The 56,887-nt window shown below is 71.9% G+C and carries 49 protein-coding genes; 26 read left to right on the forward strand and 23 right to left on the reverse strand.

Going from position 1 to position 56,887, the window contains the following annotated elements; translation table 11 throughout:
- Positions 1 to 113: 113 nt before the first annotated feature.
- The 6 genes from GFD30_RS00320 to GFD30_RS00345 all read right to left on the reverse strand — a co-directional run bounded on the left by GFD30_RS00320 (position 114) and on the right by GFD30_RS00345 (position 8,348).
- The gene (locus GFD30_RS00320; protein WP_153023237.1) at positions 114 to 1,706 is read right to left on the reverse strand and encodes an alpha/beta hydrolase; all 1,593 of its coding nucleotides are present in this window, start codon (positions 1,704 to 1,706) and stop codon (positions 114 to 116) included.
- Positions 1,707 to 1,935: 229 nt separating this feature from the next.
- Positions 1,936 to 3,207 carry a ricin-type beta-trefoil lectin domain protein gene (locus GFD30_RS00325; protein WP_322632777.1) on the reverse strand — a complete coding sequence of 424 codons (1,272 nt, stop codon included), beginning with the start codon at positions 3,205 to 3,207 and terminating at the stop codon, positions 1,936 to 1,938.
- A 176-nt stretch (positions 3,208 to 3,383) separates the two neighbouring features.
- On the reverse strand, positions 3,384 to 4,286 hold the full coding sequence (locus GFD30_RS00330; RefSeq protein ID WP_153023238.1) for a carbohydrate ABC transporter permease: 903 nt from the start codon (positions 4,284 to 4,286) through the stop codon (positions 3,384 to 3,386).
- Complete coding sequence (locus GFD30_RS00335; RefSeq protein ID WP_153023239.1) at positions 4,286 to 5,248, reverse strand: carbohydrate ABC transporter permease; 963 nt, start codon at positions 5,246 to 5,248, stop codon at positions 4,286 to 4,288. Before GFD30_RS00335 ends, GFD30_RS00330 begins: the two co-directional genes overlap by 1 nt.
- 9 nt (positions 5,249 to 5,257) lie before the next feature.
- Positions 5,258 to 6,607 (reverse strand): ABC transporter substrate-binding protein, encoded by a 1,350-nt coding sequence (locus GFD30_RS00340; RefSeq protein ID WP_153023240.1) that lies wholly within the window; start codon positions 6,605 to 6,607, stop codon positions 5,258 to 5,260.
- A 43-nt stretch (positions 6,608 to 6,650) separates the two neighbouring features.
- Complete coding sequence (locus tag GFD30_RS00345; protein ID WP_153023241.1) at positions 6,651 to 8,348, reverse strand: glycoside hydrolase family 13 protein; 1,698 nt, start codon at positions 8,346 to 8,348, stop codon at positions 6,651 to 6,653.
- A gap of 103 nt (positions 8,349 to 8,451) precedes the next feature.
- Here GFD30_RS00345 and GFD30_RS00350 point away from each other — a divergent pair, with 103 nt between their 5' ends.
- On the forward strand, positions 8,452 to 9,477 hold the full coding sequence (locus GFD30_RS00350; protein WP_153023242.1) for a LacI family DNA-binding transcriptional regulator: 1,026 nt from the start codon (positions 8,452 to 8,454) through the stop codon (positions 9,475 to 9,477).
- Positions 9,478 to 9,621: 144 nt separating this feature from the next.
- Entirely contained in the window at positions 9,622 to 10,320 is a 699-nt protein-coding gene (locus tag GFD30_RS00355; protein ID WP_153023243.1) for a hypothetical protein, read from the forward strand.
- 139 nt (positions 10,321 to 10,459) lie between these two features.
- Here the strand turns inward: GFD30_RS00355 and GFD30_RS00360 are convergent, their stop codons facing one another.
- From GFD30_RS00360 to GFD30_RS00375, 4 genes are all read right to left on the reverse strand, one after another.
- Entirely contained in the window at positions 10,460 to 11,815 is a 1,356-nt protein-coding gene (locus GFD30_RS00360; RefSeq protein WP_153023244.1) for a GH1 family beta-glucosidase, read from the reverse strand.
- A gap of 24 nt (positions 11,816 to 11,839) precedes the next feature.
- Entirely contained in the window at positions 11,840 to 12,937 is a 1,098-nt protein-coding gene (locus GFD30_RS27705; protein WP_322632778.1) for a carbohydrate ABC transporter permease, read from the reverse strand.
- On the reverse strand, positions 12,934 to 13,917 hold the full coding sequence (locus GFD30_RS00370) for a carbohydrate ABC transporter permease (protein WP_153023245.1): 984 nt from the start codon (positions 13,915 to 13,917) through the stop codon (positions 12,934 to 12,936). Before GFD30_RS00370 ends, GFD30_RS27705 begins: the two co-directional genes overlap by 4 nt.
- A gap of 67 nt (positions 13,918 to 13,984) precedes the next feature.
- Positions 13,985 to 15,397: an ABC transporter substrate-binding protein gene (locus tag GFD30_RS00375; protein WP_153023246.1), complete on the reverse strand. Its 1,413-nt coding sequence runs from the start codon at positions 15,395 to 15,397 to the stop codon at positions 13,985 to 13,987.
- 292 nt (positions 15,398 to 15,689) lie between these two features.
- Here GFD30_RS00375 and GFD30_RS00380 point away from each other — a divergent pair, with 292 nt between their 5' ends.
- From GFD30_RS00380 to GFD30_RS00395, 4 genes are all read left to right on the forward strand, one after another.
- Entirely contained in the window at positions 15,690 to 16,871 is a 1,182-nt protein-coding gene (locus tag GFD30_RS00380; protein ID WP_153023247.1) for an ROK family transcriptional regulator, read from the forward strand.
- 66 nt (positions 16,872 to 16,937) lie between these two features.
- Positions 16,938 to 19,484 carry a sensor histidine kinase gene (locus tag GFD30_RS00385; RefSeq protein WP_322632779.1) on the forward strand — a complete coding sequence of 849 codons (2,547 nt, stop codon included), beginning with the start codon at positions 16,938 to 16,940 and terminating at the stop codon, positions 19,482 to 19,484.
- The gene (locus GFD30_RS00390) at positions 19,481 to 20,155 is read left to right on the forward strand and encodes a response regulator (protein ID WP_322632780.1); all 675 of its coding nucleotides are present in this window, start codon (positions 19,481 to 19,483) and stop codon (positions 20,153 to 20,155) included. The genes GFD30_RS00385 and GFD30_RS00390 overlap by 4 nt, the downstream gene beginning before the upstream one ends.
- A 267-nt stretch (positions 20,156 to 20,422) precedes the next feature.
- Positions 20,423 to 20,953 (forward strand): hypothetical protein, encoded by a 531-nt coding sequence (locus tag GFD30_RS00395; protein WP_153023248.1) that lies wholly within the window; start codon positions 20,423 to 20,425, stop codon positions 20,951 to 20,953.
- A gap of 13 nt (positions 20,954 to 20,966) precedes the next feature.
- Here the strand turns inward: GFD30_RS00395 and GFD30_RS00400 are convergent, their stop codons facing one another.
- The 3 genes from GFD30_RS00400 to GFD30_RS00405 form a co-directional block, all read right to left on the reverse strand.
- Positions 20,967 to 23,420 (reverse strand): polysaccharide lyase 8 family protein, encoded by a 2,454-nt coding sequence (locus GFD30_RS00400; RefSeq protein ID WP_153023249.1) that lies wholly within the window; start codon positions 23,418 to 23,420, stop codon positions 20,967 to 20,969.
- Positions 23,421 to 23,537: 117 nt separating this feature from the next.
- A complete protein-coding gene (locus GFD30_RS26555; RefSeq protein ID WP_227995751.1) occupies positions 23,538 to 23,894 on the reverse strand; it encodes a hypothetical protein in 357 nt (118 codons plus the stop codon).
- Complete coding sequence (locus tag GFD30_RS00405) at positions 23,858 to 24,835, reverse strand: glutamate-cysteine ligase family protein (protein ID WP_227995689.1); 978 nt, start codon at positions 24,833 to 24,835, stop codon at positions 23,858 to 23,860. Before GFD30_RS00405 ends, GFD30_RS26555 begins: the two co-directional genes overlap by 37 nt.
- Positions 24,836 to 25,207: 372 nt before the next feature.
- Here GFD30_RS00405 and GFD30_RS00410 point away from each other — a divergent pair, with 372 nt between their 5' ends.
- From GFD30_RS00410 to GFD30_RS00465, 12 genes are all read left to right on the forward strand, one after another.
- On the forward strand, positions 25,208 to 25,756 hold the full coding sequence (locus tag GFD30_RS00410; RefSeq protein ID WP_153023250.1) for a winged helix-turn-helix domain-containing protein: 549 nt from the start codon (positions 25,208 to 25,210) through the stop codon (positions 25,754 to 25,756).
- A gap of 302 nt (positions 25,757 to 26,058) precedes the next feature.
- On the forward strand, positions 26,059 to 26,589 hold the full coding sequence (locus tag GFD30_RS00415; protein WP_322632781.1) for an NADPH-dependent FMN reductase: 531 nt from the start codon (positions 26,059 to 26,061) through the stop codon (positions 26,587 to 26,589).
- Positions 26,586 to 27,086: a flavin reductase family protein gene (locus GFD30_RS00420; RefSeq protein WP_153023251.1), complete on the forward strand. Its 501-nt coding sequence runs from the start codon at positions 26,586 to 26,588 to the stop codon at positions 27,084 to 27,086. Before GFD30_RS00415 ends, GFD30_RS00420 begins: the two co-directional genes overlap by 4 nt.
- A 30-nt stretch (positions 27,087 to 27,116) precedes the next feature.
- Positions 27,117 to 28,181, forward strand: a complete 1,065-nt coding sequence (locus GFD30_RS00425) for an ABC transporter substrate-binding protein (RefSeq protein ID WP_153023252.1) — start codon at positions 27,117 to 27,119, stop codon at positions 28,179 to 28,181.
- 5 nt (positions 28,182 to 28,186) lie between these two features.
- Positions 28,187 to 29,050: an ABC transporter permease gene (locus GFD30_RS00430; protein ID WP_153023476.1), complete on the forward strand. Its 864-nt coding sequence runs from the start codon at positions 28,187 to 28,189 to the stop codon at positions 29,048 to 29,050.
- Positions 29,026 to 29,811, forward strand: coding sequence for an ABC transporter ATP-binding protein (locus tag GFD30_RS00435; protein WP_153023253.1), 786 nt, complete (start codon positions 29,026 to 29,028; stop codon positions 29,809 to 29,811). Before GFD30_RS00430 ends, GFD30_RS00435 begins: the two co-directional genes overlap by 25 nt.
- Positions 29,808 to 31,181: an LLM class flavin-dependent oxidoreductase gene (locus tag GFD30_RS00440; RefSeq protein ID WP_153023254.1), complete on the forward strand. Its 1,374-nt coding sequence runs from the start codon at positions 29,808 to 29,810 to the stop codon at positions 31,179 to 31,181. The genes GFD30_RS00435 and GFD30_RS00440 overlap by 4 nt, the downstream gene beginning before the upstream one ends.
- 190 nt (positions 31,182 to 31,371) lie before the next feature.
- Complete coding sequence (locus GFD30_RS00445; protein WP_153023255.1) at positions 31,372 to 32,475, forward strand: ABC transporter substrate-binding protein; 1,104 nt, start codon at positions 31,372 to 31,374, stop codon at positions 32,473 to 32,475.
- Positions 32,472 to 33,257, forward strand: a complete 786-nt coding sequence (locus GFD30_RS00450; protein ID WP_153023256.1) for an ABC transporter ATP-binding protein — start codon at positions 32,472 to 32,474, stop codon at positions 33,255 to 33,257. Before GFD30_RS00445 ends, GFD30_RS00450 begins: the two co-directional genes overlap by 4 nt.
- Positions 33,247 to 34,131: an ABC transporter permease gene (locus GFD30_RS00455; protein ID WP_153023257.1), complete on the forward strand. Its 885-nt coding sequence runs from the start codon at positions 33,247 to 33,249 to the stop codon at positions 34,129 to 34,131. Before GFD30_RS00450 ends, GFD30_RS00455 begins: the two co-directional genes overlap by 11 nt.
- A 257-nt stretch (positions 34,132 to 34,388) precedes the next feature.
- Positions 34,389 to 34,964, forward strand: a complete 576-nt coding sequence (locus GFD30_RS00460; protein WP_153023258.1) for a hypothetical protein — start codon at positions 34,389 to 34,391, stop codon at positions 34,962 to 34,964.
- 127 nt (positions 34,965 to 35,091) lie between these two features.
- Complete coding sequence (locus tag GFD30_RS00465; RefSeq protein WP_322632783.1) at positions 35,092 to 35,820, forward strand: HAD family hydrolase; 729 nt, start codon at positions 35,092 to 35,094, stop codon at positions 35,818 to 35,820.
- On the opposite strand, the gene GFD30_RS00470 is transcribed toward GFD30_RS00465, so the two are convergent.
- Complete coding sequence (locus GFD30_RS00470; RefSeq protein WP_153023259.1) at positions 35,817 to 36,395, reverse strand: helix-turn-helix domain-containing protein; 579 nt, start codon at positions 36,393 to 36,395, stop codon at positions 35,817 to 35,819. The genes GFD30_RS00465 and GFD30_RS00470 overlap by 4 nt on opposite strands.
- Before the next feature lie 81 nt (positions 36,396 to 36,476).
- Here GFD30_RS00470 and GFD30_RS00475 point away from each other — a divergent pair, with 81 nt between their 5' ends.
- Complete coding sequence (locus GFD30_RS00475; RefSeq protein WP_322632784.1) at positions 36,477 to 37,421, forward strand: NAD(P)/FAD-dependent oxidoreductase; 945 nt, start codon at positions 36,477 to 36,479, stop codon at positions 37,419 to 37,421.
- Between the two features lie 310 nt (positions 37,422 to 37,731).
- Complete coding sequence (locus GFD30_RS00480) at positions 37,732 to 38,145, forward strand: hypothetical protein (RefSeq protein ID WP_153023260.1); 414 nt, start codon at positions 37,732 to 37,734, stop codon at positions 38,143 to 38,145.
- 28 nt (positions 38,146 to 38,173) lie between these two features.
- Here GFD30_RS00480 and GFD30_RS00485 read toward each other — a convergent pair whose 3' ends face one another.
- From GFD30_RS00485 to GFD30_RS00500, 4 genes are all read right to left on the reverse strand, one after another.
- Positions 38,174 to 38,326 (reverse strand): hypothetical protein, encoded by a 153-nt coding sequence (locus GFD30_RS00485; protein WP_153023261.1) that lies wholly within the window; start codon positions 38,324 to 38,326, stop codon positions 38,174 to 38,176.
- Positions 38,327 to 38,419: 93 nt separating this feature from the next.
- On the reverse strand, positions 38,420 to 39,115 hold the full coding sequence (locus GFD30_RS00490) for a CE1759 family FMN reductase (protein WP_322632785.1): 696 nt from the start codon (positions 39,113 to 39,115) through the stop codon (positions 38,420 to 38,422).
- The gene (locus tag GFD30_RS00495; RefSeq protein WP_153023262.1) at positions 39,112 to 39,594 is read right to left on the reverse strand and encodes a MarR family winged helix-turn-helix transcriptional regulator; all 483 of its coding nucleotides are present in this window, start codon (positions 39,592 to 39,594) and stop codon (positions 39,112 to 39,114) included. Before GFD30_RS00495 ends, GFD30_RS00490 begins: the two co-directional genes overlap by 4 nt.
- Before the next feature lie 17 nt (positions 39,595 to 39,611).
- A complete protein-coding gene (locus GFD30_RS00500) occupies positions 39,612 to 40,793 on the reverse strand; it encodes an LLM class flavin-dependent oxidoreductase (protein WP_153023479.1) in 1,182 nt (393 codons plus the stop codon).
- A 236-nt stretch (positions 40,794 to 41,029) separates the two neighbouring features.
- Here GFD30_RS00500 and GFD30_RS00505 point away from each other — a divergent pair, with 236 nt between their 5' ends.
- Together GFD30_RS00505 and GFD30_RS00510 are read left to right on the forward strand one after the other, a co-directional pair.
- Complete coding sequence (locus GFD30_RS00505; protein WP_153023263.1) at positions 41,030 to 42,088, forward strand: patatin-like phospholipase family protein; 1,059 nt, start codon at positions 41,030 to 41,032, stop codon at positions 42,086 to 42,088.
- On the forward strand, positions 42,072 to 44,465 hold the full coding sequence (locus tag GFD30_RS00510; protein WP_153023264.1) for a protein kinase domain-containing protein: 2,394 nt from the start codon (positions 42,072 to 42,074) through the stop codon (positions 44,463 to 44,465). The genes GFD30_RS00505 and GFD30_RS00510 overlap by 17 nt, the downstream gene beginning before the upstream one ends.
- On the opposite strand, the gene GFD30_RS00515 is transcribed toward GFD30_RS00510, so the two are convergent.
- From GFD30_RS00515 to pnuC, 3 genes are all read right to left on the reverse strand, one after another.
- Positions 44,388 to 44,891, reverse strand: a complete 504-nt coding sequence (locus tag GFD30_RS00515; RefSeq protein WP_153023265.1) for a GNAT family N-acetyltransferase — start codon at positions 44,889 to 44,891, stop codon at positions 44,388 to 44,390. The genes GFD30_RS00510 and GFD30_RS00515 overlap by 78 nt on opposite strands.
- Before the next feature lie 64 nt (positions 44,892 to 44,955).
- Positions 44,956 to 46,047, reverse strand: coding sequence for an AAA family ATPase (locus GFD30_RS00520; protein ID WP_153023266.1), 1,092 nt, complete (start codon positions 46,045 to 46,047; stop codon positions 44,956 to 44,958).
- Positions 46,044 to 46,679: a nicotinamide riboside transporter PnuC gene (pnuC, locus tag GFD30_RS00525; RefSeq protein ID WP_153023267.1), complete on the reverse strand. Its 636-nt coding sequence runs from the start codon at positions 46,677 to 46,679 to the stop codon at positions 46,044 to 46,046. Before pnuC ends, GFD30_RS00520 begins: the two co-directional genes overlap by 4 nt.
- A 198-nt stretch (positions 46,680 to 46,877) precedes the next feature.
- Between pnuC and GFD30_RS00530 the strand changes: the two genes are divergently transcribed.
- From GFD30_RS00530 to GFD30_RS00540, 3 genes are all read left to right on the forward strand, one after another.
- Positions 46,878 to 48,404, forward strand: a complete 1,527-nt coding sequence (locus GFD30_RS00530; protein ID WP_153023268.1) for an alpha-N-arabinofuranosidase — start codon at positions 46,878 to 46,880, stop codon at positions 48,402 to 48,404.
- A gap of 63 nt (positions 48,405 to 48,467) precedes the next feature.
- Positions 48,468 to 49,463 carry a LacI family DNA-binding transcriptional regulator gene (locus tag GFD30_RS00535; protein WP_153023269.1) on the forward strand — a complete coding sequence of 332 codons (996 nt, stop codon included), beginning with the start codon at positions 48,468 to 48,470 and terminating at the stop codon, positions 49,461 to 49,463.
- A 96-nt stretch (positions 49,464 to 49,559) separates the two neighbouring features.
- Positions 49,560 to 52,001 (forward strand): tetratricopeptide repeat protein, encoded by a 2,442-nt coding sequence (locus GFD30_RS00540; protein WP_153023270.1) that lies wholly within the window; start codon positions 49,560 to 49,562, stop codon positions 51,999 to 52,001.
- Between the two features lie 51 nt (positions 52,002 to 52,052).
- Here GFD30_RS00540 and GFD30_RS00545 read toward each other — a convergent pair whose 3' ends face one another.
- Complete coding sequence (locus GFD30_RS00545; RefSeq protein ID WP_227995692.1) at positions 52,053 to 54,119, reverse strand: cellulase family glycosylhydrolase; 2,067 nt, start codon at positions 54,117 to 54,119, stop codon at positions 52,053 to 52,055.
- Positions 54,120 to 54,243: 124 nt separating this feature from the next.
- Positions 54,244 to 54,858, reverse strand: a complete 615-nt coding sequence (locus GFD30_RS00550; protein WP_322632787.1) for a LysE/ArgO family amino acid transporter — start codon at positions 54,856 to 54,858, stop codon at positions 54,244 to 54,246.
- A gap of 192 nt (positions 54,859 to 55,050) precedes the next feature.
- Here GFD30_RS00550 and GFD30_RS00555 point away from each other — a divergent pair, with 192 nt between their 5' ends.
- A complete protein-coding gene (locus tag GFD30_RS00555) occupies positions 55,051 to 56,661 on the forward strand; it encodes a carbohydrate-binding protein (protein ID WP_153023272.1) in 1,611 nt (536 codons plus the stop codon).
- Positions 56,662 to 56,887 lie beyond the last annotated feature (226 nt).

Genomic DNA, 56,887 nt, shown 5'->3' on the forward strand with positions numbered 1-56,887 from the left:
GACTGGGACATCTTGCCAGACGCGCGAGGGTGACCGGTCGGTGTACGCACGCCAGTGAGACCTGCCGTACCGGCGCGTCCACTGTGCTTCGTCAGGGCCTCTTCAGGGCGTCGTCAGGCGAGTTCCTGGGGGCAGGTGAGTCCCTCGGCGGGGACGGTGAGGTCGACGAGGTAGGCCGTGACCGGGTCGTCGACGCAGGCGTGGCCGAGGGCGTAGGCGGTGTGGCCGGAGCCTTCGTAGGTGACGAGGACGGCGCTGTCGAGTCCGTCGGCGACCGACTGGGCCCACGCGTAGGGCGTGGCGGGGTCGCCGACGTTGCCGATCAGGAGCGTCGTCGGCGCGCCGTCGCCGTCGACCGCGGTCGGGTTCGGTTCGGAGGCCGGCCAGGTCGCGCACGGCAGGTAGCTCCAGGCGATGCCCGCGCCGAACAGGGGCGAGTTCCCGTAGGAGGCCGCGGCGGCGTCGCGGTAGGCGCCGAAGCGGCCGGGGTTGTCGCGGTCGACGCACTGGACGCCGTAGAAGTCGGCGTCGGCGTCGCGCTGCGGCAGCGGGATCGGCGGCAGCCGCCGCGGCTGGGCCGGCGCGGCCCGCGTGCCTCCCGCGTCGCCGGCGAGCGATTCGAGGTCGGCCGCGAACTGCTCGAGGGTGCCGGCGGCGACGGCAGCGAGGAGCCGCTCCAGGGCCGTCCACTTCGCTTCGCTGTAGAGGACCTGGGCGATCATGTCGAGCATGTCGGCGACGCTCGGACTCCCGCCGAGGCGCTCCGACGCCTGCGTGAGGATCGCGGTCAGCTCGGCGTCGGCGGTCGCGGCCGAGGTGAACGGGCAGCCCTCGACGGTGAGGCAGTGCGCGGTGAACGCCTGCCAGGCGGTCTCGAAGCCCGTGGCCTGGCCTTCGGCGAGGTCCAGGACGGTGCCGGAGGTGCGCATGACCCCGTCGAGGACCATGGCGCGCACGTTGTCCGGGTAGAGGTGCAGGTACATCTGGCCGATGTAGGTGCCGTAGGAGTAGCCGAGGTAGGTGAGCTTGTCGTCGCCGAGGGCGCTGCGCATGACCTCGAGGTCGCGGGCGACGTTCAGGGTGCCGATGTTCGCCAGGAACGCCGGGTCCTCCTCTTGGGCGCATTCGCCGGAGAAGGCGGCGGCGCCGTCCTCGAGGGCCCGGGTCTCGGCCTCGGTGATCGCGGCCGGGTCGTCGGTGTAGACCTCGGTGACGGCCGCGTTGAAGGCGTCCGCGGAGCCGCAGGTGAGGTTCGCGCTCGCGCCGACGCCGCGCGGGTCGAAGCCGACGACGTCGAACGCCTCGGTCACCTCCAGCGGCAGGAACGGGAACCGGGCCATGGCGACGCCGGAGCCGCCGGGCCCGCCGGGGTTGATCAGGAGCGAACCGGTCCGGTCCCCCGTCGCGGGGTGGCGGACCATCGCGAGCCGCACTTGGAGGCCGCCGGGGTCCTCGTAGTCGACCGGGACGCGGATCGAGCCGCATTCGAGTGCCTCGGCCCAGGCGGTGGCGGCGGCGTCCAGCTGCTCCCCCTCGTACATCGCCTCGAGGTCGCACGGGCCCCAGTCGACGCCGGTGACGCGGTCCTGGACGTCGGCCACGCCCGCGCGGGCCTTCGAGGAGCCGTTCCCGTCGAAGTCGGTCCCGCACCCGGACAGGGCGGCGGACGCGAGGACGACGGCGGCGAGCGCGGCGGTGCGCCTCATGCGGACTCCCTCGGTGCGCGGCGCATCGGGTTCGCCGCGGCCGACCGGCCTGTCGTATGGCAGGAACTGGGCCGGTCGGCCGCGGCATGGCGCCGATGCACGCACTGTACGGCCCGGCAGTCCTAGATGGGCGACATTCGCCTGATTGCAGTCTTTCGGGAGATTTGCTCCCGGTGCTGGCGGTGCGGGTGAGGGCCGGAGGGGTCGCTTCCGGCCCTCGGGTGCGGCGCTAGCGGTACCACTTCTGCGCGGCGTTGCCGCTGCAGGTCACGATCTGGAGGTCGGTGCCGTCGGCGGAGTTCGCCCACGGGACGTCGAGGCATTTGTTCGCCTGCGGATTCACCAGGTCGTTCGCGCCGGAGAAGACCCACTGCTGGGCTCCGGTGCCGTTGCAGGTCCACAATCGGACCGGGGTGCCGTCGCCGGTGGCGCCGCCCGCGACGTCGAGGCACTTGCCGAGCGCCCGGAGGGTCCCGTCGCCGGGGGCGGTCCACTGCTGGGCGGCGGTGCCGTTGCAGGTGTAGAGCTGCACGGGGGTGCCGTCGGCGGTGCCGGCGCCCTCCACGTCGAGGCACTTGCCGGCGAGGCCGGTGATCGCCCCGCCCGAACTGGTCGTCCCGGAGTAGACGCGCACGTAGTCGATCTTCATCGTCTGCGGGAACTGGGTCGAGCCGTCGGGGTAGCCGGGCCAGTTGCCGCCCACGGCGACGTTGAGGATCATGAAGAACGGGTGGTCGAAGACCCACTCGTTGCCGCCGATGTCGGCGGCGGTCTTGGTCTGGTAGGTGACGCCGTCGACCGACCAGCTGATCGAGGTGGGCGTCCAGTTCACCGCGAAGGTGTGGAAGCCGTTCGCGAAGGGCTGGCCGATCGTGTAGGCCCCGCCGACGCCGGCGCCGCCGGAGTAGCCGGGCCCGTGGAGGGTGCCGTGCACGGTGTTGGGCTCGTAGCCGACGTTCTCCATGATGTCGATCTCGCCGCTCTGGGGCCAGCCGACCGAGCCGAGGTCGTCGCCGAGCATCCAGAACGCCGGCCAGATGCCCTGGCCGCGCGGGATCTGGATGCGCGCCTCGAAGGTGCCGTACGCCTGCTTGAACGTGCCGTTGGTGAGCAGGCGCGCGGAGGTGTACTGGCAGGTGCCGTACCAGCACTGGTAGTTCGCCGGGTTCTCGCGGCGGGCCGTGATGACCATGTTGCCGTTGCCGTCGTGGGCGGCGTTGCTGGTGGAGTTGGTGTAGTACTGGTGCTCGTTGTTGCCCCAGCCTCCGCCGCCGATGTCGTAGCGCCACTTGGACGAGTTCGGCGCGGTGCCGGCGGCGGCGTTGAACTCGTCGCTCCACGTCAGGGCCTGGGCCTGCACTTGGGCTTGGACCGGGGCCTGATCGGGTTCGCCGGCGTCGGCGGCGGTGAGGCCGACGGTGACGGCCGCGGCGGCCGCCACTGCGGCGCAGGCGGTCGCGAGCAGTCTGCGGATGGGTCTGCGGGCTCGGGGTGGTCTCACGGAGGCGTCCTCTCGTTCCGTGGAGGAGAGCGCGTCACGGCCGGAACACTCCGAGAGAGCGCTCTCTCTAAACAGTCCTGTCTTTTTAACATCGGGATAGACCGTTGTCAATAGGACAAGGAGGGCACGCGCTTGCAGCGGGCGGGAGCCGGCCGTGCCGGTCCCCCGCCCGCGGGTCAGCCCTTGACCGCGCCGCCCAGGCCGGCGCTGGACAGGAACAGGCGCTGGAAGACCAGGAACAGCCCGATCGGGATGAGCGAGGAGATCGCCAGCGCGGCGAGGAAGACGTCGAGCTCGACGAACTGCTGGAGGGCCGGCAGGCGCACCGACAGCGGCTGGAGCGCCGGGTCGGGGAGGACGAGCATCGGCCACAGGAAGTCCTTCCAGGACGCGATGACGGCGAAGACCGACACGACCCCGATGACCGGGCGCGACATGGGCAGGACGATGGACCAGAACAGGCGGTAGGGTCCGGCGCCGTCCACTCTGGCCGCTTCGAAGACCTCCCGGGGGAGGTTGGCGAAGAACCGCTGCATGAGCAGGACGTTGAAGGCGTTGGCGCCGGCGGGGAGCCACACGGCCCAGAACGTGTTGAGCATGGAGGTGCCGACCACGGGCGGGTCGAGGATCGTCAGGTAGAGCGGGACGAGCAGGACCACGCTGGGCACGAACAGGGTCGCCAGGACCGCGCCGGAGACGTACCGGCCGATGCGGGGGCGCAGGACCGCGAGCGCGTACCCGCCGGTGGCGGCGACCAGGAGCTGGACGGCCCAGGAGCCGGCGGCGAGGGCGATCGTGTTGAGGAAGTACTTGTCGATCTCGACGCGGGTCCACGCCTCGGTGAGGTTGGCGAGGTCGATGCCGCCCGGCCACAGCGACATGGGGTGGCGCAGGGTGTCCTGGGTGGGCGTGACGGCGGCCTTGGCGAGCCAGAGCATGGGCCCGAGGCCGGCGACGGCGAGGGCCGCCAGGAGCAGGCCGTGCAGGATCCGGATGCTCCAGCGGACGCTGGGGCGCTTGCGGTCGGTGGGGGCCAGGAGCCCCCGGTCCGCGGTGGGCTTCTCGGCGGCGGTCGCCATCAGCTGCTCCAGGATCGGGTGAGTCGGAAGTACAGCATGGAGAAGGCGGCGAGGACGACCGCGAGCATGAGGCTCAGGGCGGCCGCGGCGCCGTAGTCGCCGCCGAGGGAGTTGGTGAACGCGTACCGGTAGATGAGCAGCAGGAGCGTCAGCGTCCGGTTCGCGGGGCCGCCGTCGGTGAACAGGAACGGCTCGAGGAAGACCTGCGCGGTGCCGATGATCTGGAGGATGAAGGTGATCAGCAGGACGCCGCGCAGCTGCGGGAGCGTGATGTGCCAGAGCTTGCGCCAGACGCCGGCGCCGTCGATCTCGGCGGCCTCGTAGAGGCTCGGGTCGACGCCGACGAGGGCGGCGAGGTAGATGATCACGGTGCCGCCGGCGGCGGCCCAGGTGGCCTCGAGGACCAGGGAGGGCATGACGGCGCCGGAGTCCTGGAGCCAGGCGACCGGGCCGAGCCCGAACCAGGCGAGGACGGTGTTGAAGACCCCGTCCTCGCCGGCGTCGTAGAACAGCTTCCACAGCAGGACGGCCACGACCGGCGGGACGACCACCGGCAGGTAGGCGAGGGCGGAGAACAGGCCGCGGAGCCGGCGGACCTCGCTCATGAGGATCGCGGCCACGAGCGGGACCGGGTACCCGAAGACGAGGGCCAGGAGCGCGAAGTACCCGGTGTTCTGGACCGCCGTCCACAGCAGCGGGTCGGCGAAGACCTGCTGGAAGTTGGCGAATCCCACGAAGACGGGGTCCGTGACCAGGTTGGTGCGCTGGAAGCTCATGACGACGGCGCGTCCGATGGGGAGCCAGGAGAAGACGCCGAAGACGATGAGCATGGGCGCCAGGAAGACCAGGGTCGGGAGGCCTCCGCGGGCGCGGGCGAGTGCGGAGCCGGGCCGGCCGGGCCGGGCCGCGGTGCGCGGCCCGGTCCGGCTCCCGGTGTCGGGGCGGGTGTCGGTGGTGGTCATCGGGGTGCCTTAGGCGGCGGCGTCCATGGCGGCCTGGGCTTCGGCCTGGGCCGTCTCCAGGAGCGCGTCGATGTCGGCGTTCTCGTCGGTCAGGATGGTCTGGACGACGGTGTCGAGCACCCCGTAGACCTCCTGGGTGGCGGTGACGGGTTCGGTGAGCAGGGGCTGGTCGAACACCTGGGAGGTGTAGGGGGCCATCTGCTCGACGGGGACGTTGACGTACTCGGCGATCCAGCCCTGCTGCTCGTCGTAGGTGGCCTTGTCGAACACGGGCAGCTCGGGGGCGCCGACGGGCTGACCGGTCTCGGCTTTGACCTCGGCGTCGGCGACGGCGGCGGCCTCGTCGGTGAGCTTCTCCATGTAGTAGAAGTCGATCCAGGCGACCGCGGCCTCCTGCTCGGCGGGTTCGGCGTTCGGGCTGACGGCAGCGAGGGTGCCGCCGCCGAGGACGCCGGCGTCGGGCGAGTCGGCGAGCGGGAGCACGGTCAGGCCGTAGTCGTCGGGGTTGAGGCCGTTCTGGGTGAAGAGGTTGCCGTAGTTGCCGCCGCCGGAGACGTACATGCCGATGCGGCCGGAGGCGAAGTCCTGGTTGATGCCGGCCCAGTCGTACTGGAGGGTGTCGCCCATGGAGTCGTCCTCCCAGCGCATCGCCTGGAGCTGCTCGAGGGCCTGGCGCATCTGCGGGGTGTCGATGGTGGCGGTGCCGCCGTCCTCGGTGCGGCCGCCGAGGGCGTTGACGACGGTGGTGAGGATCCAGCCGCCGGTGTTGTCGTTGGTCATCACCGCGTAGCCGGCCTCGCCGGTGGCCTCGCTGATCTGCTTCGCGGCGGCCTGGACCTCGGCCCAGGTGGTCGGCGGGGCGTCGGGGTCGAGCCCGGCGGCCTCGAACAGGGTCCGGTTGTAGTGGAGGCCCTGGCCGTAGGCGGAGATCGGGATAGCCCACATGTTCCCGTCGGCGTCCTCGCCGGCGGCGGCGATGTTGGGGTTGAAGGCGTCGCGGTACGGGAGGTCGGCGGTGTAGTCGCCGATGTCGGCGATCTGGCCGCGCTCGATGAGGCCGCGCCCGTCGGTGAAGGGGATGACGAACACGTCCGGGAGGGTGCCGCCGGCGAGCTGGGCGGTGAAGGTCCCGGCGGTCCAGGTGTACTCCTGGGTCTCCACGTCGATGTCGGGGTTGGCGTCCTCGAACTGGGCGACGCGGGCGTTGAACGCGTCGATGGCGTCCTGTTCGAGTCCGGCGTCGATGGTGACGGTGATGTGGGTCTTGCCGTCGTCGGGCCCGTCGTCGGTGCAGGCGGCGAGGGCGAGTGCCGCGAGGGCGGCCGCGGCCGTGGCGGCCGCTGTGCGAGAGGTTTGCATCGTTGCTCCTTGTCGGTTCCAGTGGGTCGGAGGGGTTGCGCGGTCAGTCCCGCAGCCACGCGGCGGTGTCGCCGGGCAGGCGGCCGTCCTCGAGCGGGGCGCTGGCGAGCAGCACCTCGGTGTGGGCGGGCAGTGCCGCTGGGGCGTCGCCGAAGTTGACGACGCAGGTCAGGTCCTCGCCTCGCCGGAAGGCGAGGACGCCGGGCGCGGTGTCGGTCCAGGCGAAGCCGCCGGTGCGCAGTGCGGGTTCGCTGCGGCGCAGGCGGATCGCTTCGCGGTAGAGCGACAGGAAGGAGTCCGGGTCGGTCTCCTGGAGGGCGGCGGCGCGGCTGCCCCAGCCGGCGGGCTGGGGCAGCCAGGGGGGAGCGCCGTTCGTGTTGAAGCCGTAGGTGGGGCCGTCGGGGGTCCACGGGAGGGGGACGCGGCAGCCGTCGCGGCCGGGGTCGACGCCGCCGGTGCGGAAGTGCATGGGGTCCTGGCGGGCGCCGTCGGGGAGGTCTTCGACTTCGGGGAGGCCCAGCTCGTCGCCTTGGTAGACGTAGAGGACGCCGGGGAGGGCGGCGGTGAGCAGGGCGGCGGCGCGGGCGCGGCGGGCGCCGAGCGCGAGGTCGGTGGGGGTGCCGAAGCGCTTGGCGGCGAAGGCGAAGGAGGAGTCCTCGCGGCCGTAGCGGGTGACGGGGCGGGTGACGTCGTGGTTGGACAGGACCCAGGTGGGCGGGGCGCCGACGCTCGCGTGGGCGGCGAGGGTGGAGCGGATGGACTCGGCGAGGGCGGCGTCGTCCCAGGGGCGGGTCATGAAGTCGAAGTTGAAGGCCATGTGCATCTCGTCGTCGCGGAGGTAGCGCACGAACCGGTCGGTGTCCTCGAGCCAGACCTCGCCGACGAGGAGGCGGGGTTCGGCGTAGGAGTCGGCGACCTTGCGCCAGCCGCGGTAGACGTCGTGGAGCTCGTCGCGGTCGAGGTGCGGGTGGGTGCCGGGTTCGTGGTGCTCCCCCACCTCGGGCAGGTCGGGGTCCTTGGCGATGAGGGCCGCCGAGTCGATGCGGATGCCGGCGACACCGCGGTCGTACCAGAACCGCAGGACCGCTTCGTGTTCGGCGACGACGTCGGGGTGGTTCCAGTTGAGGTCGGGCTGGGCGGCGTCGAACAGGTGGAGGTACCACTGGCCGGGCCGCCCGTCGGGGTCCTGGACCCGGGTCCAGGTGTCGCCGCCGAAGCTGGAGGTCCAGCGGGTGGGCATCTCGTCGCCGCCGGGGCCCTTGCCGTCGCGGAACCAGAACCGGTCGCGGGCGCCGGGGACGCCGGCGAGCGCGTCCTGGAACCAGGGGTGCTGGGAGGAGACGTGGTTGGGGACGACGTCGACGATGGTGCGGATGCCGAGGGCGAGGGCGTCGGCGATGAGGGCCTCGGCGTCGACGAGGGTGCCGTACGCGGGGTCGATCTGCCGGTAGTCGGCGACGTCGTAGCCGCCGTCGGCCTGGGGCGAGCGGTACCAGGGGGTGAACCAGAGCGCGTCGACGCCGAGCGCGGCGAGGTAGGGCAGGCGCTCGCGCACGCCGGCGAGGTCGCCGGTGCCGTCGCCGTCGGCGTCGGCGAAGCTGCGCGGGTAGACCTGGTAGATCACCGCGTTCCGCCACCATTCGGGGGCGGTCGCGGGCTGCTGTCGCGCGTGCAATGTGGCTCCGTTTCCGTGGGAGGGCGCTGAAACGAGGGGGCAGGGCAGGGTGAATGCCCAGCACATGCTAGGTTTAGCGCTATACCTTGATCGGTAGCGTAGACGACGGATGTCAGACTTGTCAACGGCGGGTGTCCGGTAACCGCTCGCCCGATGGAGAGGAGCCCCCTTGGGCGTCACGCTGAAGGACATCGCGGCCGAGGCCGGCGTCAGCCTCATGACCGTGTCCAACGTGGTCAACGGGAAGCAGGCCCGGGTCTCCGCGGCCACGCGCGAGCGGATCATGCGCATCGTCAAGGAGCGCGGGTACGTCCCCAGTGCTTCGGCGCGCAGCCTCGCCGCGCGCTCCTCGCGGCTGGTCGGCCTCCTCGTGCCCGCCGTCGGCGAGTCGAGCCTGACGATCGACCCGCACACCGTCGAGGTCGTCGGCATGCTCGAACGCGAGCTGCGGCGGCTGGACTACCACCTGATGCTCCGGGGCATCTCCCGCCACGGCGAGATCACCGAGGCCCTGCGGTCGTGGAACCTCGACGGCGCGGTCCTGCTGGGCTTCAACGACGTCGTCATCGACCGGCTCACCGCCGACGACGTCGGCGGCGTGGCGCTGGTGGCCATGGACTCCTACTCGGCCAACCCGCTCGCGCTCGAAGTGCGCTCCGACGACTTCGGCGGCGCCGAGCTCGCCACCCGGCACCTCGTCGGCCTCGGCCACCGCCGCATCGCCTTCGCCGGGCCCGCGTTCTCGGCCACCGGCGTCGTCCGCCGCCGCTTCGAGGGCTACCGGAAGGTCCTGGCCGAGCACGGGATCGCCTTCGACCCGGACCTCGTGTCCGAAGTGGAGACCACGCACGCGGACGGCCTCGCGTACGGGCGGCGCCTGCCCCGGGAGCACCCCGACGTCACCGCCGTGTTCACCACCGCCGACATCCTCGCGATCGGCCTCATCGAGGGACTGGCGGCCGCGGGGAGGTCGGTGCCCGGGGACGTGTCCGTGGTCGGCTACGACAACGCCGACCTCGCGGTCTACGTGACCCCCAAGCTCACCACCGTGGCCCAGGACCTGCCCGGCAAGGCCGCCGAGGCGGTCCGGCTCATGATGGACCGCCTCGCCGGCAAGGAGCGCCCCGCCCAGGCCGTCTCACTGGACGTGGCCCTCATCGAACGCGGCACCGCCGGCCCTCCGCCGGAGCGCTGACCAGGGGCAAAACCTCCTTCGGATGTCGGATCGCCGACACCTGCCGGTCGGCATGGCGATAGGTGTGAACCTGTGCCCGGAAGGTCGCGCTGCGTGGCCGAAATCGGGGCGGGCTCCGGGGCCCGCGCTGCGTAATCTGAGCCGGTGAACGCAGAAACCTCGTCCGTGAACTGGAAGAAGACCGGTTGGCTCGCCGGCGCCCTCGCCGCCGTCGGGGGCATCGTGGCGCTCCTCGCCAACCTCACCACGATCGCCGGATGGCTCGGCTACGGTCCCGAGTCCGGGGGCGAGGGCACGACCGTCGCGGCGCAGTACGTCAAGGACTGCGAGGACGACGGCTACACCCGGGAGCAGTGCCAGGCCTCGCGCGACCTCGACCCCTCGCCCGAGTGGACCGGGAAGCTCTACGAGCAGGGCGAGGGCACCCAGGATCCCACCGGCGACCCGGACCCCGGCGGCGGCGGCGACCCCGGACCGACCGAGGGCCCGGATCCGCGGGAGGTCTACGTCGAGGAGTGCGAAGAGGACGGCAACCCCCAGATCGACTGCGAGTTCTCCTGGGAGTACGACCCGGAGGGCGTCTGGAGGGGCGTCCTCTACACCCCCTACGACGCCTACATCCGCGAATGCGAGGCGGACGGCCACACCTTCGACGAATGCGACACCTCATGGCAGCACGACACGAGCACCGAGTGGTCCGGGCAGCTTGCACCCGCCCCGACCCCCTCGGAGTACGACGTGTACGTGCAGGAATGCCAGGACTACGGCGGCTACACGTGGGAGGAGTGCGACGGCTCCTGGTACCGCGACCCGAACAGCTACTGGTCGGGCCAGCTGTACTGACCCGCCTGTCAGATCCCGGTGCAGATTCCGGCGGGCCGCCGGGCTCACCCGCGCGACCCGGGCGCCGTCGCCGAGGGCCTGCCGCCGCCGCGGTGGGCCGGCACGGGCCGGAGTCCGCATCGGACCCCGGCCCGGGGCGCTAGGGCCAGGCGAGGGCCGCGCCGTTGGTGGCGATGACGTCGCGGTACCAGTGGGCGCTGCGTTTGAGGGTGCGGCGCTGGGTGTCGTAGTCGACGCGGACGAGCCCGAACCGCTTCGAGTAGCCCTCGGCCCATTCGAAGTTGTCGAGCAGGGACCACACGAAGTAGCCGCGGAGGTCGACGCCGTCCTCGATGGCGCGGCCGGCCGCGCGCATATAGCCGTCGAGGTAGTCGACGCGGTCGGTGTCGTCGACCGAGCCGTCGGCGCTGACGGCGTCCTCGAAGGACGCGCCGGATTCGGTGATGTACACCGGCAGGTCGGTGTACTCGCCGGCGAGGCGCCGCAGGACGCGGCGCAGGCTCTCGGGGTGGATCTCCCAGCCGAAGCCGGTGACGGCGTGCTGCGGCGGCAGGGCCCGGTTGCCCAGGTGGGCGTCGCTGGGGTCGGCTTCGACGACGAACCGGTGGTAGTGGTTGACGCCCACGAAGTCCAGGGGCGCGGCGATGAGCTCCATGTCGCCGGGCCGGACGGCGTCGAAGGCGCCGGTGGGCGCGAAGTGGGCGAGCATGTCCTCGGGGTAGGAGCCGCGGAAGAGCGGGTCGAGGAAGAGCCGGTTGCCGCCGCCGTCGGACAGCCGCGCGGCCGCGACGTCCTCGGGCCGGTCGGAGGCGGCCTCGATGTCGGTCAGGATGACCGCCGAGCCGATCCGGCCGGCGGGGGCGTGCTCGCGGAGGGCGGCGACGGCGAGGCCGTGGGCGACGTTGAGGTGGTGGGCCGCGCGCAGGGCCGCGGTCCGGTCCTGGCGGCCGGGGGCGTGGACGCCGGCGTGGTAGCCGAGGAACGCCGCGCACCAGGCCTCGTTGATCGGGATCCACTCGTCCACGAGGTCGCCGAGGGCCCGGGCGGTGCGGGCGGCGTAGTCGCCGAAGCACTCGGCGACGGACCGCTCGGGCCAGCCGCCCTCGTCCTCGAGCGGCTGGGGCAGGTCCCAGTGGTAGAGGGTGACCGCGGATCGGATGCCCTTGGCGCGCAGGTCGGCCAGCAGCTCGCGGTAGAACGCGACGGCCTCGGGGTTGAGGCCGCCGCGCCCGGAGGGCTGGAGGCGCGACCACGACACCGAGAGGCGGTAGGCCTTCAGGCCCAGGTCGGCGGCGATCCGGAAGTCCTCGCGCCAGCGGTGGTAGTGGTCGCAGGCGGTCTCGCCGGTGTCGCCGTCCTTGACCTTGCCGGGGGTCGCGGCGAACGTGTCCCAGATGGACGGTCCGCGGCCGCCTTCGGCGGCGGCGCCCTCGATCTGGTAGGCCGCGGTCGAGGCGCCCCACAGGAAGCCGTCGGGGAAGGGACTGGTGGTCATGCGGTGCTCCTTGCGGTGGTGGGTTTACTTGTCCACGCCGGTGACGACGATGCCCTGGACGAAGACCCGCTGGGCCGCGAGGAAGATCGCGACGGGCAGGGCCAGCGCCAGGAGCGAGGCGGCGAGGATGAGGTGGGGTTCGGAGTTGTAGACGCCCGAGAAGTAGCTCAGGCCCACGCCGATGGGGACGATGTCGCGGTTGCCGGCGAGGTAGAGCAGCGGTTCGAAGAAGTCGTTCCAGGCGTAGAAGAAGTGGAAGAGGCTGACGGCGGTCAGGGCGGGGACCGACTGCGGGACGATGACGCGCAGGAAGGTGCGGATCGGTCCGGCGCCGTCGATGCGGGCGGCCTCCTCGAGCTCCTTGGGGATGGTGAGGAAGTACTGGCGCAGCAGGAAGACGTTGAAGGCGTTGGCGAACAGCTGCGGGACGATGAGCGGCAGGTAGGTGCCGACCCAGCCCATCTGGAGGAACACCGCGTACTTGGGGACGAGGGTGACCGCCGGGGGCAGGAGGATCGTGGCCATGAGGAGTCCGAAGAGGATGCCGCGGCCGGGGAATCGGAAGCGGGCGAAGCCGTAGGCGACGACCGCGGAGGAGGCGACGGTCAGGACCATGGTGACCAGGGCGTACATGAGGGTCCAGCCGGTCAGGCGCAGGAACGCGATGGTGTTCCAGGCCTCGGCGAAGTTGCCCCACTGAGGGTTGACGCCGGTGACGGGGTCGAGGGTGCGCCAGCGGCCCTGCCATTCGAGGGGGCCGGCGCCGGGGTCGGCGGGGTCGACGAAGACGCTCGACTCGCGGCCCGGTTCGATGAGGGCGAGGTCGCGGACGGTGCCGTCGGACATGGGGACGGCGTAGACGTCGTGGACCTCGCCTTCGTATTCGAAGGTGAGAGCGGAGACGGGGAGGATCGACGCGTCGGGGTCGGAGACGCCGTCCTTGTCCTTGAGGGCGGTGGCGGCGCCGTAGCCGAGGGGCATGAGGAAGACGACGGCGAGCAGGAGCGCGCCGAGGGTGGTCACGAGGGTGGCGAGGATGCCGCGGCGCCGGCGGCGCAGTGCGGTCTCGGCCGGCGGGGCGTCGGCGGCCTCGGCGGGCCGCTCGGCGACAGTGGCGGTCACGATCGCTCCGTTCCATAGTGGACCCAGTACCGGGAGGTGCCGAAGAGCACGCCGGTGAAGACGGCGACGACGATGAAGATGAGCCAGGCGAGGGCGGCGCCGTAGCCCATGTCGCCGAATACGAACGCCTGCTGGTAGAAGTGCACGAGCAGGAAGCGGCTGGCGCCGCCGGGCCGGCCGGTGGCGCCGAAGAGCACCCACGGGACGACGAAGTACTGCAGGATCGCCACCGAGCCGATCACGAGGTTGTAGAACATGATCGGCGACAGGAGCGGCAGCGTGACGCTGCGCAGGCGCCGCCACCAGCCGGCGCCGTCGATCGCGGCGGCCTCGTACAGCTCGGTGGGGATGGACTGCAGGCCCGCGAGGTTGACCATCATGGCGTTGCCGATGCCCCACAGGCCGATGAAGCTGAACGCGAACAGGACCAGGATCGGGTTGTCGAACCAGCGGATGCCGTCGGTGCCGGTGGCGTCGACGCCGGCCAGGCCGATGAGCCGGTTGACCCAGCCGGTCTGGGGGTTGAGGACCTGCTGCCAGATGAGGACGCCGGCGACGAGCGGGATCATCGAGGGGGCGTAGAACAGCAGCCGGAAGAACCCGGTGAACTTGAGGTGCTCGGAGTTGAGCAGGAGCGCGAGCCCGAGGGCGGTGACGAGGCTGAGCGGGAGGAACAGCACGGTGAAGCGGAACGTGGCGGCCAGCGCGGTCCAGGTGTCGGGGTCGGACAGGGCCCGCTCCCAGTTGGAGGTGCCGGCGAACGTGGTCGCGTCGGGGTCGGTGAGCTGGAAGTCGAGGGTGGAGAAGACGAGGGAGGCGCCGATGGGGACGGCCCAGAACAGGAGGAAGCCGATGAGCCAGGGGCTGATGAACGCGTAGCCCCAGCGCGCTTCGCGGCGCTGCATCGGCCCGGCGGGGCGGGCGGGTGTGCGGCCGCCGCGGCGCCGGGCGGTGAGGACCGCGTCGGTGAGTGCGGACATGGTGCGCCTTTCTGGAGGCATGGGAGGCGTCGGTGCGCCGGGCGGGCGGACCGCCCGGCGCCCGGGGCTATTCGGCGGCGTCGAAGACGGCTTGGAGGTCGGCTTGGAGGTTCGCCAGTTCGGCGGGGATGTCGAGTCCGGCCTCCTGGTTGAACCTGGTGGCGTACTCGGCGAGGACCGCCTCGGATTCGAGGAAGTTGGGCATGCCGCCCTCGTGCGAGGGGTTGTCGACGTAGCTCATGCCTTCGACGGCGACGTCCCAGTTGATGTCCTGGCCTTCGAAGTTGGCGGCGCCGACGCGGTCGAAGTAGCCGTCCTGGAGGCTGATGCGGGCGGGCATGCCGCCGTAGGTCTGGGTGAGCGTTTCGGCGGCGTCGCCGATGAGGTAGGTGAGGACTTCGAACGCCTCGTCGGGGTGCTCGGTGTCCTTGGTGATCGAGAAGGTGTCGGCGTGGAGCTTCGCGGTGGTGGTGTCGCCGTAGGCGGGGGCGACGGCGGTGTCCCAGGTGCCTTCGAAGCCGGCCATGCAGCAGGTGGCGTACCACAGGTGGGTGTAGCCCATGGCGAGGTTGCCCGACTCGAACCAGGAGCCGGCGCCCAGCATGTCGGAGTCGCCGTAGGGGCCGTTGGGGATGAAGTGGTCGGTCCACATGCCGTCGTAGTACCACTGCTGGGCCTCGGCCCAGTGGGGCGGGATCTGGGCGTTGCCCTGGTCGTCCACGAGGGATCCGGCGCCGAAGAGGGTGGACTGGGCGCGGATGTCGGCGAAGACGTTGCCGAAGCCGAACTGGACGATGTTCGCCGGGTCGAAGTCGGGGCTGGTGGCGTCGTTGCCGTCGGCGTCGACGGTGAGCTGCTTGGCCAGCTCGGTCATCGTGGCGATGTCCCAGGGCTTCTCGTTGCCGTCGGCGTCGATGTAGGGGGCGCCGTACTCCTGGGGCGGGTAGGGCAGGCCGGCCTCGTCGAACAGGTCGAGGTTGACGTACATGAAGGACGGGAAGACCGCGAAGGGCAGGCCGATCTGGCCTTCCTCTTCGATGCGGTAGAAGTCGACCAGGGCGGGGTCGAAGTCGATGAGGTCGTACTCGTGCTCCTCGATGTAGGGGGTGAGGTCGAGCCAGGCGCCGGGGAAGGTGGAGCGGCCGCGGATGCCCATGGGGCCGACGATGTCGGGGGCGTCGCCGGTGGCGATCTGGGTGGAGAGGATGTTCGGGGCCTGGTCGGCGTCGACGATCTCGAGGACGAGTTCGATCTCGTCCTGGCTGGCGTTGAACTCCTCGACGACCGCTTCCTGGGCGGGGATGGTCGGGGCGTCCGAGCCGGCGCCCATGCCGACGAACCAGCGGATCTCGACCTTGTCGGAGGCGCTGGAGCCGCCGCCGTCGAGGCATGCGGTGGCGAGGAGGAGGGCGGCGCCACCGAGGGCGGCGGCCTTGGCGGCCGCGGCGCCGCGGCCGCGGAGGGGAGGTGTGGTCCTCATGGATGCTCCTTGCTGCGGCCGCCGCAGGGCGCCGGCGGCCGGGAGGGAAATCGGAAGGCTCCTTTTCGGAGGGTCGTTGAGCGGGGGGCGCCGCTGGGGTGCGGGCGGCGCTCCCGCGCCGGGCTCGGGTGACCGAAATCGGCGCGCTCCGGGGTGCGGCCCGGATGTAGGCTGGACCAGTACGTCTACGACTTACTGTTAAGACTTAGATTAAGTAGGTCGACCCGTGCCGTCAATCTCCCCGCAATAACGGCATGGTCCCGGACAGGTAACGACACGGACTGGTGGACAGATGGCACGCCCCAAGCGGATGACCACGCGCGACCTCAAGCTCGGCAACCGGACGCGCCTGCTGCGCACGCTGTACTTCGACGGCCCGCTCACCCGCCGCGACCTCGCCCCCGCCACCGACCTGAGCACCGCCACCGTCTCCAACGCCACCGCCGAGCTCATCGCCGAAGGGATCCTCCGCGAAGCCGGCAAGGTCGACTCCGACGGCGGCCGGCCCCACATCCTCCTCGACGTCGACCCCGGCCACGCCCTCGTCGTCGGCGTCGACGTCGGCGAGACCCACGTCCAGGTCGAACTGCTCGACCTCAAACTCGCCCCGCGCGCCGCCGCCCGGTACGCGCTCGAAACCGGCCGCCACGACCCCGCCACCGTCATCGAGCACATCGCCGCCGGCGTCAAGGAAGTCCTCGCGGCCGCCGGGAGCACGCCGGTCCTCGGCGTCGGCGTCGGCATGCCCGGCATCGTCGAGTACGGACCCGACGGCATCGTCCACGCCCAGGCGTTCGGCTGGGACGCCGTCCCCCTGGGCCGCCTGCTCGCCGAGCGCCTCGACCCGCTCCCCGTCCACGTCGAGAACGGCGCCATGACCATGGGCCAGGCCGAACTGTGGTTCGGCGCCGGACGCGGCGCCGCCGACGCCATCATCGCCCTCATCGGCTCCGGCGTCGGCTCCTGCGTCGTCGCCGACGGCGCCCTCTACCGCGGCGCCGGCTCCAGCGCCGGCGAATGGGGCCACACCACCATGCGCGTCGACGGACGCCGCTGCCGATGCGGCAGCCGCGGCTGCCTCGAGGCGTACGTCGGCGCGGAAGGCGTCCTCGACCGCTACCTCGCCGCCGCCGGCGCCGTCGACCTCGCCGCCGGCGAGGCGGCCGCACTCGAGCGGATCCTCGACGACCCCTCCCCCGCCGCGGTCGCCGTCGTCGACGAGACCGTCCGCTACCTCGGCGCCGGCCTCGCCGACCTGCTCAACCTCTTCAACCCCGAACTCATCGTCATCGGCGGCTGGGCCGGACTCATGCTCGCCGGCCGCCGCCTCCACGACATCACCGCCGCCACCGGCGAATACGCACTCCAGCAGCCGTTCGCCAGCGCCCGCATCGTCCCCGGGCTCCTCGGTCCCGACGCCGTCGCCAAAGGCGCGGCCACCCCCGTGATCGCGCGGTTCCTCGACGGCGCCTGACCCGCCGCCGGCACCCTTGACGCGTTCTTGACGGCCGAACTGGCGAAACGCGTGAATGATTAGCAGGTGCCACGTGGACAACTCCGGATCTACCTCGGCGCGGCCCCCGGCGCCGGGAAGACCTACGCGGCGCTCGAGGAGGCCCACCGCCGCGCCGAACGCGGGACCGACGTCGTCATCGGCTTCGTCGAGACCCACGGCCGCCGCGCCACCGCCGACCTCCTCGGCGGCCTCGAAGTCGTGCCCCGCCGCACCGTCGAGCACGACGGGACGACCCTCGAGGAACTCGACGTCGACGCCGTCATCGCCCGCGCCCCCGCCGTCGCGCTCGTCGACGAGATCGCCCACACCAACGCCCCCGGCTCGCGCAACGAGAAGCGCTGGCAGGACGTCGACGAACTCCTCGACGCCGGCATCGACGTCATCTCGACGGTCAACGTCCAGCACCTCGAATCGCTCAACGACGTCGTCGCCCAGATCACCGGGGTCCCCCAGCGCGAGACCGTCCCCGACGAGGTCGTCCGCCGCGCCGACCAGGTCGAACTCGCCGACATCACCCCCGAGGCGCTGCGGCGGCGCATGGTCCACGGGAACGTCTACCCGCCAGAGAAGGTCGACGCCGCGCTGTCGAACTACTTCCGGCTCGGCAACCTCACCGCCCTGCGCGAGATCGCCCTGCTCTGGCTGGCCGACAAGGTCGAAGACCAGCTCGAGCAGTACCGCGAAGCCCAGCACATCACCGCCACCTGGGAGTCCAAGGAGCGCGTCGTGGTGGCCCTGTCGGGCGGCGACGAAGGCGACACGCTCATCCGCCGCGCCGCCCGCATCGCCGCCCGCTCCGGCGGAGCGGACCTCAAAGCCGTGCACGTCGCCTCCGGCGACGGACTCACCAGCGCGACCTCCGCACGCAACCTCGCCCGCCAGCGCAACCTCGTCGAAGCCCTCGGCGGCAGCTACCACCAGGTCGCGGGCGACTCGATCCCCGACGCGCTGCTGGAGTTCGCCCGGGGCGCCAACGCGACCCAGCTCGTCCTCGGCGCCTCCCGGCGCGGCCGCTTCGCGCAGGCCCTCTCCCGCGGCGTCGGCGTGACCACCACCGCCCGGTCCGGGAGGATCGACGTCCACCTCGTCAGCCACGAGCGGGTCGCGACCGTCAAACGCACCCGCTCGGGCCGCGGCCTGATCGACGCGGCCCGCCGCCGCCTGGGCATCGCCCTGGCGATCCTCGGCGTCCCCGCACTCGTGGCCGTGCTCATCCCCGTCCACGAAGAACTCTCGCTGACCACGATGATCCTCATCGTCCTCACCGCGGTCATGGCCCTGACGCTCACCGGCGGCATGTGGCCGGCCCTGCTGGGGGCACTGCTCGGATTCTTCCTCCTCAACTACTTCTTCGCCACGCCCTACGGCGAACTCAAGATCGCCGACCGGGAGCAGCTCATCGCCCTGGTCATCTTCGTGGCCCTCGCCCTCGGCGGGGCCGCGGTCGTGAACCTGTCCGCGGCACGGGCGCGACTGGCGGCACGAGCGAGCGCCGAGGCCCAGACCCTCGCGACGCTCGCCGGAAGCGTCCTGCGCGGCGGCAACCGCCTCGACGACCTCCTCGAACAGCTCCGCGAGACCTTCGGCCTGGACTCGGCGACGCTCCTGGAGCGCACCGAACCCGGCGCCGGCCCCGACGAGCGGCGGGACCCGAAGGCGTGGCGCGTCGTCGCCCACGCCGGCGCCGCGTGCGGCAGCCCCGGTGCCGCCGAGAACGACCTGCCGATCGGCGACGACCTCGCGCTGGCGCTGCGCGGGCACACCCTGGAGGCCGCGGACCGGCGGATCGCGCAGGCGTTCGCGATGCACGCGGCCGCGGCCCTGGAGCGGGAGCGGCTCGAGCGGCAGGCCGAGGCCGTGCAGCGGCTGACCGACGCGGACAAGCTGCGGACGGCGCTGCTGGCGGCGGTCTCGCACGACCTGCGGACCCCGCTGGCGTCCACGCGGGTCGCGGTGTCGAGCCTGAAGTCCTCCGGGGAGCTGTTCACTCCCGCGGAGCGCGCGGAGCTGCTCGATTCGGCGGAGCAGTCGCTGGCGCGGCTGACGGGCCTGGTGGACAACCTGCTCGACATGAGCCGGCTCCAGGCCGGGGTGCTCGGGGCCGACCCGGTCCCGATCGCACTGGACGAGGCGGTGCCGTGGGCGCTCGACGAGCTCGGCAGCGCGGCGGCGGACGTGAGCCTCGACGTGTCGCAGGACCTGCCCGAAGTGCTCGCCGATCCCGGCCTGCTGCAGCGGATCCTGGTGAACGTCATCGGGAATGCGCTGCGGTTCAGCCCCGAGGGCGAGCCGCCGCGGGTGACCGCGGGGATCCACGGCGGCTCGGTGGAGCTGCGGGTGGTGGACCGCGGCCCGGGCGTCCCCGACGAGGACCGCGAGACGATGTTCCGGCCCTTCCAGCGGCTCGGGGACCGCGACAACACGACGGGCGTCGGCCTGGGGCTCGCGCTGTCGCGGGGCCTGGCCGAGGCGATGGGCGGCTCGCTGGCGGCGGAGGCGACTCCCGGCGGCGGGCTGACGATGGTGCTGGCGCTGCGGATCGCGGCGTCCGATGGAGAGGGTGCTGAGTGATCAAGGTCCTGGTGGTGGACGACGAGCCGCAGATCGCGCGGGCGCTGCGGATCAACCTCGCGGCGCACGGGTACGAGGTGACGACGGCGGCCGACGGCGCGCAGGCGCTGCGCGCGGCCGCCGCGGTGGTGCCGGACCTGGTCGTGCTCGACCTGGGGCTGCCGGACATGGACGGCTTCGAAGTGATCGAGGGCCTGCGCGGATGGTCGAAGGCGCCGATCCTGGTCCTGTCGGGCAGGGCCGCGAGCGCCGAGAAGATCGCCGCGCTCGACGCAGGCGCGGACGACTACGTGACCAAGCCGTTCGACATCGGCGAGCTGCTCGCCCGGGTGCGGGCGGCGACGCGCCGCTCCGGTCCGGGCGCGGACTCGCCGGTGACCGCGATCGGCCCGGTCACGGTGGACCTGTCCGCACGGGAGGTCCGCAGGGACGGCGAGGAAGTGCGGCTGACCCCGACCGAATGGCAGCTCCTCGAAGTGCTGCTGCGCAACCCGGGCAAGCTGGTGAGCCAGCGCGAGCTCCTGCACCGCGTCTGGGGCCCCAACTACGACCGCGAGACGAACTACCTGCGCCAGTACATGGCGCAGCTGCGCCGCAAACTCGAAGCCGACCCGGCCCGCCCGGTCCACCTGCTCACCGAACCGGGCATGGGGTACCGGTTCCGGCCGTAGGCCGCGGAGGGCACCGCAGGCCGTGGCCCGCAAGCGAGCGCCGCAGTCGTAGCTCCGCGGCGGGCACGGGAGCCATAGGCGCTGGGAAGAGCGGTGGACGCGGGCCGGAGCACGGCGGGCGGATGTGTCCGCTTGGGCACAGTGGACGGCGCAGTGGAAGCGGACAGTTCAGAGCCCACGGGTTCGCGCCGGATGCGCATCGTGCGGACGCGGGCGGGGAACCCGCTCCTACAGTGGGGGCCGATCACCGAAAGACTGGAGCGGGACATGAGCACGACGGAGACCACGGCGCGCAAGGGCGCGGTCGCCGCACTGTGGACGGCCGGGGCGCTGTTCGCGGCGTTGGCGGTCGCGAAGATCGCGCTGTACGGCGATTTCACCTCGGCCTCCGGCGACGGCTGCCGGTCCGAGCGGAACCCGGATTGGACGGCCGCCTGCGAGCAGTTCGGGCCGATCTCCTGGTACGGCCCGTACTGGCTGGCGGTCCTCGCCTACGCGGTCTTCGCGGCCCTGTTCGCGGCGGCCGCCGTGAAAGCCTCCCGCGACCGGCCCGCGGCCCGGTTCGCGATGGCCGCCACGATCCTCGCGATCGTCCTGGCGGTCCTCCCGGCCGTGTTCGACCTCGGCTGGCGCTTCGCGGTCGCGACGGCGAACGAGGCCGACACGTGGGTCGCCGAGTACGTCCGCGACGCTGAACCGTTCTGGTACGGCCCCGTCGAGACCGCGGCCCTGACCCTCGCGGCCGTGGCCGCGATCCTCGGCACCGAGTGGCTGCGCCGCATCACCCGGCTCCCGTAGCGCCGCTGCCGGCTCAATAGCCGAGGACGGCGGTCAGGGTCTGGCCTCCGGTGTCCCCGAGCTGCACCGTGAGACGCGGCCGGTCGCCCGGCTCGAGCTCGATGCCGCGGTCGGCTTCGATGAGCCTGCTCACGGCGAACGGCAGCTCGATCACCGCGGTCCCCGTGGTGCGCCCGGAGTCGGCGACGGCCAGCGACCCGGCGGCCTCGTTCCGGCGGACCAGGACCGAAGCCGGGGCATCGCAGCTCAGCCCGCCCGCTTCGCCGGCCTCCCAGAAGTGGGCGGCGATGAGGCGGAGGCTCTCGTCCTGGACCGCTTGGACAGTGGCGGTGTTGGCGAGGACGCGGATGCGGTCGCCGCCGGCGAGGGTCGCCGTCGCGGACTCGTCGGCGCCCGGGAGCAGGATGTAGGCGTAGGCCGCGTCCGCCGGCGAGACACCGTGGTCGAACCAGAGGGTGGCGTAGCGGCGGGTATGGACCTCGGTGTCGCCGCCGCCGGTGGTCGGGCCCTGCTCGATGTCGTTCCAGGCGCCCTCGCGGGACTCGCGCAGGCCGCGGAGGCCGGCGGCGCCCTCGGGGAAGACGTAGCCGCCGACGCCGTCGAGGTGGATCCAGCGGGCGTCGTCGAGGCTCGCCGACCAGCCGGTGTCCGAGGACTGCTCGTCGCCGTTGACGCTCAGGCGCGGAGCGCCGTCCTCGCCGAGGCTGCGGTGCTCCACCGTGGTCTCGACGGTGCGGCCGTCCGAGGCGGTGATGCCCGCGCCGAGGGCGACGACCGCGTCGTCGAGGACGAACCAGGACTTCTTGGCACGCAGCGTGGAACCGTCGGCGATGAGGTCCATCGCCGCGGCGGCGTACCGGTCGTCGAGGACGGCGCCGCCTGCGACGGCGTTCTCGGGGAGGTGCTTGACCATGCCCTCGTCCGCGGCGATGACCTCGCGCTCCCGGGTGTCCACAGTGGTTCCGGGGAGGCGGTACGGGTTCACGGTGGGCCAGAACTCGTCGTTGTACTGGCGCGGGTCGCCGGGCAGGTAGAGGTAGGTCATGCCGTCGCCCAGGTACCAGCCGTGCAGGTTCTCCCAGTTGCCCATCTCGTAGGCGGCCACGCGGTTCGAGGAGAGCGAGAGCGCCCAGGACCACTCGGGGCGGCGGGCGAGGACGCGGTCCATGTCGGCGTAGACGCGGGTGTAGTCGGCGCGGGGCGCGGCCTGGACGCCGGGGTCGTCGAGGATCGACTTGACGCGGCTGATCCCGGCGATGCCGGCCTGCGCGGCGTACGGGAAGGACTCCTGCGAGCGCTCGACCCAGCCTTTGACGAGGGCGTGCCAGCGCGACCGGTAGTCCTCGGGCGCGCCGACGGCGAGCTGGGTGAGAGCGGTGATGAACCCGGCGCTGTTGTGGTAGTCGCGCTGCTCGGGCCGGGAGATGCCGCGGCCGTACACGCAGTCCATGAACAGGCCGTCCTCGATGAACGGCGCGTAGGAGCGCTCGACGGCGTCGTAGAGGACCGGCACGTTCTCGTCGACGATCTCCCCGGCGGAGCCGGCCAGGAGGGACACGGCCAGGCCGGTGGAGGACAGCAGCGAGGTCCCGTAGGCGGCGGCGTAGGGGACGTCGTCGTGCTGGATGAGCGAGCCGTCGCGGTAGAAGCCGTCGCCTTCGGTGACGTACTGGAAGAGGCTGTGGCGGCCGTCGTCGACCTTGCCGGAGAGGTCGTCGCGGGCCTGGCGGAGCTTGTCCTCGTCGCGGCCGAGGATCCCGCGCAGCGCGAGGATCACGGCCTTGTCGGCGCGGTTGGCACCGGTCTCGTGCGTGTCGTTGGCGACGCGCATGTCCGCGTCGGGGCACCAGCGGTCGACGGCGGCGAGGAAGTTCGCGAGCCGCTCGGCGGGGATGCGGTCGTAGAGGATCACGCAGGTCCGCAGGAGTGCCGCGGGCGAGCCGATCTCCCACCAGTACCAGTTGTCGACCTGTTCGGCGTGCTCGTTGTAGCCGCCGTCGTAGAGCAGGCCGAGCCCGGAGACGACGGCGTCGGCGACCTCGTCGCTGCCGTACTGGGAGGTGCCGGGAGTGGCCCAGGCGGTGGCCAGGCGGTAGAGCTGCCGGAAGGAGTTGTTGAAGTTCGAGGCCGAGGAGACCGGGGCGAGGTCGGGCCACACGGCGGTGCGGGAGTCGCTGCGGTCCATGGTCTCCCACAGCGGTGCGGCCTCGGCGTCGATGCGGCTGATCGCGGGGGCGTACTCGGGGTCTTCGGGATGGATCTCGCCGCCGACGAGGAGTTCGGCTGCGCGCAGGCGCAACTGGTCGAAGTCGAGCGGGTTCGCGGGGCCGTCCACAGCGGTGATCCGCGGCGTGTCGGCGGCGGCGGTGAAGTAGGCCGCGAGGCCGGCGCCGGCGCCGATTCCCGCGGCGCCCAGGGCCCCTCCCAGCAGCAGTCGGCGTTTGAGAGCGGGGGGCGTTCCAGGCATGCGGCGTCCAAGTCGAGGCGGCGGGGTGGAGGTCGCTCCAATACTAGCGGCCGCTTTTCGAACGCATGGTCCGCCGTTGACCTGCGGCCGGACTGCGGACCCGCCACAGTGCACGATTCAGGCGGTGCGGGAGACCAGGTCGTCGGCGCGGGTGCGGGCGCGGGCGACGAAGGACTCGGTGAAGCGGTCGACGGCGGCGGCGATGGCGGGGTCGCCTTGGGCGTCGCGGGCAGCGGTGAAGCAGGCCAGGGCGGCCGCGGCGAGTGGGCCGTCGCGGAGCGCGGCGGTGGCCGCGCGGCGGTAGAGGTCGTCGGCGCGGGCGGTGTCCCAGAGCGGTTCGAGGGCGGCGTCGGCGGCCGCGGCGGCGGCCGGGTGGTCGAGGAGGGCCGCGGCGACGGCGACGGGCACGATCCAGTCGGGTCCGGGCTGGGCGTCGATCATGCGCAGTTCGAGGTAGGGGCCGCGGGGGCGCACGGGCGGGACAGGGTCGTCAAGTGGTAGTCGAGGTCGTCCCGGGTGGGCGGGCGGGGTCCGTTGCCGCGCAGCCAGTCACGGAAGGTGAGGCCGCGCGGGACGGTCCAGCGGTCGGGGCCGCGGACGGCCATGACGCGGGCGTCGAGGGCGTAGCGGGCCCAGGCTTCTCGCGGGTCGCCGGCCGGGACGGGGCGCGAGCGGGTCGGGTCGACCGCCGCCCACACGTGCTGGCGGGTCGAGCGCCACACGGTCGGCTCGCCGCGGCGCAGCGGGGAGTTCGCGAACGCGGCGATGAGGACCGGGGCGAGGCGGTGGGCGAGGGACCAACGATCGGCGAGGCGGTGCGCGGCCGGGATCGCGGCGGCGTCGACCGGGCCGGTGCCGCCGGGTCCGCTGTTGTGAGCGCTGTCGCCGTCGAGGCCCGTGTCGAGGCAGACCTGGACGGAGGCGGTGTTGGCCATCATCCAGCGCCCTGCGCGGCCGTCCTGGTCGAACAGCTCCTCCATGGCCTGGTAGCGGAGGCTGCGGACGACTCTGCGGGGCAGGCGGACCGGGTCGAGGCCGAGCCCGACGAGTTCGAGGCCCTCCTCGGCGAGGGCCGCGCCGATGCGGGCGCGGTCGGCTTCGAGGTCGTCGAAGCCCTCGCGCAGGGAGCCGGGGCGGGTGCTCAGTTCGAGGGCGCCGCCGGGCTCGAAGGTGAGGCGGGTGCGGCGCGGGAGGGCGTCGCGGACGCCGAGCAGGGCCTTCACCGATTCGGGGTCGATGCGCCGGCGGCGGTCGGCCCGGCTCGTCAGGTGCCATTCGACCTCGGCGCCGACCCTGCCCGGGGCCACGGGTACGAAGCCCTGGGAGGCGACGCGTGCGGCGGCGTCGTCCTCGGTCAGGGGCGCCGCCTCGGTCGGGGTCGCGCTGGTGCGGTCGCGGAGCGTGGCTTCGGTCATGCTGACTCCCGGTCTCGGAGGCGGCCGCGGGCCGTCCCGCACTCAAGCATTCCTATTGGATTAATAGGATATAGAGATGGTACGACGCCTCCGCGCGTCGCGCAACCACTACGCGCGAGGCGGGCGCCCTGCCCTCGGTCGACGCAGGCGCACTTGAATCCTACTAAATTAATAGGATATGCTGCGGGAGTGAACCGCACCCGCGAACGCGCGAGACCGAGGTGGACCAAGAGGCGCCACATCGATTTCGCGCGTTCGGATTCCGCGCTGTGTCCTTCGGGCGACGCCGCCGGGCCCGTGCGCTGAAACGAGCGCGGTCCGACGGCGACGCCCTCCCCCGGCAAGTCCCGTCGAGAAGCAGAAGGCGCAGCCATGACTCCCGTCCAGATCCGCACCCGTCCGCCGGCGCACCGCCGCTCGGCCACCGCCGTCATCACCGTCACCGTCGAGATCCCCGCCGACGACCCGCGCCTGGCGCGCCGCCTCACCGCGGCGCTCGGCGTGCTCGCACAGAGCGGCGGGCGGGTCGCGCTCGCCGCCGAAGGGGCGCAGCAGGTCCCGGCCGAACCGGCTCCTGCGACCGCGCCCGCCGCACTCGTCATCGACGTGCCCGGCCGCGAGGTCACCCTACACGGCGAGCCGGTCGCCCTGACGCGCTTGGAGTTCGAGCTCCTGGCGTTCCTGGCCCGCCACCCGGGGATGGTCCACACCCGGCCCGAGCTGCTCCATTACGTCTGGGAGACACCGGACCTCGGCCTGCCGGGCCGCACCGTCGACGTCCACGTGCGGCGCCTGCGGGCCAAGCTCGGCGAGTTCGACACGCTCGTGTCCACCGTCCGCGGCGTCGGCTACCGGTTCGCCCGGAGCACCGACGTGGAGTACCGGCCCGGGCCGGTCCAGGACCGGGGTCTCACCATCTAAGAAATCCTAGTATTTCTATAGGAATACTGCTAGTGTTGACGGCATGACACCCGCCAGCCTGCTGACGCGGCGGCGCGAGATCGATCAGATGCGCGCCGCCAGCGCCCTCTGTCCCCGGCGAATGCGCTAGTCGGACCCGCTTCCGACCACTCCCCCGCACCGCTTCCCGTCGCACCGCGCCCTGTTGGCGCGGTCCGGCCGCGCCACGACGCGGCGCCGATTCCCCACCGGCCCTTCAGGCCCGCTCCAGCACGCCCACCGCCGGCGTGCCCTCGCACGCTACCCACCGTAAGGACTGCACCGTGACCGACAGCATCGCCGTGACCACTGTGGTCGGCAATCCCAAGCGCCTGTCGCGCACCCTGGCCGCCGCCGAGGCCGCGGCCGCCGCCATCGCCGGCGCCGAGCCGCGCACCGCCCCGATCGACCTCGCCGAGCTCTACCTGGACGGCATCGAACCGCCGCACGAGGGCTTCGAGGCCGCCTTGGCCCGCGTCCGCGGCGCCCAGGTGCTCGTCGTGGGCACGCCCGTCTACAAGGCCTCTTACACCGGCCTGCTCAAGCTCTTCCTCGACCAGCTCCCGCCGAGCGCGCTCGAAGGGACCGTCGCCGTCCCGGTGACGATCGCGGCCGCCGCCGAGCACCGGTTCCTCGCCGACCTGCAGCTCCGGCCGGTCCTGGCCGAGCTCGGCGCGAGCCTGCCGGTGCCGTCGCTGGCGCTGCGCGAGAGCGAGCTCCCCGAACTCGACGCCCACCTGGCGAAGTGGACCGGCGCGCACCTGCCGGCCCTCGCCGCGGCCGCCGGCCGCGCGGGCGTCGGGGTCCCGGCATGAGCGCCGTACCGCGGACCGGGGTCGAGCCGGCCGCCTTCCGGTCCCTGTTCCGGGCCCACCCGGCCGGCGTCACGGTGGTGCTCGCCGACCCCGGGACCGGCCCGGCCGGGTTCACCGCCACCTCGCTCACGTCGGTCTCGCTCGACCCGCCGCTGGTGTCCTTCGCGATCGCGTCGGGCTCCTCGGCGTGGCCGGCGATCCGCGACACCGAGAGCCTGACGGTGAACTTCCTGTCCGCCGAGCAGCACGCCCTCGCGACCCGGTTCGCGACCAGCGGCATCGACCGCTTCAGCGGCACGGCCTGGTCGCGCCTGGACACCGGCGAGCCCGTGCTCGCCGACGCGCCCGCGCACCTGCGGGCCGTGGTCACCGACCGCATCGAGGCCGGCGACCACCACATCGTGCTGGCCCTGGTGGTCGGCGCCGCCGCGGGCGGCGACCACGAGCCGCTGGTCTACCACGCGGGGGGCTACTGCGCCGCCGCTCCCCTCGACTGACCTCCGATCCTCTTGAAAGGCCCTTTCCCCATGCGATCCAAGACCACCCGACGAACGCTCCTGGCGGGCGCACCCGCCCTCGCCGCACTCGCCCTCGCCGGATGCTCTCCGGAGGACGGCGGGCCGGTGCTCGCCGCCGACGCCGACCTGCCGACCGCGGTGCCCGAGGGCACCAAGCTGGTCATCGGCGACCCGCCCCAGCAGCTCGCCTTCGAGCTGTCGGGGCTGGCGTCCCTGCTCACCTTCGACGTGGAGTGGGCGAACATCTCCGGCGGGCCGAAGTCCGCGGAGGCGTTCCGCGCCGAGTCGCTCGACATCTCCTCGGTGGCCGACATCCCGCCGATCCACACCAACTGGACCGGCCTGCCGACGCGGATCGTGGCGGCCGCCGGCCGCATCGACCCGCTCGAGCATCCGATCTACGACCTCGGCGTCGCCCCGGGCGCGGACGTGGCGTCCATCCAGGACCTCGCGGGCAAGCGGATCGCGTACTCCCCCGGGCAGGCGCAGGGCGCCCTGATCCTGCGGGTCCTCGACGCGGCCGGGCTGACGCAGGACGACGTGGAGCTGGTGGAGCTGCCGTCCACCGCCGACACCTACTCGAACGCCCTCGCGGGCGGGGAGGTCGACGTGGCGCCGATCGGCGGCACCCAGGTCAAGTCCTATGTGAACAAGTACGGGGCGGACGGGGCGACCACGATCCCGCACGGGCTGCGCGACGACCCGTGGGTGCTGTACGCGCCCGTCGAGGTCCTCGAGGACGCCGGCAAGGCCGCCGCGATCGCCGAGTACGTGCGCCTGTGGGGCGCGGCGAAGCTGTGGACGCGCGCGAACCGCGACGAGTGGATCAACGCCTGGTTCGTCGAGCACGAGGGCCTGTCCGTCGAGGACGGCGAGTACCTGTTCGACCGCGAGGGCGAACCGGACTTCCCCGAGAGCTGGGACGAGACCATCGAGCGCCACCAGGAGACGATCGAGATCGTCGCGGAGGGCACCGGCAACGACGTGCTCGACGCCGGCGACCTGTACGACCGGCGCTTCGAGCCGCTCGTGGCCGAGGGCATCGCCGAGTACGGCGACGGGGGTGCGTCGTGACGGATTTGAAGGCCGCGACCGCGAGACCGGTCGTCGTTCCGCCGGTCGACGACGAGGAGCTCGCCGCCGGGCGGGCCTCGCGCCCGCGGGGCAGGCGCCGCCTCGGGCCGGGCCGGCCGATCCGCCTCGGGTTCCTCATCGGGCCGCTCCTGCTGCTCGGCGTCTGGATCTGGGGTTCGGCCGCCGGGTGGATCGACCCGCGGGTGCTGACGGCGCCGTGGACCGTCGCCGCCACCGCGTGGGACCTGTGGGAGTCCGGCCGGCTCGGCCCCGACCTGCTGGTCTCGGCGCGGCGCTTCGCGCTCGGCCTCGCCTTCGGCGTGGCGGCCGGACTCGTGCTCGCGCTCGTCTCGGGGCTCAGCCGCTGGGGCGAGGCGATCGTGGACGGGCCGGTGCAGATCAAGCGGTCCATCCCGAACCTCGCGCTGCTGCCGCTCCTGCTGCTGTGGTTCGGCATCGATGAGCGGATGAAGATCATCACCATCGCACTGGGTGTATTGATTCCGATTTATATCCACACGCACAACGGGCTGCGCTCGATCGACGGGCGCTACGCCGAGCTGGCGGAGACGCTGCGGCTGCGCCCGGCCGCGTTCGTCGGCCGGGTGGTCCTGCCCGGGGCGCTCCCGGGGTTCCTGCTGGGCATGCGGTTCGCCGTGACCTCGTCCTGGCTGTCCCTCGTGGTGGTCGAGCAGGTCAACGCCACCAGCGGCATCGGGTACATGATGCTGCTGGCCGGGACGTACGGGCAGACCGACGTGATCATCGTGGGCCTGGTCCTGTACGCGCTGCTCGGGCTCGCCTCCGACTCCATCGTCCGACTCGTCCAAAGGAGGGCCCTGTCATGGCGGCGCACCCTGGAGGACTGACGGCCGCCGCGGCCGTGCAGATCCGCGACCTCCACCGTTCCTTCACCGACGACCGGCCGGTCCTGTCCGGACTGGACCTCACCATCGCGCCCGGCGAGTTCGTCGCGCTCCTGGGCCGCTCGGGCTCGGGCAAGTCCACGCTCCTGCGGGCCCTCGCCGGGCTCGACAGGGTGGCGAAGGACGGGAACTCGAAGGACGGCGACGCCTCGGGGTCCGGGGACGTCACCGTGCCCGAGCAGGTGTCGGTGGTGTTCCAGGACTCGCGGCTGCTGCCGTGGCAGCGGGTCCTGCGCAACGTCGTCCTCGGGCTCCAGGGCCCCGGCGCGCTCCGGCGCGGCAAAGAGGCCCTGGCCGAAGTCGGCCTCGCCGGACGCGAGCGGGCCTGGCCCCGCGAGCTCTCCGGCGGCGAGCAGCAGCGCGTGGCCCTGGCCCGCTCCCTGGTGCGCGAACCCGAACTGCTGCTCGCCGACGAGCCCTTCGGGGCCCTCGACGCCTTGACGCGCATCAAGATGCACGGGCTGCTCAGGGCGCTCCACGAACGGCACCGGCCCGCGGTCCTGCTCGTCACCCACGACGTCGACGAGGCGATCGTCCTCGCCGACAGGGTGCTCGTCCTCGAAGGCGGCGTCGTCAAGACCGAGCGCCGCATCGACCTCGACGGCACCCGCGACCCCTCGGACCCGCGCTTCGCGGCCGTCCGCACCGAACTGCTCGCCGCGCTCGGCCTGGCCGGCGGCGCCGAGATCAAGGAGAACCCATGAGCCGTCCGCCCAAGCAGCTCCACCTCAACGCGTTCCTGATGAGCACCGGGCACCACGAGGCGTCCTGGCGGCTGCCCGAGTCCGACCCGTACGCGACCACGTCCATCGCGCACTACGCGAACCTCGCGCAGACCGCCGAGCGCGGGAAGCTCGACTCGATCTTCTTCGCCGACTCGCCCTCGCTGTGGGGCACCGTCGGCCGCCGGCCCTCCGGGTCCCTGGAGCCCACGGTGGTCCTGGCCGCGATCGCCGCGCTCACCACGCACATCGGACTGATCGCGACCGCGTCGACGACCTACAACGAGCCGTACAACCTGGCCCGGCGCTTCGCCTCGATCGACCACATCTCCGGCGGCCGGGTCGGCTGGAACATCGTCACCACCGCCACGCTCGACGCGGCCCGCAACTTCAACCTGGACGAGCTGCCCTCGCACGCGGCGCGGTACGCCAGGGCCGAGGAGTTCCTCCAGGTCGCCAAGAAGCTGTGGGACTCCTGGGACGACGACGCGGTCGTGGCCGACAAGGAGCGGGGCGTGTGGGGCGACGACCGCCTGCTCTACCCCGCCGCGCACGAGGGCGAGCACTTCCAGGTGGCCGGCGCGCTCAACGTCCCGCGGTCCCCGCAGGGGCACCCGCTGCTGGTGCAGGCCGGGTCCTCCGAGGACGGCAGGGCGTTCGCCGCCGGCCACGCCGAGGCGATCTTCACCGCCTGGCAGACCATCGAGGAGGCGCAGGCGTTCTACGCCGACGTCAAGCGCCGCGCGAAGGACGCCGGACGCGACCCCGACACCGTGCTGGTGCTCCCGGGCATCGTGCCGGTCATCGGCTCGACCGAGACCGAGGCGTGCCTGCTGGAGGAGGAGCTCGACCGGCTCATCGTCCCCCGGTACGCGCTGGAGAACCTCGCCCGGCAGCTCAAACTCGATCCGTCCGAACTGGACCTCGACCGGGAGCTGCCGGAGGCGCTGCCCACGGAGGACGAGATCGAGGGCGCCAAGAGCCGGTTCACGCTCATCGTGGACCTGGCCCGGCGCGAGCGCCTGACGGTGCGCCGGCTCATCGGGCGCCTCGGCGGCGGCCGCGGCCACCGGACCTTCGCCGGGACGCCCGAGCAGGTCGCCGACGCGATCCTCGACTGGGCCGACCAGGGGGCGGCCGACGGGTTCAACATCATGCCCGCCGTCCTGCCCTCCGGTCTGGAGGCGTTCGTCGACCAGGTCGTCCCGATCCTTCAGGCCAAGGGCCGCTTCCGCACCGAGTACGAATCGGCCACGCTGCGCGGCCACTACGGGCTCGCGCGGCCGGAGAACCCCCGGCGGCGCGAGGCGCTCGAGTCGGCCGTCAAGGGCGTGCTCGCCCACGTCCGCTAGGCATAAGGGACGGAACCGTCCCAAGTGCCGGAACGGCGGGCGTTCTCCCAGCCAGAGCGGCCGCCACCCGCCCATATGGCGGGACAGGGGTTGCCTCGGCCCGCGAGGCAACCCTACTATTCCCACTTAATTAGTCGGAGTGATCGGACTAGTAGGAATAGTGTCCTCCCAACCGAACCGGAAAGCATCCATGAGCTCTGCCAGACTGCGCCCCCTCAAGCGCCGCAGCGTCATCGCGGCCGCGGGAGCGGCCCTCACCGCCGCCCCGGTGCTCGCCGCCTGCGGCAGCGACGACGACAACCCCGCCGAGGCCGCCGCCGACGCCGACGCGTCGACCGCCAGCGGCACGATCCGCCTGGGCTACTTCGGGAACGTCACGCACGCCCCCGCCCTCGTCGGCCTCGAAGCCGGCGTCTTCGCCGACACCCTGCCCGAAGCCGTCACGATCGAGGAGACCGTCTTCAACGCGGGCCCCTCGGCGATCGAGGCGCTCTTCTCCGACGCCATCGACATCTCCTACATCGGGCCGAACCCGGCCATCAACGGCTGGGCCCAGTCCCAGGGCCAGGCGCTCCACATCATCGCCGGCTCCACCTCCGGCGGCGCCGGACTCGTCGTCAAGCCCGAGATCACCGAGGTCGAGGACCTGCGCGGCAAGGCCCTGGCCACGCCGCAGCTCGGCAACACCCAGGATGTCGCCGCCCGCCACTGGCTCAAGCAGCAGGGCTTCGAGACCGACGAGAACGGCGGCGGCGACGTCTCCGTCACCCCCATCGAGAACGCCGAGGTCGCAGCCGCGTTCGACGACGGCACCGTCGACGCGGCCTGGGCCGTCGAACCGCGGTACTCGGACCTCATCCTCAAGCACGGCGCCGTCGAGTTCCTCAACGAGCGCGAACTGTGGGAGGGCGGCGAGTTCGTCACCACCCACATCATCGTCGCCAAGCGGTTCCTCGAGGAGCAGCCCGCACTGGTCAAGGCGTTCCTCGAAGGGCACCTGGCCGCACTGGACTACATCGCGGCGAACCCCGAGGAGGCCCAGACCGCCTCGAACGACCGCATCGAGGCCCTCACCGACAAGCGCATCGACGACGCCGTGATCGCCGCGGCCTGGGAGAACCTGAGCTTCACCGCCGACCCGATCGCCGCCTCGCTCCAGGGCAGCAAGGACCACGCCGTCGAGGTCGGGCTCCTCGAGGACGTCGACCTCAAGGGCATCTACGCGCTCGACGCCCTCAACCAGGTGCTCGCCGACCGCGGCGACGCCGAAGTCTCGGCGGGAGACCTGGCATGACCGACACCCGCACTGCGCCGCGGGCCGACACCGCCCGGGCCGGAGCCGTGGTGCTGACCGACGTGGTCAAGCGCTACGGCCGCGGCCCGGGCGCCGTCACCGCCCTCGACGGCGTCTCCCTCAGCGTCGAGCCCGGCAGCTTCACCTGCCTGCTCGGCGCCTCCGGCTGCGGCAAGAGCACCCTACTCTCGCTCGTCGCCGGCCTCGACGACATCAGCGGAGGCGCGATCGAGCACGTCGACCAGCCGGTCGCCATGATGTTCCAGGAGTCGGCGCTGTTCCCGTGGCTGACGGTCCTGGGCAACGTCGAAATCGCCCTGCGCGTGCGCGGCGTCGGTCGGGCTGAACGACGCCGGCGCGCACTCGAGCTCCTGGAGACGGTGCGGCTCAGCGGGTTCGCGCACAAGCGGCCCCACGAGCTGTCCGGCGGCATGCGCCAGCGCGTGGCCCTGGCCAGGGCCCTGGCGCAGGACGCGTCGGTGCTGCTCATGGACGAGCCGTTCGGCGCGCTCGACGCCATGACCCGCGACCTCCTGCACGACGAGCTCGAGCGGATCTGGCGCGAGCAGCGCCTGACGGTGCTGTTCGTGACCCACAACGTCCGCGAGGCGGTGCGCCTGGGCGACCGGGTGGTGCTCCTGAGCTCGCGGCCGGGCCGGGTGCTGAACGTCTACGACGTGGATCTGGATCGGCCGCGCCGGATCGACTCGGCGCCGGTGGCGACGCTGGCCGCCGACATCACCGACGCGCTGCGGGCGGAGGTGGGCCGCCATGCCGGCTGAGACCGTTCGTTCCGTCGCGGACGACACCTCGCGCCAGCTGTCGGGGCTCGACGCGCTGGAGAAGACGCCGATCACCGAGACCCGCTGGGGCCGGTTCGCGTCCCGGCTGTGGGCCGGGACGTGGCCGAAGGTCCTGGCGCTGGTGATCGTCATCGGGTTCTGGCAGCTCCTGTTCCTGTCCGGGTGGAAGGATCCGTGGGCGCTGCCGTCGCCGCTGATGGTGTGGGACGAGCTGGTCGCCTACGTCCCGACGCCGGGCTACTGGACGGCCATCGCGATCACGATGCAGCGGGCGCTGACCGGGTTCGCGCTCTCGGTGCTGGTCGGGTCGGTGCTGGGGATCGCGGTGGCGCGGTTCAAGCCGCTGCGCGCGGCGATCGGCTCGGCGATCACGGGCCTCCAGACGATGCCGTCGATCATCTGGTTCCCGCTGGCGATCCTGCTGTTCCAGATCTCGGAGTCCACGATCATGTTCGTGGTGGTGCTCGGGGCGGTCCCGTCGATCGCGAACGGGATCATCTCGGGGATCGACTACGTGCCGCCGGCGTGGAAGCGGGTCGGCGCGGTCCTGGGCATGAAGGGGTTCCAGCTCTACCGGCACGTGATCATGCCGGCGACGCTGCCGTCGTTCGTGTCGGGCCTGAAGCAGGGCTGGGCGTTCGCGTGGCGCTCGCTCATGGCCGGCGAGCTGCTGGTGATCATCGCCGGGCAGGGCTCGATCGGCGCGCTCATGCAGGGCGCCAGGGAGTTCAACGACGCGCCCCGGGTGCTGACGTGGATCATCACGGTCCTGGTCATCGGCATCATCGTCGACACCGCGTTCAAGGCCGCCGACGACAGGATCCGCCGCGCCTGGGGGCTGCACCAGGACTAGCGGCGGTCGCCGCGCCGGGACGTCTCGGCGCGGCGACCGCCTCGACGTGCCCGCAGGCACCGGGGACGCAGACACCGGGGCCGGGTTCCCGATCAGCTCGCGGGAACCCGGCCTCGGCTCCTCTCCGCCGCTTCGGCGACGCCGCGCCAGCCGCGTGAGAGGTGATCGGGACACCGCGCCGAGGGATTCCGATCTACGCTCGGGTTCCCGAGAGCGACGGCCCCGGCCGTGCCTGCACGAGTTGAAACCGGTAGCCCATGCCCCGCACCAGCAGTCCCGAACCGCGATGGGACGGCGCCCCGCTCGATGCTCGCCACGAGATCAGGCTCGCGGTCGCCCTTCCTCTCGTCGCCGCCGCTGCGGCGGCCGCCGCGCTGTGGTCGCACCTGTTCGCGACCGGGCCGCTGCGCTGGTGGGGCACGGCGATCGCCGGCGCCGTCCTGGCGGCGGCCCTGGCCGGCGCGGTCGCCCTGTGCTTCCGCGGCAGGTCGCGTCGGCGCTGGAAGCCCGCCACCGTGTTCCCGATCGCCATCGCGGTCGGCGTCGGCGCGCTCGTTCCGGCCTTCGAGCAGTTCGCGCTCGCGCATCACGGCGTGAGCGTGGAGTGCACCGTCGCCTCTCGAATCGACTACATCGCGGAGACCGTCTTCGATCCGCTCGGCCGGGTCGGCCCCGAGTTCGGCGACCCGAGCGCGTCCGGCGGCCTTGCCTTCGCGCCGCTGACGCTGCTGTTCCTCACCGCGGGCGCGTCGTTCCGGCTGTACCTGGTCGACGACGGGTCCATCAGGGCCGCGCTCGCGGACCGCATCCGCCGCCTCCGCGGCCGCGTCTGACTGGGCGGGAGATGAACGGCGGTGGAAGGGTCGGGGACGGTTGTGTGAGGTCCGGCCCGGCGGATGGCCCCGCCTGCGTCGGGCGGTTACCGTTGCGGCTGACGTCCGCGCGAACGGAAGGCCCGCCGTGATCTACAACCTCTTCGACTCCGCCGCCGCCTACCGGCCGACCGAGGCCGAGCAGGCCGGGCCGGTGCCGCCGATCGAGGCGGTCCTGTTCGACTTCAGCAACACGATCTTCAAGCTCATCGACATCCCGACGTGGCTGCGGCGGGTCGCCGCCGAGAGCGGCCGGGCGCTCGACGACACGCTCGTGGAGAAGACCGCCGCGCAGCTCTACGAGACCTACCGCATCCCCGAGGTCGCCGCGGCGCAGATCGGGCGCGACGAGTCGGCCGCGCAGCACCGGATCGCGCTGTTCGCGTGGTTCGAGCGGGTGGACTACCTCCAGGGCATCGAAGCGGTCGCGTACGAGCTCATCGCCGCCCCCGACGCGTGGGTGCCCTACCCCGACACCGAGCCGCTCCTGCGCGAGCTGCGCCGCCGCGGCGTCAAGACCGGGATCGTCTCGGACTTCCCGTGGGACGTGGGCGTCCACATGGAGCACTTCGGGCTCGAGGACCTGGTGGACGTGCGGGTCATGTCGTACCAGTACGGGACCGAGAAGCCCGACCCGGTGCTGTTCCGGGCCGCCTGCGACCGGCTCGGGGTCGACCCGCGGGCGACGCTCATGGTCGGCGACAACCCCGCCAAGGACGGCGGCGCGGCCGCCTCCGGCCTGCGGGCGTACCTCCTCCCGGGCGAGCCCCGCACCGGCGAGCGCGGCCTCGCGCACGTCCTCGGCTTCCTCGACTAGCCCTTCCGCTTCGGTTTGGCGCGCAGGTGGGCGCGCTCGCCTTGGGAGCCGAAGAGGCTGAGGAACTCCACCGATTCGTCCCCGGCGCGCCCGAACCAGTGCGGGGTGCGCGTGTCGAACTCGGCCGCCTCGCCGGGTTTCATCACGAAGTCGTGCTCCCCCAACACGACCCGGAGGCGTCCGTTGAGGACGTACATCCACTCGTAGCCCTCGTGGACCTGCGGCTCGGGTTCGCTGCGCTCCCCTGCGGGGATGATGAGCTTGTACGCCTGGATGCCGCCGGGCCGGCGCGTCAGCGGCAGGTGGACCATGCCGTGGCGCACGACCGGCCGGAGGTGGATGCGCGGGTCGCCGGTGGGCGGGGCGTCCACGAGCTCGTCGAGGGTGACGCCGTGGGCTTTCGCCAGCGGCAGCAGCAGTTCCAGGGTGGGGCGGCGCGCGCCCGATTCGAGGCGGGAGAGGGTGCTCACGGAGATGCCCGTCTCCGCGGCGAGGTCGGCGAGGGTCGCCTTGCGCTCCTTGCGGAGTTCGCGCAGGCGGGGGCCGACGGCGTCCAGGGCCTTGTCGAGATCCATGCCCACCAGTTTGCCAGACCGGCAAGATTCCTTGCCGGTTTCGCGGGTCCCGTTCTACGGTTCAGGCCGGAGGTGGTCGAAGTGACCGATGAACTGATGGACCGGTACGACGTCGTGGTGATCGGCGGGGGCGCGGCCGGGTTGAACGGCGCGCTCGTGCTCGGGCGCGCCCGCCGGACGGTGGCGGTGATCGACGCGGGCGAGCCGCGGAACGCCCCCGCGGACGGCGTCCACGGGCTGCTGGGCCGGGAGGGCATGTCGCCGGGCGAACTGCTCGCCAAGGGCCGGGAGGAGGTCCGCCAGTACGGCGGGCACGTCGTCGAAGGCCGGGTCGCCAAGGCGCTCAAGCAGGACCGGGAGTTCGTGGTGGCCCTCGAGGACGGCCGCGAGGTCGCCGCGCGGCGCCTGCTCGTGGCCGCCGGCCTGGTCGACCGGCTCCCGGAGATCCCGGGCCTGGCCGAGCGGTGGGGCACGAGCGTCGTCCACTGCCCGTACTGCCACGGCTGGGAGCACCGCGACCAGGCGATCGGCGTGATCGGGACCGGCCCGATGGCCGTCCACCAGGCGACGCTGTTCCGGCAGTGGACCGACGACCTGGTGTTCTTCACGCACACCGCCCCCGAGCTCACGGTCGACGAGCGCGAGCGGTTCGCGGCCCGGGGCGTGCGCGTCGTCGAAGGCGAGATCGCCGCGATCGAGGCCGAGGGCGCCCGCATGCGGGACGGCCGGCTCGTCGAGCGGCAGGCGTACGCGATCGGGACCCGCTTGGAGGCCCGCGCCGGGTTCCTCGCCGACCTCGGACTGGAGCTCGCCGACCACCCCTCGGGCGCGGGCCGGCACATACCGGCCGACCCGACCGGCAGGACCGCCGTCGCGGGCGTGTGGGCGGCCGGGAACGTCACGGACCTGATGGGCCAGGTCGGGCCCTCGGCGGCGGCGGGCGCCATGGCCGCGGCGATGATCAACTTCGATCTGATCGAGGAGGAGACGGCCGAGGCCGTCAGGCTCCACCGGCTGGGCGCGTAGCGGGGTGGGGGGGGCGCCCCGCCCCCCCCCCCCCACACCCCCCAGGGGCCCCCCCCCCCCCCCCCCCCGGGGGGGGGGGGGGGGGGGGGGGGGCCCCCCCCCCCCCCCCCCACTTCCAGTCCGCTTCGGGCACACCGCCGTCCGGCCGCGGGGACCGGGGCCGGTCCCGGAGAACCCGCGCACCGCCGGGCAACCCGGGGCGCCGATCCGGCGTATTCCTCTCGGCGCGCGCCCCGGAATCCTCCGGGGCCCATGCGCGACGACCGACGCTCGAACCCGGGCGCCGGCGCGACCACGAGAGGCATTCTTCATGCGCACCCGCTTCGCGGCCATCCTCGCCGCACTCGCCATACCGCTGTTCGCCGTCATCGGCTTCGCCAACCCGGCCTTCGCCGCCTACGAGCTGGACCAGGCCGTCGACGTCGACTGGTACGCCGACTCCTCGAGGGAGTGCTACAGCAACACCTGGGTGTCCGCCTGCATCCAGAAGAACGGCGACGACATCTGGCTCAAGGACAACGTCGACGACGGCCACTGGGTCAGGGTCGTCTGGTGGGACCTCGACGGGTCCCGCGAGGGCTACTGCACCGACTTCCTCGGGTACTCGAAGGCCTGGACCAGGTGCAACAAGGACTGGACCGACGGGCACGAGATCGCCTGGTACGTCTACTACTACACCGGCGGCCAGTGGTGGGCCGGCCCCACCCAGACCACCGTCGTCTAGCGGTCGTCCGGGCGCGCTCGCCCGGCGCTCACTCCCGCGTCGGCCCGGACCCGTCGCCGAAGGCGAAGTCGCCGCCGGTCGGGTCCTCGGCGACCACCTGCACGGTCTCGATGACCTCGGCAGGGTCGTCGTGCGGGTAGACCACGTACTCGCCGGTGCTGATCATGTCGCGGTCGCTCATGGCGGCGCCTTTCGATCGGAGGGTCCGCCTCCACTGTAGCCGCGGGAAGCGAAAGGCCCCGGCCCGCGATCGCGGGCCGGGGCCGTTCGGCGCCTATTCGGGACGCTTCGGCTTGAGCGCCGAACCGCCGGTGGCCAGCCGCATCAGGTCGGAGCTCAAGTCGATGTCGAGCTCCGTGCCGCCGGCCGAGCCGAACTCGTGCTGGTAGCTCTTCCACGACTCCGAGCGGACCTGCTCGGCGAACCCGGACTCCATGAGCAGCAGCAGCTCGATCGCCGCGCGCCCGATCCGCTCCCCCAGCTCCGAGGCGTTCCAGTCCTCGGTGGCCGCGAACACCGACGTCGGCACCGTCATCGTCCGCAGGTACGCGAACAGCGACCGCATCTGCTCGTCGACGACCAGCGCGTGCCGCGCCGTCCCGGCCGTCGCTGCCAGGATCACCGGCTTGGCGATGAGCAGGTCGTTGTCGAGGACGTGGAAGAACGAGCTGAACAGCCCGCTCGGCGCGGCCTTGTACACCGGGGCGCTGGCGACGATCCCGTCCGCGCGGCCGAGGACCTCGATCGCACGGGTCATCTTGGGGCCCATGTGCTGCGAGACGATCGCGGTGGTGATCTCGGTGGCGAGCCCGCGCAGGTCGACCACGTCGACCGCGACGGCTCCGCCGCGCTCCTGGGCGAGCGCGCCGATGCGGGACGCGATGCGGTCGGCGAGCATGCGCGTCGACGACGGGTCGCTGGTGCCGGCGCTGACGACGGCGAGCCGGAACGGCTCCTTCGGGGTGTTCACAGCACGGCCTCCTTCGGGGTCCGTTGGGGCTTCGGGGCCGGGGCGGTCGCCCCGGCGAGTTTGCGGCCGATGGATTCGAGCTGGCGCATCTCCTCCTCGGTGAGGGCGTCGGCGACGGCGCGGGCCACGTCGACGGCGTGGCGGCCGCCGACCAGGCGCTGGGCCTCGCGCCCGGCGGCGGTGAGCCCCAGGCGCAGGCCGCGTCCGTCCTCGGGGTCGGCGAGCCGCTCGACCAGGCCGCGGTCGGCGAGCCGCTCGACCAGCCGCGACAGGGCGGGCTGGCTGAGCAGGACGCCGCGGCCGAGCTCGAACAGGCGGATCGGCCCGTCGTGTTTGGACAGGGTGTAGAGCACGTCGTACTCGCGCATCGACAGCTCGTCCCAGATCGGCTGGGCCGCGAACCGCTTCATGAGCGCCGCGTGGGCGGTCAGCAGCGATTCCCAGGCGTCGTTCGCGAGCCGGCTCCGTGAGCGGGTCATGGTGTCCTCCAAGCGGACTAGATCTCGGGGTACTCGGCCGCGGGCTCGCTGTCCTGGTAGGGCGAGGCGCCGGTGACGTTGTCGCCGCGGTTGGCGTTCGGGCGCGGCTGGCGGGCCGGCCCGTCGCCGTACTTGGCCTTCACCAGTCCGGCGTGCGTCGGGGCCTCGGCCGACTCGGGGTCGCGGCGCGCCGCGAGCTCCTTGCGCAGCACCGGGACGACCTCGCCGCCGAGCAGCTCGAGCTGGTCGAGGACCATGCCGAGCGGCATGCCGGCGTGATCGATGAGGAACATCTGGCGCTGGTAGTCGCCGAGGGCGTCGTGGAAGGTCAGCGTCTTGTCGATGACCTCCTGCGGGCTGCCCACCGACAGCGGCGTGCCCTGCGTGAACTCCTCCAGGGTCGGGCCGTGGCCGTAGACGGGCGCCTCGTCGAAGTACGGGCGGAACTCCTTGACCGCGTCCTGGCTGCGCTTGGCGATGTACGCCTGGCCGCCGATGCCGACGACCGCCTGCTTGCGGGTGCCGTGCCCGTAGTGCTCGAAGCGCTGCCGGTAGAAGTCGATGAGGCGCTTGGAGTGCGAGGTGGGCCAGAAGATGTGGTTGGCGAAGTACCCGTTGCCGTAGAACGCGGCCTGCTCGGCGATCTCGGGCGTGCGGATCGAGCCGTGCCACACGAACGGCGGCACGTCGTCGAGCGGGCGCGGCGTCGAGGTGAAGCCCTGGAGCGGGGTGCGGAACTGGCCCTCCCAGTCCACGACGTCCTCGCGCCACAGCCGGTGCAGGAGGTTGTAGTGCTCCAGCGCGAGCGGCAGGCCCTGGCGGATGTCCTGGCCGAACCACGGGTAGACCGGCGCGGTGTTGCCGCGGCCGAGCATGAGGTCCATGCGGCCCTTGGCGAGGTGCTGGAGCATCGCGTACTCCTCGGCGATGCGCACCGGGTCGTTCGTGGTGATCAGCGTGGTCGCGGTGGTGAGGATGAGCCGCTCGGTGAGCGCGGCGATGTGCGCGAGCAGCGTCGTCGGCGAAGAGGAGAAGAACGGCGGGTTGTGGTGCTCGCCGATGGCGAACACGTCGAGGCCGACCTCTTCGGCCTTGACGGCGATCTTCACGATCGCCTCGATCCGCTCGGCCTCGCTCGGGGTCTCCCCCGAGATGGGGTCGCGCGTGATGTCACTGACTGAGAAGATCCCGAACTGCATCGGATTCCCTGCTCTCCCCGCCTCGGCGGGATCGAAGTTCATGCGTTTGCATCTACCTTAACGGGCCGGGGCGCCGGACTATTCCGATTCGGGCCGGGGAGGCGGTCCTCACAGGCCGCCGCGCCGGGCGGTGACGCATGTGTGACGGATCGATGCCCGATTGCGTACCCTCAGAAGAGGACTGCCGCAATCGACCGGATTCGGCGCCGCCGTCCGACCCACCCCCGGAGGCTCCGATGCACGACCTGTACTCGCCCGACCGCGCCTGCTACTGGAGCGACGACCACCCCGTCCTCGACCTGGTCCGGGCCCGCAAGCAGGCCGGCGGCAGGCCCGGTGCGCACGGAGACGGCCACAAGCTCGGACTGGCCGTCGAAGGCGGCGGCATGCGCGGCGTCGTCTCCGCCGCGATGCTCACCGCCCTGGACGACCTGGGCCTGCGCGGGGTCTTCGACTGCGTCTACAGCTGCTCCTCAGGGTCGGTCAACGCGGCCTACTTCGCCGGCGGCGAGACCTGGTACCCCCTCACCATCTACTTCGACGACCTCGCCACCAGGCAGTTCGTCGACATGCGCCGCTTCGCCTCGCGCCGCGGCATCCTCAACCTCGACTACGTGTTCGAGCAGGTCCTCGAGACCGTCAAGCCCCTCGACTACGACCGGATCCTCGCCGGCCCGGCCGGGTTCCACGTCGCCGTGACCCTCGTCGACGAGCTGCGCACCGAGTCCGTCGGCGACTTCTGCGACCGCGAGGACCTGCGCGAGGGCCTCCGCGCCTCCTGCTGGCTGCCCGTCGCCGTCCCCGGCGCGGGCGAGTTCCGCGGCCGCCGCGCCGTCGACGGCGGCGTCCTCACCGCCCACCCGTACCTCCTCGCGCTCGCCGACGGCTGCACCCACGTGCTGTCGCTGAGCACCAAGCCGATGCGCGCCCCCGGCCGCGCCTCGGCCGGCCGGCACCTGTCGGCGTTCTACATGGAGCGCATCAAGCGGGGCCTGGGCAAGGGCTACCTCGCGTCCCTCGAGCGGTACCGCGCCCAGCGCCGCCGGCTCCAGGAGTGGATGACCGAGCCCGGCGAGGGCCCCTTCGTCCTCGACCTCGCGCCGCTGCCGTGGATGTCCGAGGTCCGCCGCCACGAGATGTCCCTCGGGGCGCTGCTCACCGCCGCGCGCGAGGCGCACGCCGTCATGCACGCGGCCGTCGGCGGGATCCCCGCCTCGCGCCTGCGCGACGGGTCCTTCGCCTCGCTCCCCCGCTTCGTGGCCGTCGACGGAGGCGTCCGTGCCGACGCAGCATGAGATCCTCACCGCCGCCATCGACGGCCTCGCCGGCGGCGGCGACCCCGCCGCCGCGGCCGCGCTCGACCGGTGGGACCCGAGCCACTGGCGCAGCGTCCTGCTCGACCTCCCGCTCGACGAGCGCGGCTACCGCGACCGCTTCCTGATCGACCAGGACGCCGAGATCGTGCGGCTCTGGCGCTGGTGGACGGCCGACGGCGGCCCGGACCGCCCGGCCCAGACCGCCGGGTACCTCGGGTTCTACCTGCTCACGATCGTGGCCCTCCACTGCTCCGAACGGGCCCGGTTCCACGGGGAGACGGACGTGCGGTTCGCCGTCGGCGAGGAGACCGTCACCGCCGCCCGCATCTCGGCCGGGCTCGTCGCCGACCCGCGGGTCCGCCGCGCCGTCCAGGTGCTGTACGACCCCGCGTTCGGGAGCGAACCGGCCACCGAGGAGACCCTCGCGGAGTGGGAGAAGATCGACTTCGACTCGCTGCGGTTCCACCGCCACGGGACCACCTCGGTCATCCTGTACGGCAGGAGCGCGAAACCCAAGGCCAGCCGCCACACCGAGTTCGCGTTCAAATGCCTGATCTACCCGTACCGGCAGCAGCCGCCGATCGTTGCCGCCACCAGGGCCTACGCGAGCCGGTTCGAAGGGTTCATCCCCGACGACGCGCCCCTGGTCGGCGTCTGGGCCAGCCACGACGGCTGGATCCTGATGGACTTCCTCAAAGGGGAGACGCTGGCCGACCGGCTCCGGTCGCGCCCGAAGGCCGAGACCAAGCCGCGCAAGACGGTCGTCCGGCCCGTCGACATCGCCGAACTCGACGTCCTCGGCAGCGCACTCCTGCACGCCCTGGCCGACCTGGAGCGGCTCGACTACCGCCACGAGGACCTCTCGCCGTCGAACATCGTCGTCCAGTCCGTCGGCGGCGGCACCCGCATCCGCTTCATCGACCTGGGCGTCAACCACCTCCACACCCGGATGCTGCCCGGCGAGGCGTACGGCGAGGCGGTCTACGTCGCCCCCGAGGTCCGCAAGGGCGGCGGCGGCGACGGGCAGGCCGACCTGTACTCGCTCGGGCGGATCCTGCTGGCGATCAGCGGCGCGGAGCTCCGACCCGACGGCAGCCTGCCGGACCACTCCTATGTGCTCTCGACGGGCATGGCCCGCCTCCTCGAGGACCTCGTGGACGCCGATCCGGGCCGGCGCCTGCTGGTGACGCCGATCGAGGAGCACGATCCCGTGCACGGGCAGGACCGCAACCGGATCGACCAGATCCGGGAGCTGTTCGAACGCGAGATGGCGGTCATACGCGAGGCCGCCCGCCTCGAACCGGAAGGGGCGCTGGAGAAGGCCAGGAGCCTCCTGCCGGGTTCGGGGACGGTCTCGCGCCAGGGCCGCATCCTGCGGGTGCGCAAGCGCCAGGCCGCGGAGCTGCGGAGGCGGGGCCTGGCCGCCGACGTGCCGCGGCTGCGCAAGGCCCAGCGGCTGCACCGGTGGGCGTGGGCGGCCGCGTTCGTCCTGTGGGGGACGGCCGCGCTCGTCGCGACCTGGTGGGTGGAGGACCTCGGCGTCGGCTGGCAGGCGAAGGGCATCGAGATGGTCAACATCGCGATCGCCCAGACCGGGTCGGACTTCGACTTCTTCGCCGCGATGCGCCTGGACGGCTATGACATGCCCGACCCGTGGGAGAACCTGCCGGCGCGGCTGGTCGGCTTCTCGTTCGCCCTGGTGAACGCGCGCCTGTACTTGAACCTCTTCGCCGAGATCTCGCCCCTGTCCCCGCTGCCGCGCCGCGGCCGGCGGCGGTTCCTCACGTGGGCCACCGAGTTCGGGCTCAGGTCGATGGCGGTCCTGCCGTCGCTGTGCGTGCTCATCCCCACGCTGCTCCAAGGCGACTGGTGGCCGCTGGCGACGCAGATCGGACTGGTGTGGACCGCGATCGTGTTCACCGTGTTCATCGCGTTCGAGCGCGACACCCACCGCCGGGCCCGCGAGGCGGGCCTGTCCACCGTGCCCGAGGGCGAGTTCCCGCCCGGGCGGCTGGTCCGGTGGCGGCCGACGCTGCTCATCTACTGCGCGACGGTGCTGGTCATGGGCACCCTGATCATGCTCGACCTGGTGCAGGATGAACTGGTGTACGCGTGCTTCGTGTCGCTGATCAACCTGTCGATCTACTACTTCAAGAGCGCCGGGGCCGACGCGCCGCGGGTGCGGACCGAGCTGTCGCGGGCGTTCCTGGCGGCCGAGCGGCTCGACCACCTGGAGGCGCGCCGGCGGGCCGCGGCGGCGGCCGGGCCCCGGACGCCCTCAGAGGGGGCGCCGCATGCAGACGCGGGGCCAGCGGTCGATGCCGTGGGCGGACTCGCGGTCGCGGATCGCGCGTAGCCCCGGGGTGAGGTCGGCTTCGGCGAGCGGGGCGAATCCGAGGCGGGCGTAGTAGGGCGCGTTCCATGGGACGTCCCGGAACGTGGTGAGCGTGAGCGCGGTCAGCCCGTCCGCGGCGGCGCGGGCGGCGGCATGGTCGATGAGGGAGCGGCCGATGCGGCGGCGGGCCCAGTCGGGGTGGACCGAGACCTGCTCGATGTGGAGGGCGCCGTCGACGGGCTCGGCGATGAGGTAGGCGACGGGCTCGCGGTGCTCGACGGCCGCCCAGGCGAGGCCGGTGCGGCGGTAGTCGTCGAGTTCTTTGAGGGTGAGCGGCTCGTCGTCGGCGATGGCGTCCATGCCGGCGGTGCGGAAGCACTCGCCGGCGGCGCGCTCGATGTCCTGGAGGAGGGGCAGGTCGGTGTCAGTCACAACCCTGATGCGCATGTGGCCAGTGTGCGCCGAACCGGGCCCGGCGGGCAAGTGGGTGCACCCTTCCGCGGGGTGCGTGTCACCGGTACTCCGGGAGCGGGTCCGCGAGGTTCCAGCCGGCGGCGACGAGTGCGTCGACGGCGCGGACGGCCTGCTCGAGTCGGTGCTCGCGGGAGCCCCGAAGTTTCACGTAGCGGCGGCCGGTGCGGCGCAGCTCCTGTTCGAAGCGGGCGGTCATCCAGGGCCGCAGGTGCTCGCCGTCGCGGAGGCCGTCGTCGTCGAACGGGACGCCGTCGTGGTCGGTGAGCAGGTATAGATGGTGGTGCAGGGCGTCGGCGAGCGGGTCGAGGGCGGGGTTGCGGCCGCCGAGGTAGCGCTCGTGCCAGATCGCGGTGGCGAAGGCGTCGGTGTCGCAGAACAGGACCGGGCCGCCGAGGCGCGCGGCGGCCTCCTCGAGCTCGTTCTGGCGGGCGGCGATGACCGGGAAGTCCGCAGTATCGAACGGCATCTCGAACCGGACGTCGGACCACGCGGCCCCGGGCCGGACCGCCTGGAGGGCCCGCAGCTTCTCCTCGCTGAAGGTCCGGCCGTACTCGGGGACGCACCGCGTGTCGGCCCAGGCGCCGCCGCGGGCGGCGTACGCGGCCGCGAGCGCCTCGGCGATGGTGGTCGTGCCGGAGGACTCGGCGCCGAGGGCCACGACGCGCAGCGCGAGCCCGGCGCGGACGGGGCCTTCGAGGTAGTGCCAGTTCCCGGCCGGGTCGGCGCGGATCTTGGTGCCCGAGACGGGGAAGCGGGCCCGGTCGAGGTCGACTTCGACGTGGGCGGCGCCGAGGCGGCGGGCGAGTTCGGGTCCGTAGGACTCGGAGGTGAAGAGGGCGTCGATCCGTTCGGGGACGGCGGCTTTGAAGATGTCGACGTGGGCCTGCCAGATCGCCTCGTCGTGGAGGTCCATGTGGACGTTGTCGACGGTGCCGACGACGCGAACGTCGGGGTGGGCCTCCCGGATCCAGGCGACGCGGGCCGCGAGGGGGATGGTCTCGACGTCGGCGTGGCTGACGAGGACGGTGAGCCGCTCGCAGCCGGCGCGGGCGGTGCGGATGAGGTGGTGGTGGCCGGCGTGGGGCGGGTAGAACTTGCCGAGGACCAGGCCGTGCTCGGGCAGGCTCATGCGACGGCCTCGGCGGTCCGGCGGGCCGTGAGGTCCTTCTGCCAGTTGCGCAGGCCGAGCACGCACAGCGCCATGAATCCGATGTAGAGGATCGCGGTGAGGTAGAGCTCCTTGTAGGCGTACAGCGGGATGTAGACGATGTCGGCGGCGATCCACAGCCACCAGGACTCGAGGCACTTGCGGCACTGCCCGTAGGTCGCCATGAGCGACAGGACGGTGGTGAGGGCGTCCCAGAAGGGGACGGTGGAGTCGGTGGCGCGGTCGAGGAGGGTCGCGATGGCGGCGAGGCCGACGAGCCCGGCGCCGATGAGCGCGATCCATTCGGTGCGGCCGGTGCGGCTGACGGGGAGGGCGTCCTCGGCGGGGCCGCCGCCGCGGACCCAGTTCCACCAGCCGTAGGCCCCGAGGGCGATGAAGACGAGCTGGAGGCCGGCGTCGGCGTAGAGGCCCCACTGGGTGAACAGGACGATGAACATCAGGCAGTTGAAGATGCCGATGCCCCAGTTGGCGATGTGCTGGCGGGCGACCAGCCACACGCAGAGGGCGCCGGAGACGAAGCCGAGGGCTTCGATGAGGGTGGTCGGCACGCCGAAGGCGTCGAACAGGACGGGGTTGGGCACGGCGTCGAACATCGGGGGCCTTTCGAAGGGCGGTCGCTCAGGGGGCGTTCACGACTCTACGGCGGCCGGGGCGGCCGCGGCCATGCCGCAGGTCACCGTTCGGGCGGAGATCCGCTTTCGGCCGTCACTTGACAGCGCGGTTGCGGGACCCGGTAGAGTGAAGCGACTTTACCGATAAAGACCGCTCGCCGCGACCAAGGAAAGGCACCGATGAGCAGCACCGTCAACGCCGTCGTCAACCTCGACCTCGAAGGCCCCGTCATCAACCGCCACGTGTACGGCCACTTCGCCGAGCACCTGGGCCGGTGCATCTACGGCGGCTTCTACGTGGGCGAGGACTCCCCGATCCCGAACGAGGGCGGCATCCGCCTCGACGTCGTCGAGGCCCTCAAGGCCCTCGACATCCCCAACCTCCGCTGGCCCGGCGGCTGCTTCGCCGACGAATACCACTGGCGCGACGGCATCGGCCCCAAGGAGGACCGGCCCGTCATGGTCAACACCCACTGGGGCGGGGTCGAGGAGAACAACCACTTCGGCACCCACGAGTTCATGGCGCTGTGCGAGCTGCTCGGCGCCGAGCCGTACATCTCCGGCAACGTCGGCTCGGGCACCGTCCAGGAGATGAGCGAGTGGGTCGAGTACCTGACCCGCGACGGCGACTCCCCGGCCGTGCGCGAGCGCAAGGCCAACGGCCGCGAGGAGCCGTGGAAGGTCAAGTTCTGGGGCCTGGGCAACGAGACCTGGGGCTGCGGCGGCAACATGTCCGCCGAGCAGTACGCGATGGACGCCCGCAAGTACGCGACCTACTGCCGCGACTACGGCGACAACAAGCTCTACCGCATCGCCGCCGGGGCCTCCGACTTCAGCTACGCCTGGACCGAGACCCTCATGAAGCAGCTCTCCCACCTCGGCTGCCAGCGCGTCGAGCGCCCGCTCTACCAGGCCGTCTCGGTGCACTACTACACCGTCGCGGGGACCTGGGAGGACAAGGGCGCCGCGACCGAGTTCACCGACGACGAGTACTACACGACGATGCTCAAGGCCGCCCGCACCGACGAGCTGCTGACCGGCCACGCCAACGTCATGGACCTGTACGACCCGACCAAGGAGATCGGGATCGTCCTGGACGAGTGGGGCACCTGGTGGAACGTCGAGCCCGGCACCAACCCCGGGTTCCTGTACCAGCAGAACACGATGCGCGACGCGCTCGTGGCGAGCCTGCACTTCGACATCTTCCACCGGCACGCCGACCGGCTCGTGATGGCGAACATCGCGCAGACTGTCAACGTGCTGCAGGCGATGATCCTGACCGACCCGGACTCGGGGGCGCTGGTGCTCACCCCGACCTACCACGTGTTCCGGATGAACAAGGGGCACCAGGACGCCGCGAGCCTCCAGGTTCACGTCGTCGGCGACGCGCCGGCGAAGGAGGTCGGGGGCGCCGAGCTGTCGACGGTGTCGGTGTCCGCCTCCCGCAAGGACGGCCGCCTGCTAGTGTCGCTGTCGAATCTGGACGCGGGCGAGGCCGCCGACGTCGTGATCGACCTGCGCGGCGGCTCGGTGACCGGGCTCGCGTCCGAGATCCTGACCGCCGGGGCCCTCCAGGCCCACAACACGCCCGAGCAGCCCGAGGCGGTCGCCCCCCGCACCCACGACGGGGCGCGGATCGACGGCGGCAAGCTTCACGTGCACCTGCCCGCGCACTCCTTCGTCACCGTGGCCGGAGACGTGGCGTAGTCAGGCGCTTGCCCAGGGTGGGAACATAAGAGGATCGTCGAATCCCGAAAGGCGGTACCCGAGATGGTGACGATGAGCGACGTGGCGCGCCTGGCCGGCGTGTCCAAGATGACCGTGTCCAACGTGGTCAACAACCGGGCCGGGGTCTCCGAGCCGGTCCGGTTGCGCGTCCTCGATGCGATCCAGCAGTCCGGGTACCGCCTGAACGTCAACGCCCGCACGCTGAAGGCCGGGCGCACCGGGGTCATCGGCCTCGCTGTGCCCGGCGTGGACGAGCCGTATTTCGGGATGCTCGGCTCGTTCATCATCGAGGCCGCCCGTGCCCGCGGGTTCCATGTGGCGATCGAGCAGACCGGCGCGAGCGACACCGGTGAGGCCGATGCGATCGCGCAGTCGCACAAGCTGCAGTTCGACGGCCTGATCCTGAGCGCGGTGGCGCTCGATCCGCGCGACCAGGGGCACTCGTGGGGGGACTTCCCGATCGTGATGCTCGGCGAGCGGGACTTCGGCGCGAGCATCGACCATGTGGGGATGGCCAACGAGGCCGGCACCCGGGCGGCGACCGAGCACCTGGTCGCCCAGGGCTGCACCAGGATCGCCAACGTGACCGGCTGGTCGCTGGAGGGCGTCCACGTCGTCTCGCGCCGCTACCAGGGGTATGTGGACGGCTTGGCGGCGCACGGGATCGAGGTGGACACGTCGCTGGTGGCCCTGTCGGGCATGACCATGGAGGACGGCCGCCGGGCGGTCCGGCGCCTCCATTCGTCCGGGGTGCCGTTCGACGGGGTCGTGGCCGTCACCGACACGGTCGCCCTCGGCGTCATCCGCGGCCTGGCCGACCTGGGTCTGCGCGTCCCCGAGGACGTGCGCGTCATCGGCTTCGACGACGTCCCGCAGTCGCCTTACACGACGCCGTCGCTGTCCTCGGTGGCCCCCGACCACCGGTGGATGGCCGAGAAGGCCGTCTCCCTCATCGCGGCCCGCATCGAGGACCCCTCCCGCCCGCCGGAGGAGCACACGGCGCCCTTCGAGCTGAAGCTCCGGGAGTCGACCGCTTGAGCGGTGCGCTCTTCGAGCGCTGCGAGACGGCGGTCCACCGGTGCCCGGGGACTTCGGCGATAGAATGCGGGGATTCCTTCCCGGGAGGTCCCGCTCGTGCCCAGCGACCCGCAGGCCGGCCTTTCGTTCGGCAGCCACTTCCACGACAGCGTCCGCGATGCCGCGCAAGGCGGACGCATCGAGCTGATCGTGGGTGCCCCGCGACCGCAACCGGTGCGCTGGCCGCACCGGATCGGCACGGTGCCGCAACTGGCGGCATCGAGGCAGGAGCGGGAGGCGGACTGGCGGCTGAGCGGGACGACGGCTCCATGCCTGGTCCTGTCCGGGATGGGCGGAGTCGGGAAGACGCAACTGGCCGCTGCCTACGCGACGGACCGCTGGAACCGGTCCGAGCTCGACCTGCTGATGTGGGTGAACGCGAGCAGCGCTGAGGGCATCATCGCGGCTTTCGCCCAGGCGGGCGTCGAACTCTGCGGTGCGGAGCCGGGCGAGGACGTTCGGGCCGCCACCGCGTTCCTCAATCTGCTGTCACGCCCGGAGGCGCCGAGGTGGCTGGTGGTCGTCGACGACCTCGGCGATCCAGCAGCGCTGCAAGGACTCTGGCCGCCGGTCAACCCGCGCGGCCGGACTCTCGTCACGACTCGGCGCAGGGACGCCGCTCTGGACGCGGAAGGCCGTTCCCGGATCGACATCGGGCTGTTCAGCCCGGAGGAGTCACTCGCCTACCTCCACGGGCGGCTCGGTTCGCGGTCGAGGCGGGTCGCCGGAGCCGAGCCATTGGCCGAACTCCTGGGCGGCCTCCCGCTCGCCCTCGGGCAGGCGGCGGCGTTCATCCTCGACCAGCCCGGTCTCACCTGTGAGGACTACCGCCGCCTGTTGGAGGACCGGACCGTGGCGCTGGCCGAGCTGAGCCCGGAGGCCGCCCCCGACGGTTACGGCGGCTCCCTCCACGCGGCCTGGTCGCTCTCGATCGAGCAGGCCGATCGGCATGCACCGGAAGGGCTCGCCGGCGGCATCCTGAAGATCGCCGCGCTCCTGGACCCGGCGGGAATCCCCATGGGACTCTTCACCTCGGCGTCGGTTCTCGGGTTCCTTGCGGACGTGACGGGCACCGAGGGGCTCCGCGCGCTCCAGGTGAGCGCCGCCCTGGGGAGGCTCCACCGGTTGAGCCTGATCGACGCCGACGGTGCCCTGGTGCGGATGCACGCACTCGTCCAGCGCGCCGTGCTGGAGATGACGACGTCGGTGGAGCGGAGCCTCGCCGCCGAATCCGCCGCCGATGCGCTGCAAGCGCTCTGGCCGGAACCGGCGGACGGACCGAACTCGACGGCCGTCCTCTGGACCAACCTCTCGCGGCTCATCGAGAAGGCCGGCCGATCGATCCTCGGGGGCGGCGTCCACCCGGTCTTCTTCGAGGCGGGGAACAGCGTCGGGGCGCAAGGTCAGGTCCGCATGGCGATGGGCTACTTCTCGATGCTCCGGTTCCTCATCGGCCAGGTGCACGTCGACGACCATCCCGACGCCATAGAAGCACGGCACGGCTTCGCCCGCTGGCAGGGCGAGTCCGGGGACGTGCTCGGGGCGGTCGAGGGGTTCCAGGCGGTCCTCGCCGACCGCATCCGGGTCCTCGGCGACGAACACCCGAGGACGTTCGCGACCCGTCAGCGGCTCCTGTACTGGAGAGGGGAGGCGGGCGACCTCGAGACCGCGATCGCGGAGACCGAGTCGCTGCTCGCCGACCGGTTGCGTCTGCTCGGCCCAGAACATTTCGACGTCCTGATCACCCGTTCGCTGCGGGCCCGCTGGCAGGGCCGATCGGGTGACGCGGTAGGTGCGGCAGCGGCGAATGAGTCGCTGCTCGCCGACTGCCTACAGACCCTGGGCGCCGACCATCCGTTCACGCTCGCGGTGCGGCACAACCTCGCGCACTGGCGCGGCGAGGCCGGCGATCCGCAGGGCGCGGCCGCCGCGACGGAGGCACTGCTGGCCGACCGGCTCCGAGTACTGGGGCCCGACCATCCGGACACGTTCCGCAGCCGCCAGAACCTCGCGGGATGGCTCGGCGAGGCCGGCGACACGACAGCGGCGGTGGACGGTTTGACGAGCGTGCTCCACGACCAGCTCCGGGTTCTCGGCCCGGATCACCCCGACGTGCTCGCGGTCCGCAACGACCTCGCCAGGTGGACCGCGCGCAGCGACCGGGTGGAGGAGGCGATCGACGCGTTCACCGAACTGCTCGCCGACTGCGAGCGGATCCTCGACCCCGAGCACCGGTATACGAGGATCGTCGCGCACAACCTCGCCCACTGGCGGGAAAGGCGGCGCGCCGGGATCGCCGGTGAGTTCAGCAACGTGGCGGTCTGGGCCGACGGCGGTCTCGCGTCGAACACCGGGGGGCGCGGCACGGGCGGGATCATGCGCGGCGGCATGATGGGCACCCGCGGAGGGGCCGCCGGCTTCGAACCGAATTCCGATATCGGCACCTGGCTCACCGAGGACGACGACATCTGGGGTCAGGCCGAACACGACGAGGACTAGAACAGGGGGGCCGCCCCGGCGGGGTGCCGGGGCGGCCGCTGCGTCGTGCGGTCAGGAGAGCGAGCCGGTGACGTTGCCGCCGGACTCGGTCACGTAGTAGGTGACGGTCCTGCCGCTCCAGAAGTGGAACGTCAGGGTGACCTTCTGGCCGTCGTTGACCTCGGACCAGAAGGCGGTCGGGAGCGTGATCGTGCCGGCCGCGTAGTCCGGGTTGAACGCGCGGCCGAACTCCTTGTAGGAGGTCCAGTTCTGCGGTCCGGCGTTGGTGCCGTCGGCGTACTTCGCCTCCATGGTCGCGAGCTGGTCGCCCTTGAACTGGGTGGGGATCGCGAAGGTCGCCGAGGCGCCGGTGGCCGCCGACATGGTCGGCTGGTCGTAGGAGATGACGCTGATGCGCCATGGCGCGCCCTGCGAGAACACCGCGTGGAGGTTGCCCCTGACGCCGTAGGAGCGGTCGCCCAGGATCGCCGTCAGCCGGCTCGCCTTGATCGTCAGCGTGGAGCCCGAGACGGTGTAGTCGGTGCCCTGGACGAGGTTGGTGGAGCCGAGCCGCAGGCCCTGGAACGTGGTGCCGTTCAGGTTGAGGGTCACCGAGACGTCGGCGACGGTCGCCGTGCGGGGGACGAAGATCTGGTCCGTGGCGGCCGTGCCCGAGCGGGTGGTCCAGGCGGCCTTCATCATCGCGAAGAGCTCGGGGTCCCTCCACTGGAACGCGGTGCGGTCGAAGTGCTGGCCGTTGTCCCAGATCTGGAGGGTGATGCCCTTCTGGCGGGCGTAGTAGCCGGCATACTCGAAGAACTTGAGCTTCTCGCCCTGCTCGACGGTCCCGGTGTGGGTGTCGAAGCCGAGGAGTCCGTACTCGCCGACCAGGACGGGGATGCCGTTGGCGACGAACTCGTCGTGGGCGCGGTCGAAGTAGCCTTCCAGGTCGGCCCGGACCTCGTCGTTGAACTTGGTGAACCCGGCGATGTTGACGCTGAAGGGCCAGAAGCCGTAGTAGTGGATCGTGGCCGCGATGTTGGGGTCGTCCAGGGCCTCGATGGTGGCACTGAGCGCGTCGAGGCGGCCCTGTTCGGCGTTCGTGTGGAGGGTCGGCAGGACCAGGACCCGGGTCGCGTTGCCGCCGCCGGAGGCGCGGACGATCTCGTGGAACGAGGTGTTGAGGTCGTCCAGGAGCGCGTAGGCGGTGGTGTCGTCGACGTTGTTGAACTGCGGCTCGTTGACGCTCTCGAACAGCAGCTCGGGCGGGGCGTCGCGGAAGCGGTCGGCGAGGGCGGTCCAGATGGCCTCGTAGCGGGCCTCGACGACGGTGCGGTTGGTGTTCATGTCCGCCATCCAGATCCACGAGTCGTGGTGGATGTTGATGAGGACGTACAGGTCGGCTTCCAGGGCCCAGCCCACGACCTCTTCGACGCGGTCGAGGTAGGCGTCCTCGACGGCGTAGGGGGCGCTCTTGCTCTGGTGGTTGTCCCAGGTGACGGGGATGCGGATGCTGTTGTAGCCCTGGGCGGCGACGTTCTGGATGAGCGCCTCGGTGATGCGCGGGTTGCCCCAGGCGGTCTCGTCGGCGCCGACGGCGTCGAGGGAGTTGCCGAGGTTCCAGCCCGGCTGCATGGCCGCGACGGTCTCCATGGCGCTGATGCCGCCGGTGGGCGGCGGGGTGGTGGTGGGCGGGGTGCTGGGCTCGCCGACCGTGCCGGTGCAGACCTTGCCGTTGAGGCTGAACGAGGTCGGGACGCCGTTGGTGCCCGACCAGGAGCCGTTGAAGCCGAAGGAGACCGAGCCGTTGGTGGGGATGGCGGCGTTGTAGCCCATGTTCTTGGCGGTGACGGTGTCACCGGAGCTGGTCGTGGTCGCGTTCCACACCTGGGTGACGCGCTGCCCGTTCGGGAAGGTCCACACCAGGTTCCAGCCGTTGACGGCGTCGCCGAGGTTGGTGATCTTCACATCGCCGGTGAAGCCGCCGCCCCACTGGCTCGCGATCTTGTAGTCCACTTTGCATCCTTCGGCCGCGTAGGCGGCCGTGGGGGCGAGGATGCCGAGCCCTGCGGCGAAGACGGCGAGGGCGGCCACCGCCAGCGCCATCCACTTTCGGGTTCGTCGCTTGACGCCTTGCATGGTTCTCCTTCTGTCCGCGTCGATGCCGGGGAGGAGGCGGGCCGCGGGCACCCATCGAATATCCTCAATGCAAGACTAAGTTGTGAGACTAAACTTTGTCAAACCCCGTGGCTGCCGAGCCGGTTCACAGCAGGGCGTGCGCGAACTCGTACGCGAGCCAGGCCGCGAAGACGAGGAGGATGAGCCCGGAGGCGCGGTCGAACCAGACGCGGCGCTCCTTCGTCATCGCGCGGCGCAGTCCCGTCGCGGCGGAGGCGAGGAGGAGGAACCAGGCCCACGAGGCGGTGACGGCCCCGGCGGCGAAGACCGCTCGCGAGGCCGCGGCCTGGGCGGCGATCGCGGCGCCGAGGACGCCGACGGTGTCGAGGATGGCGTGCGGGTTGAGCAGCGAGACGGCGGCGGTGCGCCGCAGGGTGCGCAGCGGGGACCAGGCGCCGGTCTCGTCGGCGAGGTCGGCGGCCTTGGCGCGCAGGGACTTCACGCCGAGGTAGGTCAGGAAGGCGGCGCCGGCGGCGAGCATGGCCGGGCGCAGGCCGGGGACGGAGTCGAGCAGCGCGGAGGCGCCGGTGGCGCCGAGGACGATGAGGAGCGTGTCGCACAGGCCCGCGCCGGCGACGGCCCACAGGGCGCGCGGCATCCCGAGCGCGACGCCTTGACCGAAGACGAAGACGTTCTGGGCGCCGATGGGGACGATGAGGGCCAGGCCGAGGGCGAGGCCGGCGAAGAACGCGGCGGTCACGGGCGCATCCGGGGGCTGGTTCGCATCCGGGAATCCTAGCGAACCGGTGCAATCGGTTGCCCGGTTCGTATTGACAAGCTGAAAGCGCATTCCCTACGCTCGAGACCAGATCGCATCGACATATTTGCATGTTGACATGCAGTTGTGGTTGCGAGAGTCCAGTGCGACAACGATGTTGTGAAGGGACACGACATGACTCCTCGGAGAAGCATCAGGACGGCGCTCGTCGCCGGCCTGACCGGTGCGGTGGCGCTGACGGCCACGCTCGTCGGCATGAACATCGCCTCGGCGGCACCCGTCCGCCACGAGGCCGAGACCTCACCCGCCACCTGCCAGGGCACCATCGACTCGGACCACTCCGGCTACTCCGGCAGCGGGTTCTGCAACACCGCCAACACCACCGGCGCGGCCGTCCAGTTCACGGTCAACGCCGCGAGCGCGGGCACCGCCACCCTTGGCATCCGGTACGCCAACGGCGGCGGCGCCGACCGCCCTGCCGACATCACCGTCAACGGCTCGGTCGCCGCGTCCGCGAGCTCCTTCCCGGCCGGAAGCTGGACGGGCTGGACCACCAAGACCGTCACGGTGCCGGTCACCGCCGGAACCAACACGGTCCGCCTCGCCGCGACCACCGCGAACGGCCTGGCCAACATCGACTACCTCGACTTCGAGGTCACGGGCTCGAACCCGCCCACCACCACCCCGCCGCCGAGCGGATCGGCGATCTACGTGGCCCCCAACGGGACCGACGGCGCCGCCGGCACCGTCACGGCGCCGACCACGCTGACCTCCGCGATCAGCCGCGTCACCGCGGGCGGCACGATCTACATGCGCGGCGGCACCTACAACTACTCGGCGACCGTCGTCATCCCCGAGACCAAGGACGGCACCTCCGGCGCCCGCACGGTCCTGGCCGCCTACGGGAGCGAGCGGCCGGTGCTGAACTTCTCGGCCCAGGCCGAGGCGTCGGCCAACCGCGGTCTCGCCGTCTACGCCGACTACTGGCACGTCAAGGGCCTCACGGTCGAGCGCGCCGGCGACAACGGCATCTTCGTCTCCGGCAGCAACAACATCTTCGAGCGCACCCTCACCCGCTACAACCGCGACTCCGGCCTCCAGCTCTCGCGCCAGTCCTCGACGAGCACCACCGCCTCGTGGCCGCGGAACAACCTCGTCATCAGCGCCGAGTCCCACGACAACGCCGACTCCGACGGCGAGGACGCGGACGGCTTCGCCGCCAAGCTCACCGTCGGCCCCGGCAACGTCTTCCGGTACTCGGTGGCCCACCACAACGCCGACGACGGCTGGGACCTCTACACCTACGCCGATTACGACCCGATCGGGGCGGTGACCATCGAGGACTCGCTCGCGTACGAGAACGGCACCCTCTCCAACGGCACCGTGTTCAACAACGGCGACCGCAACGGCTACAAGCTCGGCGGCGAGGACGTCCCGATCAACCACGTCGTGCGCCGCTCGATCGCGTTCGACAACGGCCAGCACGGCTTCACGTACAACTCCAACCCCGGCTCGATCACCATGGCGAACAACCTCTCGATCGACAGCGCCGAGCGGAACTTCCAGTTCAGCGCCGGGTCGCACGTGTTCACGAACAACACCTCGTGCCGGTTCGACGTCTCCGGCGGCAACGACCAGACCGTCGGCGCCACCAGCACCGGCAACCAGTGGTGGACCGGCTCCAACGGCTCCCGCTGCGCGAACTACAGCGGTGCGCTGGCCTGGTCGTTCGCGAGCGACGGGCGCCTCGTGGTGACCCTCGGCGGCCGGACGGTGAGCCTGTGACCTCCAGTGCCTGATTCCTTCCATCCCGGGAGCGGCCCGTCCACTGCGGACGGGCCGCTCCCTTCGCGGCGTGGCCCCGGGCGGCGCGGTCAGCCGTTGTTGGTGCGGCCCACGTAGACGTCCCGGGCCCGGTAGAACCGCCTTGCCTCATGCCGATGCGACCGCACCGGGAGGATTGCGGTCACATCGAATCTTTTCAATATATGGTGCGGATCGGGCGCACATC

The organism is Glycomyces albidus (genome assembly GCF_009451885.1).
GTDB lineage: Bacteria > Actinomycetota > Actinomycetes > Mycobacteriales > Micromonosporaceae > Glycomyces > Glycomyces albidus.

Bases quoted from the DNA above. Each gene is read 5' to 3' on its own strand.
- GFD30_RS00320 (WP_153023237.1), bottom strand. From the start codon at position 1,706: ATGAGGCGCACCGCCGCGCTCGCCGCCGTCGTCCTCGCGTCCGCCGCC.
- GFD30_RS00330 (WP_153023238.1), bottom strand. From the start codon at position 4,286: ATGGCGACCGCCGCCGAGAAGCCCACCGCGGACCGGGGGCTCCTGGCC.
- GFD30_RS00335 (WP_153023239.1), bottom strand. From the start codon at position 5,248: ATGACCACCACCGACACCCGCCCCGACACCGGGAGCCGGACCGGGCCG.
- GFD30_RS00340 (WP_153023240.1), bottom strand. From the start codon at position 6,607: ATGCAAACCTCTCGCACAGCGGCCGCCACGGCCGCGGCCGCCCTCGCG.
- GFD30_RS00345 (WP_153023241.1), bottom strand. From the start codon at position 8,348: ATGTGCTGGGCATTCACCCTGCCCTGCCCCCTCGTTTCAGCGCCCTCC.
- GFD30_RS00360 (WP_153023244.1), bottom strand. From the start codon at position 11,815: ATGACCACCAGTCCCTTCCCCGACGGCTTCCTGTGGGGCGCCTCGACC.
- GFD30_RS00370 (WP_153023245.1), bottom strand. From the start codon at position 13,917: ATGTCCGCACTCACCGACGCGGTCCTCACCGCCCGGCGCCGCGGCGGC.
- GFD30_RS00375 (WP_153023246.1), bottom strand. From the start codon at position 15,397: ATGAGGACCACACCTCCCCTCCGCGGCCGCGGCGCCGCGGCCGCCAAG.
- GFD30_RS00380 (WP_153023247.1), top strand. From the start codon at position 15,690: ATGGCACGCCCCAAGCGGATGACCACGCGCGACCTCAAGCTCGGCAAC.
- GFD30_RS00395 (WP_153023248.1), top strand. From the start codon at position 20,423: ATGAGCACGACGGAGACCACGGCGCGCAAGGGCGCGGTCGCCGCACTG.
- GFD30_RS00400 (WP_153023249.1), bottom strand. From the start codon at position 23,420: ATGCCTGGAACGCCCCCCGCTCTCAAACGCCGACTGCTGCTGGGAGGG.
- GFD30_RS00405 (WP_227995689.1), bottom strand. From the start codon at position 24,835: ATGACCGAAGCCACGCTCCGCGACCGCACCAGCGCGACCCCGACCGAG.
- GFD30_RS00410 (WP_153023250.1), top strand. From the start codon at position 25,208: ATGACTCCCGTCCAGATCCGCACCCGTCCGCCGGCGCACCGCCGCTCG.
- GFD30_RS00420 (WP_153023251.1), top strand. From the start codon at position 26,586: ATGAGCGCCGTACCGCGGACCGGGGTCGAGCCGGCCGCCTTCCGGTCC.
- GFD30_RS00425 (WP_153023252.1), top strand. From the start codon at position 27,117: ATGCGATCCAAGACCACCCGACGAACGCTCCTGGCGGGCGCACCCGCC.
- GFD30_RS00435 (WP_153023253.1), top strand. From the start codon at position 29,026: ATGGCGGCGCACCCTGGAGGACTGACGGCCGCCGCGGCCGTGCAGATC.
- GFD30_RS00440 (WP_153023254.1), top strand. From the start codon at position 29,808: ATGAGCCGTCCGCCCAAGCAGCTCCACCTCAACGCGTTCCTGATGAGC.
- GFD30_RS00445 (WP_153023255.1), top strand. From the start codon at position 31,372: ATGAGCTCTGCCAGACTGCGCCCCCTCAAGCGCCGCAGCGTCATCGCG.
- GFD30_RS00450 (WP_153023256.1), top strand. From the start codon at position 32,472: ATGACCGACACCCGCACTGCGCCGCGGGCCGACACCGCCCGGGCCGGA.
- GFD30_RS00455 (WP_153023257.1), top strand. From the start codon at position 33,247: ATGCCGGCTGAGACCGTTCGTTCCGTCGCGGACGACACCTCGCGCCAG.
- GFD30_RS00460 (WP_153023258.1), top strand. From the start codon at position 34,389: ATGCCCCGCACCAGCAGTCCCGAACCGCGATGGGACGGCGCCCCGCTC.
- GFD30_RS00470 (WP_153023259.1), bottom strand. From the start codon at position 36,395: ATGGATCTCGACAAGGCCCTGGACGCCGTCGGCCCCCGCCTGCGCGAA.
- GFD30_RS00480 (WP_153023260.1), top strand. From the start codon at position 37,732: ATGCGCACCCGCTTCGCGGCCATCCTCGCCGCACTCGCCATACCGCTG.
- GFD30_RS00485 (WP_153023261.1), bottom strand. From the start codon at position 38,326: ATGAGCGACCGCGACATGATCAGCACCGGCGAGTACGTGGTCTACCCG.
- GFD30_RS00495 (WP_153023262.1), bottom strand. From the start codon at position 39,594: ATGACCCGCTCACGGAGCCGGCTCGCGAACGACGCCTGGGAATCGCTG.
- GFD30_RS00500 (WP_153023479.1), bottom strand. From the start codon at position 40,793: ATGCAGTTCGGGATCTTCTCAGTCAGTGACATCACGCGCGACCCCATC.
- GFD30_RS00505 (WP_153023263.1), top strand. From the start codon at position 41,030: ATGCACGACCTGTACTCGCCCGACCGCGCCTGCTACTGGAGCGACGAC.
- GFD30_RS00515 (WP_153023265.1), bottom strand. From the start codon at position 44,891: ATGCGCATCAGGGTTGTGACTGACACCGACCTGCCCCTCCTCCAGGAC.
- GFD30_RS00520 (WP_153023266.1), bottom strand. From the start codon at position 46,047: ATGAGCCTGCCCGAGCACGGCCTGGTCCTCGGCAAGTTCTACCCGCCC.
- pnuC (WP_153023267.1), bottom strand. From the start codon at position 46,679: ATGTTCGACGCCGTGCCCAACCCCGTCCTGTTCGACGCCTTCGGCGTG.
- GFD30_RS00530 (WP_153023268.1), top strand. From the start codon at position 46,878: ATGAGCAGCACCGTCAACGCCGTCGTCAACCTCGACCTCGAAGGCCCC.
- GFD30_RS00535 (WP_153023269.1), top strand. From the start codon at position 48,468: ATGGTGACGATGAGCGACGTGGCGCGCCTGGCCGGCGTGTCCAAGATG.
- GFD30_RS00545 (WP_227995692.1), bottom strand. From the start codon at position 54,119: ATGCAAGGCGTCAAGCGACGAACCCGAAAGTGGATGGCGCTGGCGGTG.
- GFD30_RS00555 (WP_153023272.1), top strand. From the start codon at position 55,051: ATGACTCCTCGGAGAAGCATCAGGACGGCGCTCGTCGCCGGCCTGACC.